Annotated in this window: 59 protein-coding genes and 1 pseudogene (2 of these 60 only partly in view); 26 read left to right on the top strand and 34 right to left on the bottom strand. The window is 68.2% G+C overall.

All coding sequences use genetic code 11. The features are described 5' to 3' along the window. A protein-coding gene (locus ON34_RS15160) for an Rv1486c family protein (RefSeq protein WP_040779870.1) crosses the window boundary here: on the top strand, window positions 1-573 show its 3' portion. It extends 243 nt beyond the left edge of the window; the window shows 573 of its 816 coding nt (coding positions 244-816); its start codon lies off the left edge, out of view; it ends in the stop codon at window positions 571-573. 338 nt (window positions 574-911) lie between these two features. On the opposite strand, the gene ON34_RS37100 is transcribed toward ON34_RS15160, so the two are convergent. From ON34_RS37100 to ON34_RS15205, 9 genes are all read right to left on the bottom strand, one after another. Next, a complete protein-coding gene (locus ON34_RS37100) occupies window positions 912-1,331 on the bottom strand; it encodes a hypothetical protein (protein ID WP_051022670.1) in 420 nt (139 codons plus the stop codon). Window positions 1,332-1,406: 75 nt separating this feature from the next. After that, window positions 1,407-2,480 (bottom strand): ferrochelatase, encoded by a 1,074-nt coding sequence (locus ON34_RS15170; RefSeq protein WP_040779872.1) that lies wholly within the window; start codon window positions 2,478-2,480, stop codon window positions 1,407-1,409. Window positions 2,481-2,489: 9 nt separating this feature from the next. After that, window positions 2,490-3,326, bottom strand: a complete 837-nt coding sequence (gene inhA, locus ON34_RS15175) for an NADH-dependent enoyl-ACP reductase InhA (RefSeq protein WP_040779873.1) — start codon at window positions 3,324-3,326, stop codon at window positions 2,490-2,492. A 79-nt stretch (window positions 3,327-3,405) separates the two neighbouring features. Continuing rightward, a complete protein-coding gene (fabG1, locus tag ON34_RS15180) occupies window positions 3,406-4,122 on the bottom strand; it encodes a 3-oxoacyl-ACP reductase FabG1 (protein WP_040779874.1) in 717 nt (238 codons plus the stop codon). A gap of 161 nt (window positions 4,123-4,283) precedes the next feature. Next, window positions 4,284-5,285 carry a VWA domain-containing protein gene (locus ON34_RS15185; RefSeq protein ID WP_040779875.1) on the bottom strand — a complete coding sequence of 334 codons (1,002 nt, stop codon included), beginning with the start codon at window positions 5,283-5,285 and terminating at the stop codon, window positions 4,284-4,286. Then, a complete protein-coding gene (locus ON34_RS15190; RefSeq protein ID WP_040779970.1) occupies window positions 5,282-6,232 on the bottom strand; it encodes a DUF58 domain-containing protein in 951 nt (316 codons plus the stop codon). The genes ON34_RS15185 and ON34_RS15190 overlap by 4 nt, the downstream gene beginning before the upstream one ends. A gap of 32 nt (window positions 6,233-6,264) precedes the next feature. Continuing rightward, window positions 6,265-7,443, bottom strand: coding sequence for a chaperone MoxR1 (moxR1, locus tag ON34_RS15195; protein ID WP_040779876.1), 1,179 nt, complete (start codon window positions 7,441-7,443; stop codon window positions 6,265-6,267). Between the two features lie 135 nt (window positions 7,444-7,578). After that, a complete protein-coding gene (locus tag ON34_RS15200) occupies window positions 7,579-8,997 on the bottom strand; it encodes an NlpC/P60 family protein (protein WP_040779972.1) in 1,419 nt (472 codons plus the stop codon). Between the two features lie 419 nt (window positions 8,998-9,416). Further along, window positions 9,417-9,995 carry an Rv1476 family membrane protein gene (locus ON34_RS15205; RefSeq protein ID WP_040779877.1) on the bottom strand — a complete coding sequence of 193 codons (579 nt, stop codon included), beginning with the start codon at window positions 9,993-9,995 and terminating at the stop codon, window positions 9,417-9,419. 287 nt (window positions 9,996-10,282) lie between these two features. Here ON34_RS15205 and acnA point away from each other — a divergent pair, with 287 nt between their 5' ends. Together acnA and ON34_RS15215 are read left to right on the top strand one after the other, a co-directional pair. Then, complete coding sequence (acnA, locus tag ON34_RS15210) at window positions 10,283-13,099, top strand: aconitate hydratase AcnA (protein WP_040779878.1); 2,817 nt, start codon at window positions 10,283-10,285, stop codon at window positions 13,097-13,099. A 137-nt stretch (window positions 13,100-13,236) separates the two neighbouring features. Then, window positions 13,237-13,815: a TetR/AcrR family transcriptional regulator gene (locus ON34_RS15215; protein WP_040779879.1), complete on the top strand. Its 579-nt coding sequence runs from the start codon at window positions 13,237-13,239 to the stop codon at window positions 13,813-13,815. A gap of 9 nt (window positions 13,816-13,824) precedes the next feature. On the opposite strand, the gene ON34_RS15220 is transcribed toward ON34_RS15215, so the two are convergent. Next, window positions 13,825-14,634, bottom strand: coding sequence for a hypothetical protein (locus ON34_RS15220; RefSeq protein ID WP_040779880.1), 810 nt, complete (start codon window positions 14,632-14,634; stop codon window positions 13,825-13,827). A gap of 161 nt (window positions 14,635-14,795) precedes the next feature. After that, window positions 14,796-15,302, bottom strand: a complete 507-nt coding sequence (locus tag ON34_RS15225; RefSeq protein ID WP_040779881.1) for a MarR family winged helix-turn-helix transcriptional regulator — start codon at window positions 15,300-15,302, stop codon at window positions 14,796-14,798. A 70-nt stretch (window positions 15,303-15,372) separates the two neighbouring features. Between ON34_RS15225 and ON34_RS15230 the strand changes: the two genes are divergently transcribed. From ON34_RS15230 to ON34_RS15240, 3 genes are all read left to right on the top strand, one after another. Continuing rightward, window positions 15,373-15,876 carry a cupin domain-containing protein gene (locus ON34_RS15230; protein WP_040779973.1) on the top strand — a complete coding sequence of 168 codons (504 nt, stop codon included), beginning with the start codon at window positions 15,373-15,375 and terminating at the stop codon, window positions 15,874-15,876. A gap of 380 nt (window positions 15,877-16,256) precedes the next feature. After that, window positions 16,257-16,712, top strand: coding sequence for a hypothetical protein (locus ON34_RS15235; RefSeq protein WP_040779882.1), 456 nt, complete (start codon window positions 16,257-16,259; stop codon window positions 16,710-16,712). A 44-nt stretch (window positions 16,713-16,756) separates the two neighbouring features. Beyond that, entirely contained in the window at window positions 16,757-17,686 is a 930-nt protein-coding gene (locus ON34_RS15240; protein WP_245548043.1) for an MvdC/MvdD family ATP grasp protein, read from the top strand. Between the two features lie 324 nt (window positions 17,687-18,010). On the opposite strand, the gene ON34_RS37595 is transcribed toward ON34_RS15240, so the two are convergent. After that, window positions 18,011-18,244: a helix-turn-helix domain-containing protein gene (locus ON34_RS37595; protein ID WP_083889466.1), complete on the bottom strand. Its 234-nt coding sequence runs from the start codon at window positions 18,242-18,244 to the stop codon at window positions 18,011-18,013. Window positions 18,245-18,325: 81 nt separating this feature from the next. Further along, window positions 18,326-19,957 carry an ABC-F family ATP-binding cassette domain-containing protein gene (locus tag ON34_RS15245; protein WP_040779974.1) on the bottom strand — a complete coding sequence of 544 codons (1,632 nt, stop codon included), beginning with the start codon at window positions 19,955-19,957 and terminating at the stop codon, window positions 18,326-18,328. 170 nt (window positions 19,958-20,127) lie between these two features. Between ON34_RS15245 and ON34_RS15250 the strand changes: the two genes are divergently transcribed. Further along, window positions 20,128-20,892: an SDR family oxidoreductase gene (locus ON34_RS15250; protein WP_040779884.1), complete on the top strand. Its 765-nt coding sequence runs from the start codon at window positions 20,128-20,130 to the stop codon at window positions 20,890-20,892. Window positions 20,893-20,929: 37 nt separating this feature from the next. On the opposite strand, the gene ON34_RS15255 is transcribed toward ON34_RS15250, so the two are convergent. Both ON34_RS15255 and ON34_RS15260 read right to left on the bottom strand, forming a co-directional pair. Then, window positions 20,930-21,703, bottom strand: coding sequence for a hypothetical protein (locus ON34_RS15255; protein WP_040779885.1), 774 nt, complete (start codon window positions 21,701-21,703; stop codon window positions 20,930-20,932). Window positions 21,704-21,791: 88 nt separating this feature from the next. Beyond that, window positions 21,792-24,002, bottom strand: a complete 2,211-nt coding sequence (locus ON34_RS15260) for an MMPL family transporter (protein WP_051022674.1) — start codon at window positions 24,000-24,002, stop codon at window positions 21,792-21,794. 622 nt (window positions 24,003-24,624) lie between these two features. Between ON34_RS15260 and ON34_RS15265 the strand changes: the two genes are divergently transcribed. Next, window positions 24,625-25,737: a lycopene cyclase family protein gene (locus tag ON34_RS15265; RefSeq protein WP_040779887.1), complete on the top strand. Its 1,113-nt coding sequence runs from the start codon at window positions 24,625-24,627 to the stop codon at window positions 25,735-25,737. Then, window positions 25,734-26,723, top strand: coding sequence for a non-homologous end joining protein Ku (ku, locus tag ON34_RS15270; RefSeq protein WP_040779888.1), 990 nt, complete (start codon window positions 25,734-25,736; stop codon window positions 26,721-26,723). The genes ON34_RS15265 and ku overlap by 4 nt, the downstream gene beginning before the upstream one ends. Before the next feature lie 111 nt (window positions 26,724-26,834). Here the strand turns inward: ku and ON34_RS15275 are convergent, their stop codons facing one another. From ON34_RS15275 to ON34_RS15295, 5 genes are all read right to left on the bottom strand, one after another. Further along, on the bottom strand, window positions 26,835-27,446 hold the full coding sequence (locus tag ON34_RS15275) for a hypothetical protein (RefSeq protein ID WP_040779976.1): 612 nt from the start codon (window positions 27,444-27,446) through the stop codon (window positions 26,835-26,837). A gap of 125 nt (window positions 27,447-27,571) precedes the next feature. Continuing rightward, a complete protein-coding gene (locus ON34_RS15280; protein WP_040779889.1) occupies window positions 27,572-27,751 on the bottom strand; it encodes a hypothetical protein in 180 nt (59 codons plus the stop codon). Window positions 27,752-27,785: 34 nt separating this feature from the next. Then, the gene (locus tag ON34_RS15285) at window positions 27,786-28,112 is read right to left on the bottom strand and encodes a DUF3467 domain-containing protein (protein WP_040779890.1); all 327 of its coding nucleotides are present in this window, start codon (window positions 28,110-28,112) and stop codon (window positions 27,786-27,788) included. A gap of 96 nt (window positions 28,113-28,208) precedes the next feature. Next, window positions 28,209-28,733, bottom strand: a complete 525-nt coding sequence (locus ON34_RS33595) for a hypothetical protein (RefSeq protein WP_051022677.1) — start codon at window positions 28,731-28,733, stop codon at window positions 28,209-28,211. 230 nt (window positions 28,734-28,963) lie between these two features. Next, the gene (locus ON34_RS15295; RefSeq protein ID WP_245548044.1) at window positions 28,964-29,359 is read right to left on the bottom strand and encodes a MetQ/NlpA family ABC transporter substrate-binding protein; all 396 of its coding nucleotides are present in this window, start codon (window positions 29,357-29,359) and stop codon (window positions 28,964-28,966) included. A gap of 167 nt (window positions 29,360-29,526) precedes the next feature. On the opposite strand from ON34_RS15295, the gene ON34_RS15300 reads away from it, so the two are divergent. The 3 genes from ON34_RS15300 to ON34_RS15310 are packed head-to-tail and all read left to right on the top strand — an operon-like array spanning window position 29,527 to window position 32,086. Continuing rightward, window positions 29,527-30,399, top strand: a complete 873-nt coding sequence (locus ON34_RS15300) for a MetQ/NlpA family ABC transporter substrate-binding protein (protein WP_040779891.1) — start codon at window positions 29,527-29,529, stop codon at window positions 30,397-30,399. Next, complete coding sequence (locus ON34_RS15305; protein WP_040779892.1) at window positions 30,396-31,412, top strand: methionine ABC transporter ATP-binding protein; 1,017 nt, start codon at window positions 30,396-30,398, stop codon at window positions 31,410-31,412. Before ON34_RS15300 ends, ON34_RS15305 begins: the two co-directional genes overlap by 4 nt. Window positions 31,413-31,423: 11 nt before the next feature. After that, window positions 31,424-32,086, top strand: coding sequence for a methionine ABC transporter permease (locus ON34_RS15310; protein ID WP_040779894.1), 663 nt, complete (start codon window positions 31,424-31,426; stop codon window positions 32,084-32,086). A gap of 1 nt (window position 32,087) precedes the next feature. On the opposite strand, the gene ON34_RS15315 is transcribed toward ON34_RS15310, so the two are convergent. From ON34_RS15315 to ON34_RS15365, 11 genes are all read right to left on the bottom strand, one after another. Then, a complete protein-coding gene (locus ON34_RS15315) occupies window positions 32,088-32,519 on the bottom strand; it encodes a DUF4189 domain-containing protein (RefSeq protein WP_040779895.1) in 432 nt (143 codons plus the stop codon). A 190-nt stretch (window positions 32,520-32,709) separates the two neighbouring features. Next, on the bottom strand, window positions 32,710-33,216 hold the full coding sequence (locus ON34_RS15320; protein ID WP_157172310.1) for a DUF4189 domain-containing protein: 507 nt from the start codon (window positions 33,214-33,216) through the stop codon (window positions 32,710-32,712). 194 nt (window positions 33,217-33,410) lie between these two features. Continuing rightward, window positions 33,411-33,782, bottom strand: coding sequence for a metal-sulfur cluster assembly factor (locus tag ON34_RS15325; RefSeq protein ID WP_040779897.1), 372 nt, complete (start codon window positions 33,780-33,782; stop codon window positions 33,411-33,413). 28 nt (window positions 33,783-33,810) lie between these two features. Beyond that, window positions 33,811-34,278 (bottom strand): Fe-S cluster assembly sulfur transfer protein SufU, encoded by a 468-nt coding sequence (gene sufU, locus ON34_RS15330; RefSeq protein ID WP_040779898.1) that lies wholly within the window; start codon window positions 34,276-34,278, stop codon window positions 33,811-33,813. A gap of 3 nt (window positions 34,279-34,281) precedes the next feature. Then, on the bottom strand, window positions 34,282-35,535 hold the full coding sequence (locus tag ON34_RS15335) for a cysteine desulfurase (RefSeq protein ID WP_040779899.1): 1,254 nt from the start codon (window positions 35,533-35,535) through the stop codon (window positions 34,282-34,284). Between the two features lies 1 nt (window position 35,536). Then, window positions 35,537-36,313, bottom strand: a complete 777-nt coding sequence (gene sufC / locus ON34_RS15340) for a Fe-S cluster assembly ATPase SufC (RefSeq protein ID WP_040779900.1) — start codon at window positions 36,311-36,313, stop codon at window positions 35,537-35,539. A gap of 32 nt (window positions 36,314-36,345) precedes the next feature. Continuing rightward, entirely contained in the window at window positions 36,346-37,524 is a 1,179-nt protein-coding gene (sufD, locus tag ON34_RS15345; RefSeq protein ID WP_040779902.1) for a Fe-S cluster assembly protein SufD, read from the bottom strand. Then, window positions 37,524-38,960 (bottom strand): Fe-S cluster assembly protein SufB, encoded by a 1,437-nt coding sequence (sufB, locus tag ON34_RS15350; RefSeq protein WP_040779903.1) that lies wholly within the window; start codon window positions 38,958-38,960, stop codon window positions 37,524-37,526. The genes sufD and sufB overlap by 1 nt, the downstream gene beginning before the upstream one ends. Next, window positions 38,957-39,766 (bottom strand): helix-turn-helix transcriptional regulator, encoded by an 810-nt coding sequence (locus ON34_RS15355; protein WP_040779904.1) that lies wholly within the window; start codon window positions 39,764-39,766, stop codon window positions 38,957-38,959. The genes sufB and ON34_RS15355 overlap by 4 nt, the downstream gene beginning before the upstream one ends. 276 nt (window positions 39,767-40,042) lie before the next feature. Next, on the bottom strand, window positions 40,043-41,062 hold the full coding sequence (locus ON34_RS15360; RefSeq protein ID WP_040779905.1) for a zinc-dependent alcohol dehydrogenase: 1,020 nt from the start codon (window positions 41,060-41,062) through the stop codon (window positions 40,043-40,045). 38 nt (window positions 41,063-41,100) lie between these two features. Further along, on the bottom strand, window positions 41,101-41,757 hold the full coding sequence (locus ON34_RS15365; RefSeq protein WP_083889467.1) for a TetR/AcrR family transcriptional regulator: 657 nt from the start codon (window positions 41,755-41,757) through the stop codon (window positions 41,101-41,103). 95 nt (window positions 41,758-41,852) lie between these two features. On the opposite strand from ON34_RS15365, the gene mptB reads away from it, so the two are divergent. From mptB to ON34_RS15405, 9 genes are all read left to right on the top strand, one after another. After that, window positions 41,853-43,535 (top strand): polyprenol phosphomannose-dependent alpha 1,6 mannosyltransferase MptB, encoded by a 1,683-nt coding sequence (gene mptB / locus ON34_RS15370; RefSeq protein ID WP_040779907.1) that lies wholly within the window; start codon window positions 41,853-41,855, stop codon window positions 43,533-43,535. Beyond that, on the top strand, window positions 43,532-43,690 hold the full coding sequence (locus ON34_RS36090; protein WP_157172311.1) for a hypothetical protein: 159 nt from the start codon (window positions 43,532-43,534) through the stop codon (window positions 43,688-43,690). The genes mptB and ON34_RS36090 overlap by 4 nt, the downstream gene beginning before the upstream one ends. Then, window positions 43,687-44,616 (top strand): ABC transporter ATP-binding protein, encoded by a 930-nt coding sequence (locus ON34_RS15375; RefSeq protein WP_040779908.1) that lies wholly within the window; start codon window positions 43,687-43,689, stop codon window positions 44,614-44,616. Before ON34_RS36090 ends, ON34_RS15375 begins: the two co-directional genes overlap by 4 nt. Then, on the top strand, window positions 44,613-45,404 hold the full coding sequence (locus ON34_RS15380) for an ABC transporter permease (protein WP_040779909.1): 792 nt from the start codon (window positions 44,613-44,615) through the stop codon (window positions 45,402-45,404). The genes ON34_RS15375 and ON34_RS15380 overlap by 4 nt, the downstream gene beginning before the upstream one ends. A gap of 68 nt (window positions 45,405-45,472) precedes the next feature. Then, on the top strand, window positions 45,473-46,441 hold the full coding sequence (locus tag ON34_RS15385) for a COX15/CtaA family protein (protein ID WP_040779910.1): 969 nt from the start codon (window positions 45,473-45,475) through the stop codon (window positions 46,439-46,441). A 28-nt stretch (window positions 46,442-46,469) separates the two neighbouring features. Beyond that, the gene (pip, locus tag ON34_RS15390; RefSeq protein ID WP_040779912.1) at window positions 46,470-47,453 is read left to right on the top strand and encodes a prolyl aminopeptidase; all 984 of its coding nucleotides are present in this window, start codon (window positions 46,470-46,472) and stop codon (window positions 47,451-47,453) included. 201 nt (window positions 47,454-47,654) lie between these two features. Beyond that, the gene (locus ON34_RS15395) at window positions 47,655-48,533 is read left to right on the top strand and encodes a universal stress protein (RefSeq protein WP_040779914.1); all 879 of its coding nucleotides are present in this window, start codon (window positions 47,655-47,657) and stop codon (window positions 48,531-48,533) included. A 22-nt stretch (window positions 48,534-48,555) separates the two neighbouring features. Further along, window positions 48,556-48,780 (top strand): hypothetical protein, encoded by a 225-nt coding sequence (locus ON34_RS15400; RefSeq protein ID WP_040779915.1) that lies wholly within the window; start codon window positions 48,556-48,558, stop codon window positions 48,778-48,780. Between the two features lie 158 nt (window positions 48,781-48,938). Then, window positions 48,939-49,655, top strand: coding sequence for an HAD family hydrolase (locus tag ON34_RS15405; RefSeq protein WP_040779980.1), 717 nt, complete (start codon window positions 48,939-48,941; stop codon window positions 49,653-49,655). Here ON34_RS15405 and ON34_RS15410 read toward each other — a convergent pair whose 3' ends face one another. After that, a complete protein-coding gene (locus tag ON34_RS15410; protein WP_218003894.1) occupies window positions 49,656-49,949 on the bottom strand; it encodes a CYTH domain-containing protein in 294 nt (97 codons plus the stop codon). Between the two features lie 968 nt (window positions 49,950-50,917). On the opposite strand from ON34_RS15410, the gene ON34_RS15420 reads away from it, so the two are divergent. The 3 genes and pseudogenes from ON34_RS15420 to ON34_RS38105 form a co-directional block, all read left to right on the top strand. Then, window positions 50,918-51,334 (top strand): VOC family protein, encoded by a 417-nt coding sequence (locus tag ON34_RS15420; protein WP_040779918.1) that lies wholly within the window; start codon window positions 50,918-50,920, stop codon window positions 51,332-51,334. A gap of 175 nt (window positions 51,335-51,509) precedes the next feature. Further along, window positions 51,510-52,115: a flavoprotein gene (locus tag ON34_RS15425; protein ID WP_083889468.1), complete on the top strand. Its 606-nt coding sequence runs from the start codon at window positions 51,510-51,512 to the stop codon at window positions 52,113-52,115. A gap of 206 nt (window positions 52,116-52,321) precedes the next feature. Further along, a pseudogene (locus tag ON34_RS38105) lies at window positions 52,322-52,366 on the top strand (hypothetical protein); the annotation flags it as partial. 258 nt (window positions 52,367-52,624) lie between these two features. Here the strand turns inward: ON34_RS38105 and ON34_RS15430 are convergent. Further along, window positions 52,625-53,521 carry a LysR family transcriptional regulator gene (locus ON34_RS15430; protein WP_218003895.1) on the bottom strand — a complete coding sequence of 299 codons (897 nt, stop codon included), beginning with the start codon at window positions 53,519-53,521 and terminating at the stop codon, window positions 52,625-52,627. Window positions 53,522-53,569: 48 nt separating this feature from the next. On the opposite strand from ON34_RS15430, the gene ON34_RS15435 reads away from it, so the two are divergent. Together ON34_RS15435 and ON34_RS15440 are read left to right on the top strand one after the other, a co-directional pair. Then, window positions 53,570-54,295 carry an SDR family NAD(P)-dependent oxidoreductase gene (locus ON34_RS15435; protein ID WP_040779920.1) on the top strand — a complete coding sequence of 242 codons (726 nt, stop codon included), beginning with the start codon at window positions 53,570-53,572 and terminating at the stop codon, window positions 54,293-54,295. After that, window positions 54,289-55,212 (top strand): NADP-dependent oxidoreductase, encoded by a 924-nt coding sequence (locus ON34_RS15440; RefSeq protein WP_040779923.1) that lies wholly within the window; start codon window positions 54,289-54,291, stop codon window positions 55,210-55,212. Before ON34_RS15435 ends, ON34_RS15440 begins: the two co-directional genes overlap by 7 nt. A 246-nt stretch (window positions 55,213-55,458) precedes the next feature. Here the strand turns inward: ON34_RS15440 and ON34_RS33600 are convergent, their stop codons facing one another. Beyond that, on the bottom strand, window positions 55,459-55,507 hold the end of the coding sequence (locus tag ON34_RS33600; protein WP_051022683.1) for a DUF4304 domain-containing protein. 566 nt of this gene lie beyond the right edge of the window; the window shows 49 of its 615 coding nt (coding positions 567-615); its start codon lies beyond the right edge, outside the window; the stop codon is at window positions 55,459-55,461.

The raw sequence follows: 55,507 nt of genomic DNA on the forward strand, positions 1-55,507 counted from the left end.
CTGCGATTGGTGCTCCCGGTGCCGGGAGACGTGCGCGGAGTCCCCGCGGGCACGGCGTTCGCGGCCGACGCGATCGCCGCCGAGGAGGGCATTCTGATCGGGGTTCCCGGCACCGACGGGACCGGTCTCATCCCGCAGTGGGCGGACCAGGACACCCTGCAGTGGACCGTCTACAGCACCCCGATCCCGGCGGCGCCGGGCCCCGACATGTCGCTGGGCGAGGCCGAATACGCGATGCGCGAAGCGGTCCGCGATGCCGCCGACGCGCTGATGAAGCTGCACACCACCGCGCTCGGCGCGGCCGACTCCGATCCGCGCGAGCTCATCGAGGCCGAACTCGCCGACTACTCCCGGCACGACTATCCCGACTCGATTCCGTTGCGGGCCAGGCGCATTCTGGATACCGCCGACCATGTCGCGGCCATTCTCACGGTAGCGCAGCGGGAACCGGCCTCCGCTCCCACCTCCGCCAGCGCGATCGGCGCGCAGGAATCGCTGTTGCGCCCGCTGTGGGACGCGATCCGCGCGGCCAGGCTGGTCGCGGTGCACGCTTCGGCGCGAGGAAATAACTGACCTCGTCCCTGCGATCGCCGGTCCATGCGAGTATGCCCGTGAGTGGACGGGACAGGCACGTGCGTTTCACGCCATTCCCCATCGAATAGCGGCACCTTCTCCGGCGCAGCGGCGGGCCGCCTTTGAAAAACCGCAACGACGCTTCTGCGCACATCGGCTGTTCCCAAAGCCGTGCACGGCCCCGCAGGATTCTGCGCGCGGCCTGCACAGCCCGATGCAACCGCGGCGGAATTTCCCGCAGACGGCCGCCGCACGGCTCGCACGCTGGCGCGACGGCAGGGCGGGACCTGACGTCCCGGGCCCTCCCGCCCGCTACCCGGCCTTCGGATTGCCGCTGATCACTGCTGCGGCGGGTATGGCTGCTGGTATTGCTGCTGCTGTGGGTACTGCTGCTGCGATTGCGGTGGGTAGGGCTGCTGATACTGCTGCTGTGGGTACTGCTGATACTGCTGCTGCGGCTGGTAGGGCTGCTGGTACGGCTGGGCCTGGCCCTGCGGATACTGCTGCGGCGGATACTGCTGCTGGGGCTGGTTCGAGTTCGACTTCCCTCGTTTGCTCAACCAGATCACCAGGCCGATAACCACGGCAACGACTCCCAGGCACAGGATGAGACCCCCGACCGAGAAGCCGCCTTTACCGCTGCTCCGGCCGCGGCGGCGGGCTTCGGTGGCGTCCAGGGCGACGGTCCACACAGTCGAGTCGGACCAGGTGTGCGGGTCGAGCACGGCGGCGTTGGTCAGCACGTCGGCATAAGTCATCGAAAATTACCCCCAGAGGTATGAGTTCGTTGATTGGTCTCAGGCGCGAATGGATGCTATCGCGCGTGCTCAGCGTCAATTCCCAGCACTGGGACGGCGGATCGGCGCGCAGCAGCCGGGCGCGCACGGGGCGCCGTTGCGTGTGCAGCCATATCCGGGGACGCCGCCGAGGCGACGGGGTTCGGCATCGCCCAGGTGCTCGGAGATCAGTTCGACGACCAGCTTCGCGAAGCGGGGATCGGCGCCGGGCGTGGCAACCCGCGAAAACCCCATGCCCAGTTCGGCGGCCTTCTGCGCGGCCTCGTTGTCGAGATCCCAGATGACCTCGAGATGATCGGAGACGAAGCCGACCGGACAGACGACCACGGCTTCGACACCCTTGGCGGCGAGGTCGTCCAGATGGTCGACAATGTCCGGTTCCAGCCACGGCACCTGCGGCGGGCCGGAACGAGACTGCCAGACCACGTCGTAGTCGCCGTAACCGGTTGCCGCGGCACACAATCGAGCGGCCTCGGCGACCTGACGGCTGTAGAGCCTGCCGCCGTCGGGCGGCGGGCCCGCGGCGGCGTCGGCGGACACCGGAACGGAATGAGCGGTGAACACCAGCCGTGCTCCGGCCCGCTGGTCGACCGGAAGTCCTTCCCGCGCAACGCGAATCGCGTCGGCGAACGCCTCGATCAGCAGCGGGTGGTCGAAGTACTGGCGCAGTTTCACCAATTCCGGCGCGCCGTCACCGAAAGCCGCACGCGCCCTGGCGATGTCCTCGTGATACTGCAGGCAGCCGGAGTACCCGCCCCACGCCGAGGTCGGGAACACCAGCGCGGAGCCGACACCGTCGGCGGCCATCCGCGCGACGGTGTCCTCCACCATGGGATGCCAATTCCGGTTGCCGAAATAGACCGGCAGATCCAGGCCCGCGGCGGCCAATTCGCCCTCCACCGCCGTGATGATGTCCCGGTTGAGCGCGTTGATCGGGGAGACACCGCCGAAGTGCAAGTAGTGCTCGGCGACCGCCTCGAGGCGCTCGCGCGGCACTCCCCTGCCCCGGGTGACGTTCTCCAGGAACGGCATCACGTCCTCGGGCCGTTCCGGACCGCCGAAGGACAGCAGCAGCAGCGCGTCGACGGCCCGGACCACGGTGTCTCCCATCGAATCGGCTCAGCTCATCGCCATGTTCTCCGGGAACCAGGTGTTGTGGCTGGCTCCGCCGTCGACGTAGATGATCGAACCGGTGGTGCCCGGCAGCCAGTCCGACAGCAGCGCGACGATCGACTTCGCCACCACGGTCGGGTCGTCGACATCCCAGCCGATCGGCGACGCGCCGTCCCAATAGGTGTTGAGCTGGTTGAGCTTGGCGGCGTCGTCGGTCGCGGTGCCCGCGATCGCCTTGGCGGCCAGCGTCTTGATCGGACCGGCGGCGATCAGGTTGGAGCGGATCTTCTTCGCGGTGCCCACTTCCCGCGCCACGTACCGGTTCACCGACTCCAGCGCCGCCTTGGCCACGCCCATCCAGTTGTAGTACGGCATCGCGGTGCGCGGATCGAAGTCCATGCCCACGATCGAGCCGCCCTCGTTCATCACCGGAAGCACCGCGCGCGACAGCGACGCGTAGCTCCATGCCGAGATCTCGAACGCCTTCGCGGCGTCGGGTCCCGGACCGTCGAGGAACGGCCGAGCCTCCGGGCCCATCAGGGTGCGGGGCGCGAACGCGATCGAGTGCAGCACCCCGTCGATTCCCTCGGGCGCCAGTTCGCGCAGCTTGTCGGCCAGCCCGGCGAGATCCTCCTCGCTGGTGACGTCGAGCCCGATGGCAGGCGGAACCTCCTCGGGCAGTCGCTTGGCGATCCGATCGATCAGCCGCAGCCGCTCCGGGATGCCGGTGATGATCACCTTCGCGCCCTGCTCCTGCGCGACCGCCGCCGCGTGGAACGCGATCGACGAGTCGGTGATGATGCCGGTGACCAGAATGGTCTTGCCTTCGAGCAGTCCGCCCATAGGTTCTCGGTTCTCCTGAATCTGGATGGTGAGTTGGCTGCGGGCGGCCGGGAGCGGCCGCGCTACGCGTTCGGTCTGGTCAGTGGCCCATACCCATGCCGCCGTCGACCGGGATCACGGCGCCGGAGACGTAGGCGGAATCCTCGGACGCCAGGAAGCTGACCACGGCCGCAATGTCTTCGGGTTGGCCGAGCCGCTGCAGGGGGATGAACTTCTTCGCCATATCGCGCACGTCATCGGGAAGGTCCGCGGTCATGTCGGTCTCGATGAACCCGGGGGCGACGACGTTGGCGGTGATCGAGCGCGAGCCGAGCTCGCGGGTGACCGAGCGGGCCAGACCGATCACACCGGCCTTGGACGAGGCGTAGTTGATCTGGCCTGCTTGGCCGCTGAGGCCGACGACCGAGCCGAGGAAGATCATCCGTCCCCAGCGCGCACGCAGCATCGCGCGGTTCGCCCGCTTGGCGCACCGGAACGCGCCGGTCAGGTTGGCGTCGAGCACCCGGGTGAACTGCTCCTCGGTCATCCGCATCAGCAGCGTGTCGTCGGTGATGCCCGCGTTGGCCACGAGCACCTCGACCGGACCCTGGTGGGCCTCGACCTCGGTGAACGCCGCATCCACCGACTCGCTGTCGGTCACATCGCATTTCACACCGAACAAACCGTCCGGCACTCCGGACCCACGATGCGTGACGGCCACCTTGTGACCGTCGGCGAGCAGACGCTGCGCGACCGCGAGACCGATGCCGCGATTACCGCCGGTCACCAGGACCGACCGGGATGTGATGTTCGACATGGGGTTCAACCTACCTGGTCGTATGGATCGGTCATGACAGGGCCGCCGCGTTCGTCGAACCGACACTCGCACCCGGCGGTGTTCGTGAATCGGCACAACGGCAGCCCGCGTCGAAGGGAGCCCTGCTGGGTGGTACGGACATCGGGACGCGACTCGTAGCGCTAGGGCAGACGCTGGCGGTACAGCAGCCCGATGACGATTCCCGCGGCGATGACCAGCAGTCCCAGCAGCAGCCACGGACGGCTCGCGTCGCCTCTGGTCAGCTCATAACCGATCTGCTGCTCCAAGGTGTCGTAGACCCTGGTCAGCTCCTGCAAGGACGAGGCGGAATAGAACTCTCCGCTGGACAGCCGAGCGAGTTCGCGCATGGCGTCGTCGTCCACCGGCACCCGCACCTGTTCGCGGCTGCCGTCCTCGCGGGGGATCTCGACGACACCCCAGCTGGTGCCGAACGAGATCGTCGAGATCGGCACGTTCTTGGTCTTCGCGAGCCGGGCGGCGACGTACTCGTGCCGTGGGTTGTCGACGTCCTCGAACGCGGGGACGGTCTGTTTTCCGTCCGACATCAGCACGATCCGGGCGGGAGGCGGTTCCTGGGCCCCGCCCAGAACCGTGGCCAGCGTGTCGATCGCCTGCAACGCGGTGAGAATGCCTTCGCCCGTCGCGGTGCGCTCGGCCAACCGCACGTTGTCGATCGCCGCCTTGACCGCTTCGTGGTTCGTGGTCGGCGACACCATCACCGAGGCGGTGCCCGCGAAGGTGACGAAGCCGATGTTCACGCCCTCCGGCAGACCGTCGACGAACTCCTTGCCGGCCTTCTTCGCGACCTGGATCCGGCTCGGCGCCACGTCGGTCGCCTCCATCGACAGCGACACGTCCATCACCAGCATGACGGTCGCGCGGTTGCGCGGCACCTTCTTGACCGCCGTCGGCCCCGCCGCGGCGACGGTGAGGAACACCAGGCCGATCAGCAGCAGCGCGACGGCCACGTGCCGGAACGGACTCGGCCGGGAGGGAGCGACCTTCTCCAGCAGCTCCATGTTGGTGAACGTCAGCATGTGCTTGCGCCGGTTGCGCTGCACGAGGACGTAGCCGAGCGCGATCAACGCGATGACGGCGAGGAATCCGAGCCAGATCTGCGCGGTGAAATGCGAAATACTCACTGACGTGGCACCCGCCCGGTCGGGGCGCCGAAGCTGTGGCGCCGGGTGGACACGAACCGGACCACGTCGGCGATCCAGTCCCGATCGGTTCGCAGGGTGAGCACCGGAGCGCCGCAGCTGCGCAGGGCCTGTTCGACCTGCTGACGGTGGCGCTGCGCGGCGGCCGCGAAATCGGCGCGCAGGGTGGGCGTCACGCTGAACTCGCGGGTGCGCCCGGTCTCCGGGTCGTGCAGCACGACGTCGCCGATGTCGGGCAGCGACAGATCGCGCGGGTCGAGCACCTCGACCGCGAGCAGGTCGTGCCTGGCGGAGATGGCGCGCAGCGAGCGCTGCCAATCGATGTCACCCAGGAAGTCGCTGATGATCACCGCGAGCCCGCGTTTGCGCTGCGGGCGGCGCAGCGATTCGATGCCGCCGCGCAGGTCGCCGCGGACGCCGTCGCGTGCGTGCGGCGTGGTGGCGATGCTGCGCAGCAGCGACTGCGCGTGCAGCCGCCCGCCGCGCGCCGGGATGCGGACCAACCGCTCGCCGGTCGCGACGACTGCGCCGATCCGGTTGCCGCCGCCTCTGGTCAGATGCGTGATGGCAGCCGCGGCGGCGATGGCGAGATCGCGCTTCTGGCAGGCCGCGGTGCCGAAGTCGAGGCTGGCCGACAGGTCGACCACCATCCAGGTCTCCAGCTCCCGGTCGGCGATCATCTGCCGCACGTGCGGGTGGGTGGTGCGGGCGGTGACCGACCAATCCATCTGGCGCACATCGTCGCCCGGCTGGTATATGCGCGCCTCGCCCGGCTCGGAGCCGGGTCCCGGGATGAGTCCGAGGTGATCACCGTGCAGCACGCCGTCGAGCCTGCGGCGCACGGTGAGCTCGAGGGTCTTCAGCGCGACCGTGAGCCGGGGGTCGGTCAGCTCCCCTGCGTGGAAGGACGGCGGTGCGTGCGACGACATCGGCACTGGCGCGACCGGATCCGATGCCGAGGTCACTTCGGCGGGATGGTGCCCGCGGGCTGCGACGGCTGCCCGTTCGGCGGCTGCGGCACGGCCTGTGGCTGCGCCTGCTGCGGAATCTGCGGGTGCGGCGCGCTCGGCGCGGCGGCGGACGCGCCCGGCGCCACGGCCTGTGGCGCGACCTGCGGCAGGCCGACGGTCTGCAGCACGCGCTTGATCACGTCCTCCGGGCTGATCTCGTCGGCGAGCGCGTCGTAGGACAGCACCAGTCGGTGGCGCAGCACGTCCGGGATCACCTCGACGACGTCCTGCGGCACCACGTAGTCACGGCCGCGGATCAGCGCGACGGCACGGGCCGCGGCGATGATCCCGAGGCTGGCGCGCGGCGACGCGCCGTAGGAGATCCAGCTGGCCACGTCCTGCATGCCGAAGTCGGCCGGCGTGCGGGTCGCCGTGATCACCCGGACCACGTAGTCCACCAGAGCATGGTGGACGAACGTGTTGGCCGCGACCTTCTGCAGCCGGATCAAATCCTCCGGTTGCAGGATCCGACTCGCCTCCGGCGGGGTCACGCCCATCCGGTAGATGATCTCGCGCTCCTCCTCCACCGAGGGGTAGTCGACGAGGAGCTTGAACAGGAAGCGGTCGCGCTGCGCCTCGGGCAGCGGGTACACGCCTTCGCTCTCGATCGGGTTCTGCGTCGCCATGACCAGGAAGGGATCCGGCATCGGATAGGTCTTGCCGCCGATCGACACGTGCCGCTCGGCCATCACCTCGAGCAGCGCCGACTGCACCTTGGCCGGGGCGCGGTTGATCTCGTCGGCGAGCACGAAGTTCGCGACGACCGGGCCGAGTTCGGTGTCGAATTCCTCGCGGCCCTGGCGGTAGATGCGGGTACCGATGAGGTCGGTCGGCACCAGGTCGGGCGTGAACTGGACGCGCGCGAACGAACCGCCGACCACTTTGGCGAAGGTCTCCACGGCCAGGGTCTTCGCGATACCGGGAACGCCTTCGAGCAGCACGTGACCACGCGCGAGCACACCGACGAGCAGTCGTTCGACCAGGCGATCCTGGCCCACGATCACCCGCTTGACCTCGTAGATCGCCTTCTCCAGGGTCTGGACGTCACGCTCGAGGGTGCTGGGCGCTGAGGCCGGCGCATCCTTCGCCAGATTCGCCCCGCTCACACCGTCCGTCGAAGTCACCAACATCCCCGCTTTCGCCTTGGTCCTGTGCGTGCTGCCCCAACTATTCCAGGTAATCACGGCCTGTGCCGCAACGGGACCCGACATGATGGGAATTCGACGAGTCCCGGACCCGCCGCAATACCCGGAATGTCCGATATGTCAGGAGACTATGCGCACCGCGTAGGGCATGATTCCGCTCTCGCGGACCGGGGACACCTTCACCACATCGCCGGACTGTGGCGCCTCGACCATCTTGCCGTCACCGAGATACAGCGCGACGTGCTGGCTGCCGCTGGGGCCCCAGAACAGCATGTCGCCGCGTTCTCGCTCATCGACCGGCACCCTGGTCCCCGCGTTGTACTGGTAGCCGCTGTAGTGCGGCAGCGAGACCCCGATACCCGCGAACGCGTAGACCATCAGACCCGAGCAATCGAAGCCGACCTTGTTGTAGTCGCCGTGGGTGTCGGCGACGCCGCCGTCGCGGATGCCGAGGGTCGGCCCGTCTTCGTCGCCGCCGCCCCAGGCATAGGCGACGCCCAGCTGCGACATCGCCCGGTCGACCACGATCTCGATCGCCGCCGAACCACCGACCGAGGGCGAGCCCGGTCGCGGCGCGCTCCGGCGCGGCGGCGGCGCGTCCTCCAGCTGGGTGTGCGGGCGCTTTCCGGCGCCGAGCTGGGCGGCGCGGTCCTGTGCGGCCTGATCACCGGCCGCGCGGGCGGCAGCCGCCGCCGCGGCCGCGCGCACGGCCGCTTCCTCCGCCTTACGCTGCGCGTCCCAGGCCAGATAGGCGTCGCGCTGGTCCCGCAGACCGGCCACGTTGTGGCGTGCCAGATCCAGCCTGCCCTGCGCGTCCTGGCGCCTGCGCAGCAGGTCGTCGCGCTGCGCGGCCTGGTGGTCGAGTTCGGCCTTCGCCGCGGCGACCGCGTTCTCCGCGTCGGTCTTGCGCGCCGCGGCGACGTCGGCGGCCGCGTCGGCGGCCGCCTTCGCCTGCCGGGCGGCGGAATTCTTGTTGCCCTGATCGATCTGGGCGCGGCGCAGGCCGTCGAGCACCTGCTGCCGGTTCTTGGAGACCAGCCCCAGCAGCTGGGCCCGGTCGAGCGCGGCCGCGGGAGTGGCGGCCGCGAGGTAGGTGATCATCGAATCGGAGCCGGGCCGCGTGTAGACCTGGGTCGCGAACTGGTCGAAGTTGTGCCGCGCCTGGCCGACCCGCGCTCCGGCGTCGGCCAGTGCGTGCTGGGTCTCGGCGACCACCACGGCCGCCGCGTCGACGGCTTCCCGGGCGTTCTGCAGGTCGACCAGCGCCCGGTTGACGTCTTCCCGGCGCTGCGCGACCACGTCGTCGAGTTGCCGCAGTTCATGGTCGGCGGCGGCGACCTGGTTGATGAGCGTCCCCACCTCGGCGACCCCGGCGTCGACCTGGGCGCCGGCCTGGGCGATCTGCGCGTCGCTGGGATTTGCCGGAGGAGGCGGCGCAGCGGCGACCGGTCCGGTGGCGACCACCGTGGCGACCGATATCAGCAATCCCATAGCGACCCATAGCGGGCGCCGGCCGGCTAGTTCGCCGTTGTTGCGCATCACACCTCCCATGGACCGGATTCCGGCAATGCCTCACGGGCATCAGGCGAACCATGACGCACTGTGGTCGACAGATGGCCTCTGGAAACACATATTCCCCATAACGGACCATTCGAACCGTATGCCACATAAGTCACATGAACAACAGCAGTAACACTGTCGCACATCGACGATCAGCAATAGCTACAAATTTGCTGAATTCGGGTAAGACTTCCGTCTAATGAAAGAGACCAACCGGACGGAAAGTTAGCTATAGGGATACTGGAGTCCGGACCGCCACCGAGTGCGCTCATCGCAGCCTTTGCGCGGCCGAACACCGCGCCGGGAGTCCCGGCCAGTCGAGAGTGAGTACCGCGGGCGATGCCACGCGGCCGAGGGCCGATCGCTCGCCAGCGACCGGCCGACAAGCAACCGCCGCGCTAGACGGCGCGCACGTCCGGCGACTCGCCCTCCGGGGATACCCGGTCGGCGGACTCTTCCTCCCGCGCCCGCCGGGCTTTGATCCAATACAGCCCGGCGATGGCCGCCAGCGTCCCGGCCAGCAGCGTGCAGGTGATGGCGGTCCAGGAGACCGGTTCCGGTGATTCGAGACGGGCCGCGAAGACGCTCGCCGCCTCGCCGCTGTCGCCGTGCCGGAACTTCGCGGCGTCCTCGGCCCATTCCAGCCGTACCCTGCTGATCGTGTCGCTGTAGGTGCCGACCCAGTCGTCACTGAAGACGACGACGGTGCCGTGCTGCGTCTTGCCCACTTCGGTGGCCAGGTCCCGTAGGCTCGAGTCGTGTCCTGGATTGCCGGGGACCACCACGATGCTCAGCGGGATGCCATGGGATCGCGCTTCCGCGGCGACGGCCGCCAATTCCGCCTCGTCCTTGCCGGTCAGCGTCGCGACGTGATCATCGGCCAGATCGGCGTTGAGCGAGCGCACGGTGTCGGTGGTGAGGTTCGGCGGCAATTCCGCGGCCATGGGGGTGAAAACCGAGGTGTGCGGGGCGGTCATCTTCCATCCGGTCTGTCGAGCCGCATCGGCAACCGAAGCGACAGGCATCCAACACTGCAGGGTCGAGCGAGATCCCCCTTGCTGGCTCGAAAGCACAGTACGCGACGGAGTGTCGCATCACCGGCCCACGGCACGCCCAACCGGCCCCCTGGTATTTCACAGGACAAGCGTACTGTTAAGGTCGTACCGCGAGGAACCGGCGCCCTGGCGGCGCCGGAGCACCTCCGAAGACTCGGTCGCCGGCACAGCCCCGTCGGCGGCCACCCTCACAGACGAGTGGAGCTGACGTGACGACAAGTATCGATACTTTCGGCGCCAAGGGCACCCTCGAGGTCGGTAGCAACTCCTACGAGATCTTCCGCCTCTCCGCCGTGCCCGGCACCGAGAAACTCCCCTACGCACTGAAGGTCCTCGCGGAGAACCTGCTCCGCACCGAGGACGGCGCGAACATCACCGCCGATCACATTCGCGCCATTGCGAACTGGGATCCGTCGGCGCAACCGAACACCGAGATCCAGTTCACGCCCGCCCGCGTCATCATGCAGGACTTCACCGGCGTGCCGTGCATCGTCGACCTGGCCACCATGCGCGAGGCCGTCGCCACCCTCGGCGGCGACCCGGACAAGGTGAACCCGCTCGCCCCCGCCGAGATGGTCATCGACCACTCCGTCATCATCGACGTGTTCGGCCGCGAGGACGCCTTCGAGCGCAACGTCGACATCGAATACCAGCGCAACGGCGAGCGCTACCAGTTCCTGCGCTGGGGCCAGACCGCGTTCGACGACTTCAAGGTCGTCCCGCCGAGCACCGGCATCGTGCACCAGGTCAACATCGAGCACCTGGCGCGCGTCGTCATGGTCCGCAACGGACAGGCCTACCCCGACACCTGCGTCGGCACCGACTCGCACACCACGATGGTCAACGGCCTCGGCGTGCTCGGCTGGGGCGTCGGCGGTATCGAGGCCGAGGCGGCCATGCTGGGCCAGCCCGTCTCGATGCTCATCCCGCGCGTGGTCGGCTTCAAGCTGACCGGCGAGATCCAGCCCGGCGTGACCGCGACCGACGTCGTGCTCACCGTGACCGACATGCTGCGCAAGCACGGTGTGGTGGGCAAGTTCGTCGAGTTCTACGGCAAGGGCGTGGCCGAGGTTCCGCTGGCCAACCGCGCCACCCTGGGCAACATGAGCCCGGAATTCGGCTCCACCGCCGCGATCTTCCCGATCGACGACGTCACCGTCGACTACCTGCGCCTGACCGGCCGCTCGGACGAGCAGGTCGCGCTGGTCGAGGCGTACGCCAAGGAGCAGGGCCTCTGGCACGACGCCGATTCCGAACCCGCCTACTCCGAGTACCTCGAGCTGGACCTGAGCACCGTGGTGCCGTCCATCGCGGGCCCGAAGCGTCCGCAGGACCGAATCCTGCTGTCGGAGTCCAAGATCGCCTTCCGCAAGGACATCCACAACTACACCAGCGACGAGGTCAGCGGCCCCGCCGCGGCCACGCCGCACTCGCACCTGGACGAGGCCATCGAGGAGTCCTTCCCGGCCAGCGATCCGGCCGTGCTGTCCTTCGCCGACGACGACGCCGTGCTGGTGTCGGCGGCCACCGGCGCCGAGGGCCGTCCGTCCAAGCCGGTGAAGGTGCAGACCGAGGAGTACGGCGACTTCGTGCTCGACCACGGCGCGGTGGTGGTCGCCTCGATCACCTCCTGCACCAACACCTCCAACCCGTCGGTCATGCTCGGCGCGGCGCTGCTGGCCCGCAACGCGGTGGAGAAGGGCCTGACCCGCAAGCCGTGGGTGAAGACCTCCATGGCGCCGGGCTCGCAGGTCGTCAACGGCTACTACGAGAAGGCCGGCCTGTGGCCGTACCTGGACAAGCTGGGCTTCAACCTGGTCGCGTTCGGTTGCGCCACCTGCATCGGCAACACCGGCCCGCTGCCGGAGGAGATCTCCAAGGCGGTCAACGACAACGACCTCACCGTCACCGCGGTGCTGTCCGGCAACCGCAACTTCGAGGGCCGCATCTCCCCCGACGTGAAGATGAACTACCTGGCCTCGCCGCCGCTGGTGATCGCCTACGCGCTCGCCGGGACCATGGACTTCGACTTCGAGCACGACGCGCTCGGCAAGGACCAGGACGGCAACGACGTCTTCCTGAAGGACATCTGGCCCTCGCCGCAGGAGATCCAGGACACCATCGACCGGGTCATCAGCCGCGACATGTTCCTCGAGGACTACAAGGACGTCTTCCGCGGTGACGAGCGCTGGCGCAGCCTGCCCACTCCGGAGGGCAAGACCTTCGACTGGGACGCGCAGTCCACCTACGTGCGCAAGCCTCCGTACTTCGAGGGCATGCCGCAGACGCCGGAGCCGGTCACCGACATCAAGGGCGCTCGGGTGCTCGCGCTGCTGGGTGACTCGGTCACCACCGACCACATCTCCCCCGCGGGCAACATCAAGCCGGGCACCCCGGCCGCCCAGTACTTGGAGGCCAACGGCGTCGAGCGCAAGGACTACAACTCCTACGGCTCGCGTCGCGGCAACCACGAGGTGATGATCCGCGGCACCTTCGCCAACATCCGGCTGCGCAACCAGCTGCTGGACGACGTCTCGGGCGGCTACACCCGCGACTTCACCCAGCCGGGCGGTCCGCAGGCGTTCATCTACGACGCCGCGCAGAACTACCAGGCGGCGGGCATCCCGCTGGTCGTGCTCGGTGGCAAAGAGTACGGTTCGGGCTCGTCACGTGACTGGGCCGCCAAGGGCACCCGCCTGCTGGGCGTGAAGGCCGTCATCACCGAGTCGTTCGAGCGCATCCACCGCTCCAACCTCATCGGCATGGGCGTCATCCCGCTGCAGTTCCCGGCGGGTGAGTCGGCCGCGTCGCTGAAGCTGGACGGCACCGAGACCTTCGACATCGAGGGCATCACCAAGCTGAACGAGGGTGTGACCCCCAAGACCCTGAAGGTCACCGCCACCAAGGAGAATGGTGACAAGATCACCTTCGACGCGGTCGTGCGGATCGACACCCCCGGTGAGGCCGACTACTACCGCAACGGCGGCATCCTGCAGTACGTGCTGCGCAACATGATTCGCGGCTGAACCGTGTTCCGCCGACGGTAGGAACCGTCGTAGAAGGGTCCGCGCACCGCATCCGCGGTGCGCGGACCTCTCCACATTCCGCTTCGCGCCGCACCGCGCACCCCACGCGCGATGCCCGCTTCCCTCGGAGGAGCCCGATGCCCAAGGTCAGTGACGATCACCTCGCCGCCCGGCGCAGCCAAATCCTCGACGGGGCACGCCGCTGCTTCGCCGAGTACGGCTACGACGGCGCCACCGTGCGCCGCCTGGAGGAGGAGATCGGGCTCTCCCGGGGTGCCATCTTCCACCACTTCCGGGACAAGGACGCGCTGTTTCTCGCCCTCGCCCAAGAGGACGCCGAACGCATGGCCGACGTCGCGGCCAACCAGGGCATCGTGCAGGTGATGCGCGATATGCTCGCCCATCCCGAGCAGTTCAACTGGCTCGGAACGCGTTTGGAGATCGCGCGGCGGTTGCGCACCGATCCCGAGTTCCGCGCCGGCTGGACCCAGCGTTCGGCCGAGCTCACCGCCGCCACCCTGGCCCGCCTGGAACGCCGCAAGGCCGCGGGCGCACTGCGCGACGACGTGCCCACCGACGTCCTGCTCGGCTACCTCGACCTCGTCCTGGACGGCTTGATCGCCCGGATCGCCTCCGGCCACACCAACGAAAACCTCTCCGCGGTGCTGGACCTCGTCGAGGCCTCGGTCCGCTCCCCCGCCTCTCCGAGCCTTTAGGCCGTACCGTCAAAATGTCGCGTTGATGTACTCCGCCGCGTGTGTGGTCCAGAGCACATCCGTGCCCGGCATCTTGTGCGTCGCGTAGAGCACGTGCTGACCGTGCGGCCATGGGGTCAGGTACCCGATGACGCCGCGGACCGCCGCACTGTAACGGTCGAGGTTGCCGATCGGGTCGCGGTGCAGGATTTCCAGTAGCTCGGCGAAGATCAGCGGCGCGACGTTGCCGATGCGAGCACCCTCGACGAAAGAGAACGGCGAGATGCCGACGCCGATGATGCGCAACGGCGAATCCTTCGGGGCGGCGGTGATGATGTCACCGGGGTTGGCGTACTCGCGGACCGCGACCGAGGCGGGCCACGCCCCGCGCTGCCCGTGCAGACCGAAGGTCGAGGCCGGGCAGAGGTTTCCGACCGACTCACCGGCCCGCCGCAACGGGTTGGCGATGTTGACCGCGAACGCGATCTCCAGCGGCGAGCCGTCGATGTTCTTGTACTTCCCCGACCGGACGCCCTCCAAGATCCGGCTGGCGCAAATGCCGCCGAGCGAATAACTCAGCAGCCCGCAGACATTCGGCGAGTCCTGGATCGCTTTCACCCCCGCGGCCGTGCCGAGCCGCACTGATGTGTCCAGCGACGGACCCCACACATTCGGCGCGGGCCCCACCGGCACCGGCCCCACCGAAGCGGGCCAATCGGGCTCGAAGCAGCTGAATTTGTCGGTGTCGAGTAGTTTGGCGACGTCGTGCAACATGCCCGCGGGCGTTCCGTCGGAGTTCCGCGGCTCCCCGGTGCCGCGGAGAGTGATGATGTCGATCATCGTGTCCTCCTTGCACAATCGCACCGAAACTTTCGGCACGCAATTCCACGGTAAACCCGAGCGAGACCGCAGGCGTGAGTATCGAGCTACCTCATCTGACCACGAGTCTTCCCATGTAGAGCGGCATTCGACGGATCGGAGGCCGCGTTCGGCTACCGCGACTACTCCACCGGTTCCATGCTGTTCAGCAGGATTCGCGCGATCCGATCCAGTTCACGCCGCTCGCCGGCGGTCAGCACGGACAGGAGCCTGGTCTCGTTCGCGGTGTGCTCGGTGACCACGGCGTCGACGAGTTCCCGCCCGGCCTCGGTGAGGGCGACCCGGATCGCGCGACGGTCCTGCGCGTCCGCGACCCGCCGCACCAGCCCCGCCGCTTCCAGCCGATCCAGCCGCCCGGTCATCCCCGCCCGGGAGAGCATCAGCGTGTCGGCGAGGACCGATGGGTTCAGCTCGAAGGGTGCGCCCGACCGACGCAACGCGGCGAGTACATCGAACTCACCGCGCTGCAGGCCGTGTTCAGCGAACACCGCCTCGATCTCGCGCTGTGCCACCACCATCAGCCTGCCCAGCCTGCCGATCACGGCCATCGCCTCGAGGTCGAGGTCCGGACGTTCACGCCGCCACTGCGCCACGATCGCGTCGACAGGATCCGTTTTCCGTTCGGTCATGGACTGATTCTATTCGGCGGTATATAGTTCGGTAGCTAATTATCAAACGCCGAATCAAATGGAGTCCCCGATGAGCACTACCGACCCGCACACCCGAGCCGCGATCCGCCAGCCGCAGGACGCGGAAACGCTGCACACGAAGTCGGTCACCCTGAGACTGCTGATCGACGCCGAGGAGGCGGGCGGAGCGCTGAGCACACTGGAAGTGACCATGGACCGCGGGGCCGATGGCGCGGCACCGCACTACCACACCCGTTCCGACGAGCTGTTCTACGTCGCCGACGGTGAACTGCAACTGCTGGCGGGCGACCGGATCGTGACGGTGGGCGCGGGCGGTTCGATCGTGGTGCCCAAGTTCATGCCGCACGCGTTCGGCGCGGCGCCGGACAGCTCGGCGCGCATCTTGATCGCCCTCACGCCGGGCGTGCAGCGCTTCGAGTACTTCCGCCTGCTGGAGCGCATCGCGAACGGAGAATCGACCATGGCCGAGCTCGCGGCGGCCCAGGAGGAGTTCGACAACCACTTCGTCGACGCCCCCGCGTGGTGGGCCGAGCGCAACGGCAACCGGAACTGATCACCCTCCGATGCGCCGGGAACCGCAAATCCCGGTCCGCACAGTCCGATTCGGCGAAGTTGATCAAGACGTTCCGCACAGCCGAGACGAGGCAATACGATCCCCGCGGAGGCCACGGTGCACGAAAGTACAGATGCACAGCCGCCAATATCGGGCTATGGACGCGGTCGACATCCAACACACGGGATAGCTTGACGATTGCACCCTGACTATTTCCGGTCTACCGGAAATCTTTCGGCGCTCGCCCGTTCCCAATCGGAATTCGGTTTGCCACTGGCCGGTAAATCTCCCGATCCGAACCGATCCGGGTACCTACCGCGATATGATCCCTCACACGCTTGGGGGTCGTGGCAAATGGTGAGCAGATCGGAGAAACGGCTATGACCGACATAATCCGCCGTCCCGGGACGACGCCGACGAGTGACCGCGTTCCTCCGCTCCAGGGTCTGCTGGTCGCGGAATCGGACCGCGAGATCAGCGTGCGCGTCGCCGAGGGGACGTGGACGTTCCGTCGGTCCGACGTTCTGCGAGTTGTCGATTCCACTGCGCAGCACCCCGATCAGGACGGCCGCCCGGTGTCGGTGGACATTCGCGCGGGCGCCACCGCGGACTTCACCCGGCGATTGCGGATCGACTTGGTCGACCGGCCGATGACCATCCCGGAGGCGCCGTCGGAGGCGCTCGGCGACGACCAGCTGCGCCGCCTCACCGAAATCTGGGCCGACCGACTGCAACTCGTGGAGTCCCCGGGTACCGGCGGCGCGACGTTCACCTACTGCCAGACCAAATCGCTCGACGGCAGCGACGACGGCATCAACTGCGACAGTCTCGACTGAACGGCACGCGCATGGCGGCACGCCGGAGGGCTTCGGTCCTGATCGTGTCCGAATCCGATGACCTGCACGGCACCGCGATGGCGGCGACGTTACGAGAACACCATGGGCTGAGCCCGATTCAGCTCGATCTGCGTGATTTTCCCCGCGAGTCCGGCAGCTTCCGCCTGGACCGGCTCGGCACAACTCGCTCGCTGTCGCACGTGATCGGCCTCGACGACGTCCGGTCGGTCTGGTGGCGGCGACCGCACCCCGCCCAGGTACCCGCGGGGGTCCGCGCCTCGGACAACGAGTTCCGCCAAGCCGAGTGTGACGGCTTCATCCAGGGATTGCTCTGGTCCATCCCGGCCTACTGGGTCAACGACCCAGGGGCGGACCGCACCGCGGGACGCAAGATCGTGCAGCTGGAAACGGCGATGCGGGCCGGGTTCGCGGTACCGGAGACGCTGATCACCAACGACCCCGACGAGGCGCGCAGTTTCGTCGAATCCCGCCCTGGTCCCGTCGTTTACAAACGCACCGGCACCAGCCGCGGCGAGTTCGCCGAGACCAGGATCATCTCCCGCGACGACTTCGGCAGGCTGGCCGCGATCCGTTCGGCGCCGACCACCTTCCAGGACTACATCGACGCCACCTGCGACCTGCGCGTGGTGTGGGTGGACGGAATCGAGTGGACCGTGCGCATCGACTCACAAGCCGGAGTCGGCAAGGTCGACTCCCGCCTGGACACCTCGGTCGACTTCCGGCCCGACCACCTGCCCGCGGCGGTGAGCAAGTCGCTGGCCACCCTGATGGGCGCGCTCGGGCTGTCCTTCGGTGTGCTCGACATCCGGCTCGGCCGCGATGGCGAGTACTACTTCCTCGAGGTCAATCCGCAGGGCCAGTTCGCCTACCTGGAGATCAAGACCGGACTGCCCATCTTCCGCAGCCTGGCCAACCTCCTGGTGGACGGCGACGGCATGGTGGCCGGTTACTGAAGCGCGTCCACCGCGCGCCCGCGAACACCACCACCGGCTTGCCGGAGCTGTTGGTCAGGTCGGCGATCTCGGCGGGCAGGTCCGCGCCGATCCGGCGGGCGGGCTGCCACGGCAGCCGCGGATCCGGCCGGTGCGAGAGCACAAGTTCGGGCAGCGCGTCGACCAGCGGAGCCAGCCGCGCGTTCCTGGGGCGTCGCCGGATTCCGTTGTGCCTCAGGCCTATACCCGGCCAGCGGCTCCCGCACCGCGAGGTCCTTCCGTCGGCACCGTCGTGACAACAGTGCGGACGATCCCCGCGGCGCGAATTCATCGCGGCATCGGGAGCTACTGGCCTTTCCGCCGATTGGCCCCACCCCGGCTGCGGAGCTGCACATGCGACTCCACTAGCACGTTGTGGATGAAGCCATAGGAACGGCCGGTGGACCGCGCCAGTGACCGGATGCTCGCACCCGCCTCGTATTGCTTCTTCAGCTGGGTCTGTAGGCGGTCGCGCGACTTCCCGGTGACGCGTGTGCCCTTACCCAATGTGGCCTTACTCTGTGTGGGCCTGTCGCTCATGGCTTCCTCCGAGTCGCCGAGCAGCGTCTTTCCAGGCTAAGCACTCAGCAGGCCGTGATCAACGGGTTCCTGTGATGAAACTCACGCAAGCTGAATAAGTTCCAGGTATTCCGCCGACCAGTGGTCTTCCGTCCCGTCCGGCAGCAGGATCACCCGTTCCGGAGACAGCGCCTCCGCAGCGCCCGGGTCGTGGGTGACCAGCACCACCGCGCCCGCGTAGGTGCGCAGCGCGTCCAGCACCTGCTCGCGCGACACCGGGTCCAGGTTGTTCGTCGGCTCGTCCAGCAGCAGCACGTTCGCCGCCGAGGAGACCAGCCCGGCCAGCGCCAGACGGGTCTTCTCACCGCCCGAGAGGGTGCCCGCGGGCTGGTCGAGCTGCGGCCCGGAGAACATGAACGCGCCCAGCAGGCCACGCAGGTCCTGCTCACCAGCGTCCGGCGCGGCGTGGCGGATGTTCTCCCAGACTGTGGCGTCGTCGTCGAGGGTGTCGTGCTCCTGCGCGAAGTACCCGATCTTCAGGCCGTGGCCGGGCACCAAGCCGCCCGCGGTGGGCTGCTCTACCCCGGCCAGCAGGCGCAGCAACGTGGTCTTGCCCGCGCCGTTGAGCCCGAGCACCACGACCCGGCTGCCGCGATCGATCGCGAGATCGACGCCGGTGAAGATCTCCAGCGATCCGTAGACCTTGGTCAGGTTCTCCGCCATCAGCGGCGTCTTCCCGCACGGCGCGGGCTCGGGGAACTTGATCCTGGCGACCTTGTCGGCGACACGCACCTCGTCGAGTTCGGCCAGCAGGCGATCGGCTCGTTTGGCCATGTTCTGTGCCGCAGTCGCTTTCGTGGCCTTCGCCCCGAGCTTGGCCGCCTGGGCGCGCAGCGCGCTCGCCTTCTTCTCGGCGTTCGCGCGTTCGCGGCGCCTGCGCTGTTCGTCGGTGGCGCGCGCGTCCAGATACTTCTTCCACCCCATGTTGTAGACGTCGGCTTCGCCGCGCACCGCGTCCAGGAACCACACCTTGTTCACCACGTCCGCGAGCAGTTCCACGTCGTGGCTGATCACGATCAGGCCACCGTCGTGGTTCTGCAGGAAACCGCGCAGCCAGGTGATCGAGTCGGCGTCGAGATGGTTGGTCGGCTCGTCCAGCAGCAGAATGGTGTCCGAGCGGCCGCCGCTGCCATCGGAGGCGGCGAACAGGATGCGCGCCAATTCGATTCGGCGGCGCTGACCGCCGGACAGAGTGCGCAACGGCTGGCCGAGCACCCGGTCGGGCAACCCGAGGCTGTGGCAGATGCGCGCCGCTTCGCTCTCGGCGACGTAACCGCCGAGCGAGGAGAACCGTTCCTCGAGCCTGCCGTACTTGCGTACCGCCTTCTCGCGCTCCTTGTCGTCGGCCACCTCGGCCATCAGGGCCTGCTGTTTCTCCATCTCGCGGATCAGCGTGTCCAGGCCGCGGGCGGACAGCACCCGGTCGCGGGCGAGCACGTCCAAGTTGCCTTCGCGCGGATCCTGCGGGAGGTAACCGATGTCGCTGGAACGCACGATCTTTCCCGCGTACGGCTCGCCCTCGCCCGCCAGGATGCGCAGCGTGGTGGTCTTGCCCGCGCCGTTACGTCCGACCAGTCCGATCCGGTCGCCCGCCTGCACGCGCAGCGCCGGCCCGGGGGCCGACAGCAGGGTGCGGACTCCGGCCCGGACTTCCAGGTCGGTCGCGGTGATCACAAACTTCTCCTCGCGGATCGTGGTGCTGGACGCGTGTTGCTCGATTGTGCGATCCGACGCGCACAAGAACCACCGATTTTAACCGGGCCGGACGACGCTACCGCAGCCCAGCGCCCCGCATGTGACGGCGGTAACGGCGCACCCGGACCGCTGCGCTACCGTGCGATGCCATGAGTACCGATCTATTGGGCAAGAGCGCTCTGGTCACGGGGGCCAGCCGGGGCATCGGCAAGGCGGTCGCGGCGGAGCTGCTCGGCCGCGGCGCGAACGTGCTGATCACCGCGCGGAAGAAGGATCCGCTGGACGCGGCGGCCGCCGAGCTGCGCGAGCTGGGCCACCAGGGGCAGGTCGTCGCATTGGCGGGCAACTCCGGCGTCGCCGAGGATCGGGCGGCCGCGGTCGAGCGCGCGGTCACGGAGTTCGGTTCGCTGGACGTCCTGATCAACAACACCGGCATCAACCCGGTGTTCGGCTCCCTGATGGACGCCGACCTGGACGCGGTGCGCAAGATCTTCGACGTGAACGTGGTCGCGGCGCTCGGCTACATCCAGGAGGCCTACAAGGCGTGGATGCGCGACCACGGGGGCGCCGTGGTGAACGTGGCCAGCGTGGCGGGTATCCGCTCCACCGGGGTGATCGCCGCGTACGGCGCGTCCAAGGCCGCGCTGATCCGCCTCACCGACGAACTGGCCTGGCAGCTGGGGCCGAAGATCCGCGTGAACGCGGTCGCGCCCGGGGTGATCAAGACCAAGTTCGCCGACGCGCTGTACTCGGCCGATGAAGAACGCGCCGCGAGTGTGTACCCGATGAAGCGGCTCGGCAGCCCGGAGGACGTGGCACGCCTGATCGGCTTCCTGGTCTCCGACGAAGCCGCGTGGATCACCGGCGAGACCGTGCGGGTGGACGGCGGACTGCTGTCGACCGGCGGACTCTGACCTCTCCGCAGAATTCCCGCACCGCCAAGCCGCGGCGCTACCGGAACGCCAGTGCGCCGAGCATGTCGGCGTGCCGGTAGCGCAGATACTTCTCCACCGTCTCGGGGGAGACCGCGTCGGTGGCGGTCGCGATGGTCACCACCACGAACTCCTTCTGGCTGCCGTCCTTCCACTTGCCGGTCGCGTAACCGGAGACGTAGGACCCCGGTCGCAGGATCAGGTCCGCGTCGGTGAATCGATCCTCCGCCGCGGCGGCCTGGTTCTCATCGGTCATGCCGAGAACGAACTGGGTGAGCATCAACGCGCCGCCCTCGGTGCGGAACACCATTTCCGCCGCGTACGCGCAGCCGAGACCGGTGAGCCTGTGCGCTTTCTCGATGTCGCCGCAGTCGGAGTGGTCGCGGCCGTCGACCCAGTCGGCGTGCAATTCGACGCGGTCGAACCGGAAGTCCCAGTCTCCGGCGTACTCGGTGTAGCTCAGCCTGCCGGACGACGGACCGGCCGCCCGCGTGCTGGTGGCCGCGGCGGCATGGGTCGTCGGATCGGCGGCGACGGCTTGCGTGGCGTCACGCTCGCGCGGGATCACCGCTACACCGATGCCGACCGCGACCAGGACGGCGACGACGCCGACGACCAGCCCGGCTACCCGGCCGGTTCCGGATTTCGGCGGCGGTGGCAACGGCGGCGCTTCCCACGCCGCGATCGGGTACTCGCTGGGCGGGGACGATTGCCCCCACCCATACTCCGCACCGTCGGATCGCGCGTAATCGCCTGACCCACTGTCGAATCCGGGGCCGGGGGGATACGTCATCGCGGTCGCCTTCCCACATCCCCGAGCGGCCGTCCCACCCCGTGCGGGCTCCCCCGGGCTGCCGACCGACCCTACCCGATGACGAGGATCAGAGCCGGGCGGGCTGACGCCAATCCTGGGGACCGGCAACCGGGGCGGCAGCCACACCCTCCTCGATGCCGAAACGGCGGTGCAGCTTGCGCAGCGGCCCGGGTGCGTACCAGTTCCAGTCACCGAGCAGCTCCATCGCCGCGGGCAACAGGAATCCGCGCACCAGGGTCGCGTCCACGAGGACAGCCAGCGGAAGGCCGATACCGAAGGCTTTCATGAACGTGATGTCGGAGGCGAGGAAGCCGAGGAACACCAGCGAGATCAACACCGCCGCGGCCGTGACGATCCGTCCGATCCGCTCCAGCCCGGAGGTGACCGCCAGCGCGTTGGACCGCGTCCGCTGGTATTCCTCGCGGATACGGGCCAGCAGGAACACCTGGTAGTCCATGGCAAGGCCGAACGCGACGCCGAACAGCATGACCGGAACCGTGGGCGGCAGATCGCCGGTGACGGTGAACCCGAGCAGGCCGGACAGATGCCCTTCCTGGAAGATCCAGACCAGCGCTCCGAAGGTCGCGGTCAGGCTCAGCACGCTGAGCACCACCGCCAGCAGCGGCAGCACGACGCTTCCGGTGAGCAGGAACAGCACGGCCACCATGATCAGCACGACGAACACCAGCGCGTACGGCAGGGCGGAGACCACCGCGTCGATCGCGTCCGCGTTCGCCGCGGCCACGCCGCCGACCAGCACCGGCGACGCGGTGGGCGTCGCGCGAACGGCATCGGCGATCCGGTCCAGCGCACCGGGATCGGTGGTGTCCGGAATCACCGCGAGATAGGCGGCGTTCGGCGCCCGGAAGCGGTCGTCGGCCGCGGTGGGCAGGGCGAGCAGACCGCCGTGGCTATAGCTGCCGGTGGCGGTGTCGACCCGGCGGACGTTCTCGATCTCCGACAGTTCCCTGGCGTAGGCGTCCAATCCGGCCGCGTTGTAGGCGGTGTCGGGCAGCACGGCGAACAGCCCGTTCTGCTCGGTGGCGGAGAAGTCGCGCTGGATGGTCTCGGTGACCTGGCGGTTGTTCATCGACTCCGGCAGCGAACGTTCGTCCGGGAAGCCGAGTTTCACGCCGAGGAACGGCGCGCCCAGCACCAGCAGCAGTGCGGTCACCGCGAGCCCGATGGGCACCGGCCGCATCATCACGAACCGGGCCAGGCGATGCCAGGCGCCCTCGCCCGGCGCGGGCCGGGCGGCGCGCAGGAACCACCACAGCTGACCGTTGTCGATCTTGGCGCCGAGCAGGAACAGGATCGCGGGCAGCACGGTCAGCGAGACCACCGCGGCGATCACCGCAACGGCCAGGCCCGCGTACCCCATCGACCGCACCGCCAGCAGCGGGAAGAACAGCAGGCCCGACAGCGCCACCGCGACGGTCACGGCCGAGAACGCGACGGTGCGACCGGCCGAGCGCATGGTCGCCACCACCGCGGCCGCGGGCTGCTGTCCGGCGACCAACTCGTCGCGATAGCGGCTGATGATCAACAGGCTGTAGTCGATCGCGAGGCCGAGCCCCAGCAGTGTGGCGACGTTGGTCGCGGTCGCCGCGAGATCGGTGAAGCTCGCGATCAGCCACAGCGCACCCATCGTGATCATCACCGTGATCATGGCGACCACCAACGGCAGGCTGGCCGCGACCAAGCCGCCGAAGACCAGCAGCAGCGCCACCAGCGTGATCGGGAAGGCGATGGATTCGCCGAGCACGACGTCTTTCTCGCTCTGTTGCACCGTCTCCCGCAGCAGCATCGCGTAGCCGCCGACCCGCACGTCCAGCGGGCCGTGTGTGCCGCCGAACCGCTCGGCGAGATCGCCGACCCGCTTGTCCACCTCGGACTCCTCGCCGAGGATGCTGGCCACGATCAGGCCCTTGGCGCCGTCGGTGCTGCGCAGCGCGGGCGACTTCTCGGTCCAATAGGACGCGACGCCCGCGACCCCGGACTCCGATTTCAGCTCGGCGACCAGTTCGGTCGCCGCGGTGACCGCGGCGGCGTCGTCAACCGATCCCGGAGTCCGCACCAGCAGCACGAGATTCGGGGTGGCCTGGCCGAAGGTGTCGCGCAGCACCGCGGCCGCACGGCTGGATTCGCTGTCGGGATCGATGTACCCGCCGCCCTGCACTTTGTCGAACAGCGTCGCGCTCAGTGTGCCCATCGCCAGCGCGAGCACGACGAACACCCCCAGGATCCACCGGCTGCGCCGCCTGGTCAGTTCGAACACCGCGTCTACCCCTAACTCGTTCCGGCCGTGCCGCTTTCGTCCTCGGACTGCCACGGTGTCGCCGGTTCGGCTACCTGCCCGGCACGCCATCGCGGCGCACCGGCACACCGGTCATTCGCCACCGAACCTCGTCACCGGGGCCGGATGCGTGCGCCAGCGCCCCGGAATCCTAACAACGTCGGGCGAAACTACGGTGGGCGAGAACACATTCCGGGTACGACCAGCGCTCGGACGCGCATCTCGCGCCGAGCGGCCCGAGATCACGTGCCGCCGCGTTCCGGGACGTTTGCCGCGCCGCCATCACCCTCGCGGCGCGCACGTCGCCTATTCCCGAACTGTGCGGGTACCGCGCCGAGGAGCAGAGTTCGCTGCGCCGTTGTTCCGGACATCTCGACCACAACTCCGCCGTGGTCTCGGACAACCGCCCGCGGCGCGGGTCCGTGCCGCGATATTCGCGAAGAATTCATCTGGCACGCGCCCGGCTTCGGCGTGACGGCACGGGCGGGACAACCGCGACGTCCCCGTCGAGGAGAGGCGGCGACTAGGCTCCGACCAGTCGAGGACCGAGCGAGCGAACGAAAGGCGCAGACGATGCACGCAGGCGCACTCGCGCGGACGTAGCGTGACGCCGGACCTGATCGTCTGTGGTCTCGGCCCGGCCGGACGCGCCCTCGCGCACCGCGCCGCGGCGCGCGGGCTCACGGTCATTGCCCTGGATCCCGCGCCGCAGCGCAGGTGGACGGCGACGTATGCGGCGTGGGCCGATGAACTCCCGGATTGGCTGGCACCGGAGGCGATCGCCGCGACAGTGCCGCGGCCGATGGCATGGGGCACCAGGGCGCATCAGATCGACCGCCGGTACGTGGTGCTGGACACCGCGCGTTTGCAGACGTCGCTGTCCTTGTCCGGCGTACGGACCATCGCGGACCGCGCGGTCGAGATCTCGCCGGAGCGGGTGACGCTCGCCTCGGGCGGGTCCCTTGCGGCGGCCAGAGTCGTCGACGCCCGCGGCCTCACCCGTTCTCCCGCGCGAGCCGAGCAGACCGCCTATGGCGTAATCGTGGACGCCGAGCGCTGCGCGGTCCTCGACCCGCTGTTCATGGACTGGCGCGCCGACAACGGCGCGGCGGCCGGTGAAACGCCCTCGTTCCTCTACGCCGTCCCGCTGGACGACGAGCGGATGCTGCTGGAGGAGACCTGCCTGGCCGGTCGTCCCGCGCTCGCGGGTGCGCGGCTGCGCATGCGCCTGCACCATCGGCTGCGTTCCAGGGGCATCCGGCTCACCGGTGCCGAGCCCGTCGAGCATGTCCGGTTCCCCGTGCAAGGCGGGCGTCCGGGCCCGCACACGTTCGGCGCGGCGGGAGGATTCCTGCATCCGGCGACCGGATACAGTGTCGCCGCCGCGCTGGCCGCGGCCGATGCCGTGGCGGCCGGTGCGGATGTGTGGCCGGTGGCCGCGCGGGTTGTCCACCGTCTTCGGGGTGCGGGACTGCGGGCGTTGCTGGCGCTGCCGCCCGCTGACCTCCCGCTGTTCTTCGACGCGTTCTTCGAGCTGCCCTCGGGGGCGCAACGCGCGTATCTGTCCGGCCGCACCGACCTGACCGGCACCGTCGAGGCGATGCGGACCCTCTTCGCGGCGTTGCCGTGGCGGCTGCGTCGGCGTGTCGTGGCCGCGACACTCGGGATTCCGGTTCCGTCGCGCGGTCGCCCGGGTTCGGCCATGATGGGTGCATGAGATCGATCTGGAAAGGCTCGATCGCATTCGGGCTGGTGAACGTCCCGGTGAAGGTGTACACCGCCACCGAGGACCACGACATCCGGTTCCATCAGGTCCATGCCAAGGACGGAGGCCGGATCAAATACGACCGCGTGTGCACCGTGTGCGGTCAGTCCATCCCGTACACCGATATCGACAAGGCCTACGAGTCTCCGGACGGCGACAAGGTCGTCCTGACCGACGAGGACTTCGCGAAACTGCCGGTGGCGGAGAAGCACGAGATCCCGGTGCTCCAGTTCGTGCCGTCCGACCAGATCGACCCGATCCTGTTCGACAAGAGCTACTACCTGGAACCGGATTCCAGCACGCCGAAGGCGTACGTGCTGCTGGCCAAGACGCTCGAGGAGATCGAGCGCACCGCGCTGGTGAACTTCACGCTGCGCCAGAAGACCAGGCTCGCCGCGCTGCGCGTGCGCGACGGCGTGCTGGTGCTGCAAACCCTGCTGTGGCCGGACGAGGTGCGCTCGGTCGACTTCGAATCGCTCGACGGTGTCGCGGAACCGAAGCCGCAGGAGATCAAGATGGCCGAGACGCTGGTCGAGGCCATGTCCGACGACTTCGATCCGGACCAGTTCACCGACGAATACCAGATCGAGCTCAAACGCCTGCTGGACGAGGCGATCGCCAGCGGCACCGGGAAGGTGCCCGAGCAGCCCGAGATGGTGCCGGCCGGGATGGACGCCGAGGTGGTCGACCTGGTGGCCGCGCTCCAGCGCAGCCTGGAGGCCAGCGGACGCCGGACGGCGGGCGGCGACGGTGCGGCGAAGACCGGACCGAAGAAGGCGGCGAAGAAGACGGCGGCCAAGAGTTCCGGGACCAAGAGCGCGGCCAAGAGCGCCGCATCGAAGAGCGGGGCGTCGAAGAGCACCGCATCGAAGAGCACGGCGAAGAAGGCGCCCGCGAAGAAGGCGGCCAAGAAGACCGCCGACCGCAAAGGCGCCTGAACTTTCGCCGGTGGGTCGCTTGCCTACCGGGCTGCGCGGCGAATCCGTCCACGCCACCGTGCGGGGCCGAGCGCTTCGGTGTGCGGCCTGTCGCCGAGTCGGTCGGCGGGCTCAGCCCTGGGCCGCCCGCTCCCGGCCTTCCTCGAAGAATTGCAGCAGCGCCGCCACGGTGTTCACCTGGTCGCGCGGACGCAGCGCGCCGAACGGCGCGTTCCAGAAATCGCCGTTGCGCGGCGTCCACGGTCCGACATAGGCGTACGGTCCCGGATGCGCATCGTCGCCCGGGGATACGCCATAGTTCACCTCGTCCAGCGTGCTCGCCAGATCGAAGTGCTCCGGCCACAGCACCGGCGCCACGTCAGGTGCCAGGCAGCGTAACGCCCTGTCCCCCACCGCGAACCACTCCTCGATCAGCCCCGCCGCCGACGGGTCCAGCTCGATCGCGGCGTCGGGATCGACACCGGTCGTGTCCGCATAGGACCCCTCCGGCGCTCCCGGTTCGAAGCCCGCCACTCGCGCCACGTCGCGGTAGGTCCCCTCCAGCCGGGTCCGTCCTTCCGGCCACACCAACTCATCGCCGACGACCGAGACCGGCCACCGCACACCCCCGAATCCCCCGTGCGCGGCCCGCAGCCGGATAGTGCCGAACTCCCGATACTGCGGTCCCGCTATCAGCAACTCCGCCGTCGCGTGCAGTGCCTGTCTCGACCGGAGATACGTCATCTCGTCCACTCCGGCATCATGTCCAGTTCCGCCGCCGGACCGCACGCGTTTCGCCGGATACCCGTGCCCGGCCCGGCACAGCGGCGTGACAGCCGACGGAGCGCGCGGATCGCCCGGTCCCGGCCTCAGCCGCCTCGACCGAAGACCATGGGAGGGGATGTGCGCGCCGGTCGCGGGGCGACGGTGACGGGCTGGTAGCGGCGGCCGATGATCGGTCGCGGCTGATACCGCACTGCCGGATCGGGCAGGATCGAGCGGTCGAGCGCACAGGCGACGAGGATGACCGGGCCGGAGGCGGTGACCATCGCGGGTTTCTCCTGACGCGTAATCGGCTCGACGTTATTCGCCGAGGTGGGTGATGTGCCCGAACTGGCGTTCGTAGTTGCTCATCGCATCGTTGAGCGTCTGCATCAGACGGAAGATCAACGCGGGCGGGAATTTCACCCGGGATACGACCTGCACGGGCTGCCGCATCACCGGCCCGTCGCTCTTGACCGAACCCGGTTCGGCGGGCAGATAGACCAGGAAATCCACGGTGAAGTCGGTGCGGTTGTACCAGCAGGTGAATCCGTTCGCGTACACCCCGGCGCTCAGCGCCTCGGGCACCACCACCTCGACATCGACCCCCGGCTCCTCCGCCGGGGGCGGCGGGGTCTGATCACTCATCGCGACCGCCCTCTCGCGGACCGGCGAACCGAACGCACCGGGATTCCGGTGCGCCGGTCCGTCGACGCCGTCCTCACTCGGTATCCGCCCGCTGGGTCAGCGACCCTGCAGCTGCCGGGCCTGCTGGCGGATCTGGTGCAGCTGCATCTCCCACTGGCCGGACCGATCCTGGGCGCGGCTGGCCTGGTCCTCGGCCTGCTGCGCCAGCTGGGTGGCCTGGTCGGCCTGGTCCTGCGCGGAGGCGGCGCGCTGCTGGGACTGATTGGCCTCCCCTTGGGCCTGCTGGGCCTGGTTTTGGGCCCGGTCGGCCTCGCTTTGGGCCTGCTGGGCCTGATTCGCCGCCATGATGGCCTGTTGCCTGGCCTGCTGGGCTTGCTGATTGGCCTGGTTGGCGTCCTGCTGGGCGATCTGCGCCTGATGCTGCACCTGACGAGCCTGCGCCTGGGCCTGCCGCGCCAACCCGCTGGCCTGCATCGCGTACTGCCGGGCGCTCTGTGCCTCCTGCCGAGCCTCGTCCAACCGCATCCGCAGCAACTCCACCTCCCCCCGGACATCCGCCATCTCCTCACGCCGGCCCTCCGACATCGTCCTGTTTTCCGTGGCCATGTCCTGTGCTGCCATAACCGAGCTCCCTTCCAGGAAAGTTGGATTTGCGACTGGGACGAACTCGCGTGACCGGACTCATTCTCACACCCACCCACACAGTCGTTAGCAACTTTGCAGCAACCATCAGGAAACGCTGTCGTAACATGGCCTGGCCCAAAACTTGGCAACCGTGCAAGCAATGGACCGATCTTCAGCAAATCATCGGCGAAGAGTCGGACAAGCCCCCTGCACCGTCGATCCACGCCCTACTTGCGGAACCGAGCCTCGAGCTCGGTCAGCGTTGCCTGGAGGTCGGCGGAGGCATTGGTCTTGAAGATGCCCCGATAGCCGGTCTCCGCGCGGACCGCGGCCTCCACGTCCGGATCGTGGTAGAACTGGGCGAGTCCGACGTTGCGCACGTTGTAGTTGGCCAGATACCGCACGTGCTGGAACTTGTTGAGATCGATGCGTCCTTGCGCCAGCGCGGGATTGGGCTGGTTGTAGTCGGTGAAATTGGTGAACTCCACCGTGATGCCGTGCTCGGCGGCCTTCTTCCGGTAGACCTCCCAGTGCGGCAGCGACAGGTCGTTCACCCCGATGCGGACCACGTCGGGGCGGTCCGCGCCACCGCAGCCCACCACGGCGAAGGCTAGAACGGACACGATCGGGACCAGCAGCAGTCGGTAGCTCGAGCGTATTACCAGCAAACTAGACGTTCGTACAGTTCCGGCCGAGGGTTTCGCTCACCACAATCGAAAACGTTGCCGTCCGTTCGCCCTCGTCGCTTGGATTACCGGGTTCATATCGCGACGAGCAATCGGGAGCACGAGTGAAATTCCATCGGGTACTGGCGATCCCGGTCCTGGTAGCGACCGCGGCCCTGACCTTGACGGGCTGCGGCGGCGACGACGCCTCATCGGAGAAGGTAGTGCGGATCGGCACCACCGACAAGGATCGCTCCTGGGACGTCTTCGAGCAGCGGGCCAAGGACAAGGGCATCACGCTGCGGATCACCAACTTCTCCGACTACAAGCAGCCCAATCTCGCGCTGTCGCAGAAGCAGATCGACATCAACCTGTTTCAGCATCTGCAATTCCTCGGCGCCTACAACGTCGCGAACAACGACACGCTGACCCCGATCGGTTCCACCTATATCGTGCCGCTCGGCTTGTATTCGAAGAAGCACAAGTCGCTGGCCGACATCCCGCCGGGCGCGGAGATCGCGATCCCGAACGACCCGACCAACCAGGCGCGGGCGCTGTTCGTGCTCCAGGCCGCCGGTCTGCTGAAGCTGTCGTCCGACACCAAGGCGCCCTCCCCAGCCGACATCGACAAGACAGCGTCGAAGGTGCGCGTGACGCCGGTCGACGCCGCGCAGACCGCGTTGTCGCTGGCTTCGGTCGACGGATCGATCGTCAACAACACCTTCCTGGAGCGCTCCGGCATCGACCCGCATTCGGCGCTGTACAAGGACGATCCGAAGAACCCCGCCGCCGAGCCGTACATCAACGCGCTGGTCACCCGCGCCGAGGACAAGAACAACCCGGTCTATCTGCAGCTGGCCGAACTCTGGCACGACCCGGAAGTGCAGAAGGCGCACAGCGACGTGACCAAGGGCACCGCGGTCGAGGTGCGGCGCAGCGGACCGGAACTGGAGCAGATCCTGCAGCGGGTGCAGCAGACCATCCGCGACGGCAAGTGAGCGACCCGGCCGTTCCCGCGGTCGAGTTCCGGTCGGTGACCAAGGTTTTCGGCAAGGGCGCGCAGCGCAACGTCGCGCTCGACGCCATCGACCTGCGCATCGAGCAGGGCGAGATCTTCGGCGTGATCGGCTATTCCGGTGCGGGCAAGAGCACGCTGGTCCGGCTGATCAACGCGCTGGAGAAGCCGACGAGCGGCGCCATCGAGATCTCCGGCACACCCATCACAGGGGTGCCGGAGGCGCAGGTGCGGCGGCTGCGACGCGACATCGGGATGGTGTTCCAGCAGTTCAACCTGTTCCGGTCGCGCACGGCCGCGGGAAATGTCGAGTACCCGCTGAAGGTGGCGGGCTGGAAACGCGCGGAACGCAAAGCGCGCGTCGCCGAACTGCTGGAGTTCGTCGGGTTGTCGGAGAAGGCGCGCAGCTATCCGGATCAGCTGTCCGGCGGCCAGAAGCAGCGGGTCGGCATCGCCAGGGCGCTGGCCACGTCACCGTCGCTGCTGCTGGCCGACGAGTCGACCTCGGCGCTGGACCCGGAGACCACCGGTGAGGTGCTGCGGCTACTGCGGAAGATCAATCGCGAGCTGGGGGTCACCATCGTGGTCATCACCCACGAGATGGACGTCATCCGCGCGGTCGCCGACCGGGTCGCCGTGCTCGCCGAGGGACGGATCGTGGAACTCGCCGACACCTTCGAGGTCTTCGCCACACCGCAGGCCGCGCCCACCCGGTCGTTCGTCGAGACGGTGCTGCACAATCGCCCGTCCGAGGACGAACTGCGCCGGCTCGCCGAACGCCACGGCGGGCGGCTGGTCACCGTCGACGTCGACGACCGGCGCGGTATCGGTATGGCGCTGGCCGCGGCGGCACAGGCGGACGTCCGGTTCGAAGTCGTCTACGGCGGGGTGAGCAGCTTGCAGGAGAAGACGTTCGGCAGCCTCACCCTGGCGCTGCACGGCCCCGACGACGCCGTCGACAAGGTGGTCGCCGAACTCGAACGCCGAACGGCCTGACAGGAGTCGCCATGCACACCGATTGGGACAAACTGCGCCCGATTCTGAACGAGGCCATCGGCACCACCTTCTACCTGGTGGCGATCACCTTCGTGGTCGGCGGCCTTCTGGGGCTGCTGCTGGGCACCGCCCTCTACACCACCGGCAAGGGCGGGCTGCTGGCGAACGCGCCGATCAACCTACTGCTCAACGTGATCGTCAACGTGGTGCGGCCGATCCCGTTCATCATCCTGCTCGCCGCGCTCGGTCCGGTGACGCTCGAGGTGGTCGGCACTACCATCGGCACCGAGGCGGCGGCGTTCGTGATGATCGTCGCGGCGTCGTTCGGCATCGCGCGCATCGTCGAGCAGAACCTGGTGACCGTCGATCCCGGCGTGATCGAGGCGGCGCGCGCGGTGGGCGCGGGCCCGCTGCGCATCATCCTGACCCTGCTCATCCCCGAAGCGCTCGGCCCGCTGATCCTCGGCTACACGTTCGTGGTGATCGCGATCGTCGACATGTCCGCGATGGCGGGCACGGTCGGCGGCGGCGGCCTCGGCGACTTCGCGCTGGTCTACGGCTACCAGCGCTTCGATTGGCAGATCACGTTGGTCGCGACGCTGATCATCATCGCTGGCGTACAGGGCATCCAGTTCTTCGGCAACTGGCTGGCGCGGAAAGTGTTGCGCCGCTGAGCTATCCGGCGGTCATCGTGCACACCGTCAGCCGCACGGTAGCGGGGCGCGGCACGGCGCTGCCGAGGTCGGGGAAGGGCGGTGCGCTGGGACCGAGGAACTCGATGGCCCTCCGTTCGGCATCGGCCCGCGTGATCGCCCACGCCCAGCCGTGGCGACCGTCGGCGCCGCGGACCACCGACCCGCACGCATTCCAGAACTGCACCACTGCCCGGCAGTCGCTTACACCGCACTGGGAGCGGGCAGCGGTCTCGGCCGCGGCGGCGGTCGAGAAGTTGACCGCCGACCCGATCGCGCCGGTGCTCGAAAGCGCGATCGCGCCATGGTAAGCCCCGGCGGCATGCGCTTGGCCCACCACAGGGCTACCGACTACAGCGCAGGTGGCGGCGGACACCACCGCCAGCGTGAGGGCAGCCTTGTGCGGCACCGACATGTGATCCTCCCCGTCTTCGACAGATTCAGGGCTCAGATCATCGTCCCGCTCACTCGCTATGTCCAAAACCGGGCCTTCCCATGCTGGGTGGCAGGGACCACGTCGATCACTGTGCTCGTTGTGGACCTACCCGATCGGCAACTGCCTGCCGTTGCGAGCGTGACCTCGGACCGGGCTGCTCCCCCGGCTTTCACGAGAAGCCGAGCCCGGGGCGACCGACGCGAAAGGGCCCGGACCCCTCTGGGATCCGGGCCCGGAATGTCACCGTCGAATCAGCGGACGTTGCTCGTGCAGACGACCTCGACGATCTTGCGCCGCTCAGGCTGGCGGAGCCGACGTTGGCCAGCTGCGCCGTCGGGGTGATCTGCGCGAGCCGCTGATAGGCGGCACGCTCGGCCTCGGCCCGGTTGGGACCGGACCCCGCGGCCACACCCTCGTGGCTCTCGGCCAGCGCACCGCAGCCGTTCGCCCACGAGGCCAGCACCTCGCAGTCGGCGGCACCGCAGTTGGCGAGCGCCGCGGCCCTGGCCTCGTCGAAGCCCGCCTCATCGGTGCTCACCCCGTACATCCAAGTGCTACCGCTCATCGCGATCGCCGCGTACATGCCCGCCGCGTTCGCCGAGCCCGCACCCAGCACCGACCCCACCGCAAGGCTGCTTGCCGCGACGGCAAAGCCGACCTTACCCATCAATCTCATCGAACAGTCTTTCTCTTGGGGTGCGCCCCGGAATCGGAACCCCCGCAATCAATCCCGCTGTCATCGAATCCGTCCAACGCGGATGCCGCATGCCGACCCCCGGGAGCCTGCCGCATCACAAGGACATGCGACGGGCCCGGATCGTTGCGATCCGGGCCCGATGTCGGACGCCGCTACCCGAAGGCGCGAGGACGCTAAACCGTGAACCCGAGAGCGCGCAGCTGCTCGCGGCCGTCCTCGGTGATCTTGTCCGGACCCCACGGCGGCATCCAGACCCAATTGATCTTCAAATCCTCCACCAGTCCGCTGCGCACCAGCGCGTTGCGCGACTGGTCCTCGATGACATCGGTGAGGGGGCAGGCCGCCGATGTCAGCGTCATGTCGAGGACGGCGACGTTGTCCTCTTCGACGCGCAGTCCGTAGACCAGGCCCAAGTCGACGACGTTGATGCCGAGTTCCGGGTCGACGACGTCGCGCATCGCCTCTTCGATGTCCTCGAGCAGCTTGATGTCCTCGGCGGACAGCTCGGCCTGCTCGGTCGTGTCGGTGGCCGGTGTGTCACTCATGACGCTTCCCCGTTTCCCATCGGACGCTTCACTTCTCTTCTGCCGTGCGCGCGGGCTGCTCGGGGCCGATCCGCAGGACGGCGTCCTTGAACGCCATCCACCCGAGCAGCGCGCACTTCACCCGCGCGGGATACTTCGACACCCCGGCGAGGGCGATGCCGTCGCCGATCACGTCTTCGTCGCCTTCGATGGTGCCGCGGCTGGAGATCATCTCGCTGTAGGAGTCGACCACCTTCAGCGCCTGCTGCACCGGCAGCCCGATGACCTGATCGGTGAGGATCGAGGTGGCGGCCTGGCTGATCGAGCAGCCCTGCCCGTCGTAGGAGACGTCGGCGACGTCGCCGTTGCCGTCCAGTTGAACGCGCAGGGTCACCTCGTCGCCGCAGGTCGGGTTCACGTGGTGCACCTCGGCACCGTACGGCTCCCGCAGCCCGCGGCGATGCGGGTGCTTGTAGTGGTCCAGGATCACTTCCTGGTACATCTGCTCCATGCGCATGTCTTATGCAACTCCGAAGAAGCTCTGGGCCTTCCGCACCGCGGCGACCAGCGCGTCCACCTCGGCGAGCGTGTTGTAGACCGCGAACGAGGCGCGGGCGGTGGCGGCGACGCCGAAGCGCCGGTGCAGCGGCCACGCACAGTGGTGGCCCACCCGGATGGCGACGCCCTCGTCGTCCAGGATCTGGCCGACGTCGTGAGCGTGGATGCCGTCGACCACGAACGCCACCGCGCCACCGCGGTCGATGTTCTCGGTGGGGCCGATGATGCGCACGCCTTCGATCGCGCCGAGACCCTCCAGCGCCGCGGCGACCAGCGTATGCTCGTGCGCCGCAACGGCGTCCATGCCGATCTCTTCCAGATACCGCACGGCCGCGCCCAATCCGACCACCTGCGAGGTCATCGGTACGCCCGCCTCGAACCGCTGCGGCGGCGGAGCGTAGGTGCTGTGGTCCATGAACACCGTCTCGATCATGGACCCGCCGCTGATGAACGGCGGAATCTCCTCCAGCAGCGCGCGGCGGCCGTAGAGCACGCCGACGCCGGAGGGGCCGAGCATCTTGTGCCCGGAGAACGCGGCGAAGTCGACGCCCAGCTCGCGGAAGTCCACCGGCATGTGCGGCACCGACTGGCAGGCGTCGAGCACCACCAGCGCGCCGACGTTCTCGGCCCGGCGCACCAGCTCGGCGACCGGGGCGACGGCGCCGGTGACGTTGGACTGATGAGTGAACGCGACCACCTTCGTGGCGGGCGACAGTTCCAGCGAGTCGAGGTCGATGCGGCCGTCCTCGGTGACGCCGTACCACTTCAGCGTCGCGCCGGTGCGGCGGGCCAGCTCCTGCCAGGGCACCAGGTTCGCGTGGTGCTCCAGCTCGGTGATGACGATCTCGTCGCCCGGGCCGACGTGGTAGGGGAACCGGTCGTCGGCGAAGGCGTAGGTCACCAGGTTCAGCGACTCGGTGGCGTTCTTGGTGAACACGATCTCGCCCGCGTCGACGCCGACGAACCGCGCGATATCGGCCCGGGCGCCCTCATAGGCGTCGGTCGCCTCCTCCGCCAGCTGGTGCGCGCCGCGGTGCACCGCGGAGTTGCTGGTGATCAGGAAGTCCCGTTCGGCTTCCAGCACAGTGATCGGCCGCTGCGCGGTCGCGCCGGAGTCCAAGTACACCAACGGTTTCCCGTCCCGAACCGTGCGGCTCAGGATCGGGAAGTCGGCCCGGATGCGGGCGACGTCGAGGGTGCGGACCGTAGCGGTCATATCAAGCTCCAGCGGTAGCGGTCTGAGTGAAACGGACGTAGCCGTTGGCGTCGAGTTCCTCGGCGAGTTCGGGACCGCCCTCGGCGACGATGCGGCCGCCGACGAAGACGTGCACGAACTGCGGCTGGATGTAGCGCAGGATGCGGGTGTAGTGCGTGATCAGCAGGACGCCGCCGTTCTCGCGCTCCTTGTAGCGGTTGACGCCTTCGGAGACGATGCGCAGCGCGTCGACGTCGAGGCCGGAGTCGGTCTCGTCCAGGATCGCGATCTTCGGCTTCAGCAGGCCCAGCTGCAGGATCTCGTGGCGCTTCTTCTCACCGCCGGAGAAGCCCTCGTTCACGCTGCGGTCGGCGAAGGCGGCGTCGATCTCCAGCTCGCTCATCGACTCCTTCACCTCCTTGACCCAGTGCCGCAGCTTGGGGGCCTCACCGCGGACGGCGGTGGCGGCGGTGCGCAGGAAGTTCGACATCGAGACGCCGGGAACCTCGACCGGGTACTGCATGGCCAGGAACAGGCCCGCACGCGCGCGCTCGTCGACCGACATCTCCAGCACGTCCTCGCCGTCGAGCGTGATCGAGCCGGAGGTCACCGTGTACTTCGGGTGACCGGCGATCGCGTAGGACAGCGTCGACTTGCCGGAGCCGTTCGGGCCCATGATCGCGTGCGTCTCACCGGAGCTCACCGTGAGGTTCACGCCCTTGAGGATCTTGATGGGCTCGCCGGTCTCGTCAGGGTTGGCGACCTCGACGTGCAGGTCCTTGATTTCCAGGGTGGTCATCGAATTCCTTAGCTGTAGAAGGTCTGGTTCGTTCATGCGCCGATGGCGGCGAGCTCGGCCTCGATGGCCGCCTCCAGCCGCTCCCGGACCTCGGGTACCGCGATCTTCTGGATGATCTCGTGGAAGAAGCCGCGCACCACCAGACGGCGGGCCGCGTCCTCCGGGATGCCGCGGGCGCGCAGGTAGAACAGTTGCTCGTCGTCGAACCGGCCGGTCGCGGACGCGTGTCCCGCGCCGACGATCTCGCCGGTCTCGATCTCCAGGTTCGGCACCGAGTCGGCCCTGGCCCCGTCGGTGAGCACCAGGTTGCGGTTCACCTCGAAGGTGTCGGTGCCCTCGGCCGCGGCGCGGATGAGCACGTCACCCACCCAGACGGTGCGGGCATCGCCCTTCGGCGAGTGCGGGTCGCCTTGCAGCGCACCCTTGTACAGCACGTTCGACTTGCAGTTGGGCACCGCGTGGTCGACCAGCAGGCGCTGTTCGAAGTGCTGGCCCGCGTCAGCGAAGTAGAGGCCGAGCAGTTCCGCGTCGCCGCCGGGGCCGTCGTAGCGGACGTTGCCGGTCAGCCGCACCAAGTCGCCGCCGAGGGTGACCGAGGTGTGCCGCAGGGTGGCGTCGCGGCCGAGCTTGGCGTGGTGCGCGGTGACGTGGACCGCGTCGTCGGCCCAGTCCTGCACGGCCACGACGGTCAGCTTGGCGGAATCACCGAGCACGAATTCCACGTTCTCGGCGTAGGTTCCGCTGCCGCGCTGATCGATGACCACGGTGGCGTTGGCGAAGCGGTCCAGGCGGATCTGCAGGTGCCCGTAGGCGGTCTTGCCCTCGCCGGGGCCGGTGATCGTGACGGTCACCGGTGCGGCGACCTCGACCTCTTTCCCGACCGACACGATGGTGGCCTGTTCGAAGCCCGAGTACGCCTGCGCCGCAACGCGATCCGAGGGCACGCCGCCCGCGCCGAGCCGGGCGTCGGCGCGGTCGACCGTCTCCACCGTCACGCCGTCGCCCGCCGCGACCTCGACCGTCGCGCGGCCGTCGCGGACCGCGGTGCCGTCCTGCAGTCCGCGCAGGCGGCGCAGCGGCGTGAACCGCCACGCCTCGTCCTTGCCGGAGGGCACTTCGAAGGCGTTGACGTCGAACGAGGTGAAGACCTCGCCCTTGTTGAGCGCGGGGGTACGAGCCTCGGCCGCTTCGGCAACGTTCTCGATTGCCATCAGCCGACGGCTCCTTCCATCTGCAGTTCGATCAGGCGGTTGAGTTCGAGCGCGTATTCCATGGGCAGTTCCTTGGCGATGGGCTCGACGAAGCCGCGCACCACCATGGCCATCGCCTCGTCCTCGGTGAGGCCTCGGCTCATCAGGTAGAACAGCTGGTCCTCGGAGACCTTGGAGACGGTCGCCTCGTGTCCCATGGTCACGTCGTCCTCGCGGATGTCGACGTAGGGGTAGGTGTCGGAGCGGCTGATCGTGTCGACCAGCAGCGCGTCGCACTTCACCGTGGACTTCGAGCCGTGCGCGCCCTTGTTCACCTGCACCAGGCCGCGGTAGGAGGCCCGGCCGCCGCCGCGCGCCACCGACTTCGACACGATGGTCGAGGACGTGTGCGGAGCAAGGTGCAGCATCTTCGCGCCGGTGTCCTGGTGCTGGCCTTCACCGGCGAAGGCCACCGAGAGCACCTCGCCCTTGGCGTACTCGCCGGTCATCCAGACCGCCGGGTACTTCATGGTGACCTTGGAGCCGATGTTGCCGTCGATCCACTCCATGGTGGCGCCCGCCTCGGCCTTGGCCCGCTTGGTGACCAGGTTGTAGACGTTGTTGGACCAGTTCTGGATCGTGGTGTAGCGGCAGCGGCCGCCCTTCTTCACGATGATCTCCACCACCGCGGAGTGCAGCGAGTCCGACTTGTAGATCGGCGCGGTGCAGCCCTCGACGTAGTGCACGTAGGCGCCCTCGTCGACAATGATCAGCGTCCGCTCGAACTGGCCCATGTTCTCGGTGTTGATCCGGAAGTAGGCCTGCAGCGGGATGTCGACGTGCACGCCCGGCGGCACGTAGATGAACGAGCCGCCCGACCACACCGCGGTGTTCAGCGCCGAGAACTTGTTGTCGCCGGCCGGGATCACCGAACCGAAGTACTGCTGGAAGATCTCCGGGTGCTCCTTGAGACCGGTGTCGGTGTCCAGGAAGATCACGCCCTGCGCCTCCAGGTCCTCGCGGATCTGGTGGTAGACGACCTCGGACTCGTACTGCGCGGCGACACCGGCGACCAGCCGCTGCTTCTCCGCCTCCGGGATGCCCAGCTTGTCGTAGGTGTTCTTGATGTCCTCGGGCAGCTCGTCCCAGGACGCGGCCTGCTTCTCGGTCGAGCGCACGAAGTACTTGATGTTGTCGAAGTCGATGCCATCGAGATTGGAGCCCCAGATCGGCATCGGCTTGCGCTCGAAGATGCGCAGCGCCTTGAGCCGCTGCTCGAGCATCCACTCCGGCTCGTTCTTCTTCGCCGAGATGTCGCGGACAACCGCCTCGGACAGACCTCGTTGCGCGCTGGCGCCGGCCACATCCGAATCGGCCCAGCCGTAACCGTATTTGCCCAGGGAGGCGATGGCCTCTTCCTGGGTGAGCGGTTGCACCTGGTCGGTGGTCGTCGTCATTCGGCACTCCTTCCGGAGTCGTTCGTTCGTACCGCTGCGGGCTGTGCAGCGGTTGGTGCTGACGTTGTGGTGTGCGCTATCGGTGGAACCACCAGCGGCACGTGCGTGGTGCACGCGCAGTCGCCGTTGGCGATCGTCGCCAGCCGCTGCACATGCGTGCCGAGCAGCTCACGGAACGCCTCGAGCTCGGCCGCGCACAACTGCGGGAACTCCTCGGCGACGTGCGAGACCGGGCAGTGATGCTGGCAGATCTGTACGCCCGTCCCCACCTTGCGGGTGGTGGCGGCGAAACCGGCGTCGGTGAACGCCTCGGCGATCTCCTCGGCCTTGGCCTCGGTCTGCTCCGGGGTGTGCTCGGCGACCGGTTCGATCCCGGCCACGATAGTGCGTGCCCGTTGGCGGGCGAACTCGGTGATGGCCTGGTCGCCGCCGATCTTGCCGAGTTGCCGCATGGCGGCTCCGGCCAGATCGTCGTAGGCGTGGCCAAGTTTGCCCCGTCCCGCCGCGGTGAGCTGGTATTGCTTGGCCGGGCGGCCGCGACCCTTCTGCTGCCACGGCGCCGATCGGCTGGCTCGTGCCTGTCCGGACTCGATCAGGGCGTCCAGATGCCTGCGCACGCCCGCCGGGGCCAGGCCCAGCCTGCTCCCGATGGCGGTCGCGGTGATCGGCCCTTCCTCCAGCAGCAACTGGACGATGGCCGCCCGGGTATGTCCCTCGCCGCCGACCGTCGCGGGCGCAGCGGCCGACCCGGCGCCGGCCTTGCGACCGGCTCCTGCGTCGTCTCTCCGCAAACCCACGGTTTTCACAACATCAGTGTGGCGGAATTCGTTCCCGAAATCTAATAAGGGTGCCCTGAGTTCCTCACCCCACTGACCTGGGCGAATCACGCGGCGCGGAGCGGTCGCAGAGGACGGCCGCCCACCCGCCGCCTGTGCTCGTATTCCCCCGGCTGACCTGCGGATAGTCGACGCCGAACGAATCCGGTCGGCGATCGCTCGCCCCTCGCCGAACGGTCATCGCTCCGGGCGAGCGCGACCGGCCCGGTGACGAGCGAGCGGAGTGCGATTGGTCACAAGCGGCGATTACCGCACGGCGACCAGCTTCATCGGCGTCTCCAGGAGCGCGTCCACGGCCTCGTCCCACGCGACCGTGGCGGTCGTGACCAGCGCCGGATCGAAGCGGCCCGCGGCGACCAGATCGAGGACCGCGGGAATCACCGGACGGACGTGCGCGCGGCCGGTGTGGAAGGTGCAGCAGCGGCTGTACATATCGAGGATCGGCAGCGCGACATCCTGCAACTGGACGCTGACGCTGGTGCACCACCCGTCGTAGGCGGCCGCGCCGATCGCCGCGCGCAGCGCCTTCGCCCCGCCCGCCGCCTCCACGACGATCGGGAACCGGCCGACGCGAGCGTCCGGCGGACCCTCGATCGCCTCCGCGCCGAGTGACTTCGCGATCTCCAACCGCTCGGCGGAGTCGTCGAGGTAGACGACGCGAGCGGAGCCGAGGGCCACCGCGAGCCCGGCGGCGTACAAGCCGATGGAGGGGGCGGCGGGGCCGCCGATCACCAGGACTTCGGCGCCTGGGTCGGCGGCGAGTTGCGGCCCGACGCAGCGATAGGCGTCCGGGATGTTGTCGCTGGCGCTGGCCACGGCGACCGGATCGACGCCGGACGGCAGCGGGACCAGCATGGCGTCGGCGTGCGGCACCAAGGCCTGGTCGGCCCACAATCCGCCCCAGCCGAGCCCGCCCATGGCGCCCAGCCCGAAGGTGGACAGCGGCGGATGGCTCCGGCAGTTTCCGGTCCGGCCCCGCGCGCATGCCCGACAACTGCCGCAGGAGATCTGGAAGGGCACGACCACGCGATCGCCCACGGTGATGTCGCGGACCTCGGGCCCGACCGCGACCACCTCGGCGACGCCCTCGTGCCCGAACGGGTACGGCCCGGGCAGCGGGAACGCGCCCCGCAGGACGGCGGGATCGATGTCGCAGGTGGCCAGCGCGACCGGCCGCACCACGGCCTGGCCGGGCCCGCTCAGTTCGGGTTCGGGGTGTTCTTCCCAGCGCATTTCGCCGGGACCGGTGAGCATCAGACGCTTCATCGTCCGAGTGTCGCTAGAACGTTCTTTCTAGTCAAGGTTTACGCCGTCTCTCCCTGTTCGTGGGGCATTTCCGAAATTTTTCCGGTCGCTGCCGGGCCCGGCGCATCATCTGATGCGGCTCCGGCGCCGTTCGCGGCGAACGTCGAGCGGATCAACCGTTCCATGGAATCCGCCACGGTCCGCAACGGCGCGTCCGACTGCCTGATCCGGGCCAGAATCGTGGCGCCCTCATAGGCGGCGACCACGGTCGTGGCCAATGCCGCGGCTTCTTCCCCGCCGAGGCCCAGCTCGGTGAGCAGCCCGGCGAAAGCCTGCTCCATCGCGTCGAAGGCGCGGACGCAGGCCGAGCGCACCGCGTCGACGTCGCTGCCGCCGTCCAGCGCGGGCGTCCCGATCGGGCACCCGTCGGTCCAGTCCGAGTCCGCCAGCTTGGCGATCATGAATTCGAACAGCGTCGCCATGGTGGCGAACACGTCGTTCGGAGCCTGCCGGATCATCCGGCCGGTCAACACCCCGGTGCCGGTGATCGCGGCGACCGCGATCTCCTCCTTGCCGCCGGGGAAGTGGTGATAGATCGAGCCGTACGGCAGTTCGGCCGCTTCGCTCAACGCCTTCAGCCCGAACCCGTGGTACCCGTGCCGCGCCAGCAGCCCGCACGCGGCGACCTCGATCCGACGCCTGGACTCCGAAACCATGCGTCGATTGTGCCCCGGCAACGGGAGGGGTCCAGATCGGAACCAGCGGTGCCCGTTCGCGGTGGGCGCCCGCCACCCGAACTAGGCTTCGTCTCGTGGCGGTACTGGAGGGCGCGCGGCGCAGGACACTGGCGTTCGGGCGCCGGGCACTCGGACTCGACGTGCCCACGCCCGATCAGACCATCGCGGTGCTGCATCGGGACGAATCGGAAGTACCCGGCCTCGACCGCAAAGAGCTGGCACAGCTGGACCGGATCCGCCTCATGGGCGCGACGGGCACCGTGCTGATGGCGATCAGCGCGCTCGGCATCGGCGCGCAGCCGGTGCACCAGAACCCGACCTCCGGCGTCCGCGTGCTCGGCATCTTCGCCCGCGCGCACACCGGCTCGCTGGCCATGTGCATGACCGGCACCGTCGTGGTGGTGCTGGCCTGGCTGCTGCTGGGCCGGTTCGCGGTGGGCGGCATCGGCGGCTCCCCCATCCACCGGCTGACCCGCTCGCAGCTGGATCGCACGCTGTTGCTGTGGATCATCCCGCTCTCCGTGGCGCCGCCGCTGTTCAGCAACGACGTGTACTCCTATCTCGCGCAGAGCGAGATCGCCGCGCGCGGCATCGACCCCTATGAGGAGGGGCCGGTGGCGGGGCTGGGGATCGACAACGTCCTCACCAACAACGTTCCGACCATTTGGCGTGATACGCCCGCGCCTTACGGTCCGCTATTCCTCTGGATCGGTCGCGGGATCGCCGAACTCACCGGCGACAACATCATCGCGGGCGTGTGGGTGCACCGGCTGCTGGCGCTGGGTGGTGTCGCGCTGATCGTCTGGGCGCTGCCGCGGTTGTCGGTGCGCTGCGGCGTCGCGCCGGTGAGCGCGCTGTGGCTCGGCGCCGCCAACCCACTGGTGCTGTTCCACCTGGTCGGCGGCGTGCACAACGACGCGCTCATGCTCGGGCTGATGCTGGCCGGACTCGAGTTCTGCCTGCGCGCCATCGAGGACACCCACCCGTTCGACGGCCGCGCCTACGCCTGGCTGATCAGCGGCGCGGTCATCATCACGCTCTCCTCATCGATCAAATTCACCTCGATCATCGCGCTCGGCTTCGTGGGGATGGCGCTGGCCCGCCGCTGGGGCGCCTCCCTGCGCACCGTCGCCATCGCGGCCGCCATGCTCGGCGCGATAGCCATCGGTACAACCCTTTTCATCAGTTCGGTGAGCGGGCTCGGCTTCGGCTGGATCTACACCCTCAACACGGCCAGCGTGGTGCGCAGCTGGATGTCGCTGCCGACGGTGCTGGGCATCATCACCGGATTCGGCGGCGTGCTGCTCGGACTCGGCGACCACACCACGGCGCTGCTGAGCATCACCCGCCCGATCGCGGCGCTGGTCGCGGGCTTCTTCACGGTGCGCATGCTGGTGGCCACCGGCACGGGTCGGCTGCACGCGGTGGGCGCGCTCGGCGTGGCGCTGGGCGCCATCGTGCTGCTGTTCCCGGTGGTGCAGCCGTGGTATCTGCTGTGGGCGATCGTGCCGATGGCCGCGTGGGCCACCCGCCCGGTGTTCCGCGTTCCGGCGGTGGCGTTCTCGGCGATCGTGAGCGTGATCCTGATGCCGCGCGGCGCCGATCTGGAGGTGTTCCAGATCGTGGGCGCCGCGATCGCCACGGTGATCGTCGGGGTGCTGTTCATCGTGATCACGCGCAACGCGCTGCCCTGGCGCGGGCAGACGGGGGTGTCGGCTCCGTCACAGGTGCCCGCCTCTTACGGTGTGACATCGTGACCGAGCGCAGCGAGGGAACCATTGGACACCGCACCAACGGGCACGACGCAGCCGAACGCCAGCGAGGCGGAGTCGTGACCGTGCGCAGCGAGGGAACCATCAACACAGCACCTTTGGGCGCGACGCAGCCGAACGCCAGCGAGGCGAAGTCGTGACCACATCCGGGCCCGCCGTTCGCGTCGACGGTGTCGTCAAACGCTACGGCGAGACGGCGGCGGTGGACGGCTTGACGTTCGACGTCGAACCAGCGCAGGTGCTCGCGCTGCTCGGGCCGAACGGGGCGGGCAAGACCACGACGGTGGAGATGTGCGAGGGATTCGCCGCGCCGGACGCGGGCGCGGTGCGGGTGCTGGGCCTGGACCCGATCGCCGATTCCGAACGGCTTCGTCCCCGTATCGGCGTCATGCTCCAAGGCGGCGGCGCGTATCCGGGCGCGCGAGCGGGCGAAATGCTGGACTTGGTGGCCGCCTACTCGGCCGATCCGCTCGACCCCGACTGGCTGCTGCGCACGCTCGGTCTCCAGGACAACCGGCGCACGCCTTACCGTCGTCTCTCCGGCGGCCAGCAGCAGCGCCTCGCACTGGCCTGCGCCCTGGTGGGCAAGCCGGAGATCGTGTTCCTGGACGAGCCGACCGCGGGTCTGGACGCCCAGGCCAGGCTGATGGTCTGGGAACTCATCGATGCCCTGCGCCGGGACGGGGTCACCGTCGTGCTGACGACGCACATGATGGACGAGGCCGAGCAGCTCGCCGATCACCTGGTGATCATCGACCACGGCCGCATCGTCGCCTCCGGCACTCCGGCCGAGGTCACCGCGCACGGGGCCGCCGGGCAGCTGCGGTTCTGCGCGCCGGCCAAACTGAACTTGGAGCTGTTGAAGGCGGCGCTTCCGGAAGGCTTCGCGCCCAGGGAGACCGCGCCGGGCACGTATCTGGTGGAGGGCGAGATCACTCCGCAGGTGCTCGCGACCGTCACCGCGTGGTGCGCGCGGATGGACGTGCTGGCCACCGACATCCGGATCGATCAGCGCCGTCTCGAAGACGTCTTCCTGGAACTGACCGGACGGGATTTGCGGGGATGAGCACGCACGATTCGACCGCCAACCGCTTCACGCCTGGCACCTTCACCCCCGCCCCGCGCCCAAGTTCCCGCGCCGCGATGATGCTCGCGCAGACCCGGCTGGAGCTGATCCTGTTGCTGCGCAACGGCGAACAGCTGCTGCTGACCATGTTCATCCCGATCACGCTGCTGATCGGTCTGAGCCTGCTGCCGTTCGGCGATCTGGGCACGCACCGGGTGGACACGATCGTGCCCGCGGTGATGATGGTGGCCGTGATGTCCACCGCGTTCACCGGTCAGGCCATCGCGGTCGGCTTCGACCGTCGCTACGGGGCGCTCAAGCGGCTCGGCGCGACGGCGCTGCCGCGCTGGGGCGTCATCGCGGGCAAGAGCGCGGCGGTGCTCATCGTGGTGGTGCTGCAAGCGGTCCTGCTCGGCCTGATCGGCGTCGCGCTGGGCTGGCGACCGGAACCCGTCGGGCTACTGCTCGGAGCGGCGGTGATCGCGCTCGGCACCGCCACCTTCGCGGCGATGGGCCTGCTGCTCGGCGGCACGCTCAAGGCCGAGGTGGTGCTCGCGCTGGCGAACATCCTGTGGTTCGTCATGCTCGGCATCGCCAGCATCGTGTTCGCCCGAGACGACCTGCCGACCGCGGTGAGCGTGCTGGCCCGGCTGGTGCCCTCGGGCGCGCTGGCCGTCGCCTTGGAGGACGCGATGCGCACCAGCGTCGACTGGTTCGGCCTGGCCGTGCTGGCGGCGTGGGGCGCGGTGTCCGGTGTCCTCGCGACCCGGCTGTTCCGCTTCCAGTGAGCCATCCAACGACGGAATGTAGTAGACCGGGTGCGGCGGCAGGATCGGGCCGGGCTACCATTTTCGACGTGCTGTATCGCGCGTTCCTGCGACTCGTCGACAAGCTGCCGCTGCCCGCACTGCGGGTGCAGCGCCTGATCGCGGTCGCGGTGATCCTCTCCCAGGCGGGCATCTCGGTCACCGGCGCTGTCGTGCGAGTCACCGCGTCCGGTCTCGGTTGCCCCACCTGGCCGCAGTGCTTCCCCGGCAGCTTCACGCCGGTCGCCGTGTCGGAGGTTCCTGCCATCCACCAGGCCGTCGAGTTCTCCAATCGGCTGCTCACCTTCGTCGTCTCGCTGTGCGCCGGGCTCGTCGTGCTCGCGGTGACCCGGGCGCGGCGACGCCGCGAAGTGCTGGTGTACGCGTGGCTGATGCCCGGCGGCACGGTCGTGCAGGCGATCATCGGCGGTATCACGGTCCGCACCGGCCTGCTGTGGTGGACCGTCGCGACGCACCTGATCGCGTCCATGGTGATGGTCTGGCTCGCGGTGGTGCTGTACGCGAAGATCGGCGAACCCGACGACGGCGTCGACACCGTGCAGGCGCCCGCGCCGCTGCGCTGGCTCACCGGACTCACCGGCGTCGCGCTCGGCGCCGTCTTGATCGCGGGCACCCTGGTGACCGCGGCGGGTCCGCACGCGGGTGACAAGAGCATCGAGCGGCCCGTCGAGCGGCTGCAGGTCGAGATCGTCACGCTGGTACACCTGCACTCGCAGCTGCTGGTGGGATACCTCGCGCTGCTGATCGGCCTGGCGTTCGGCCTGTTCGCCGTCGGCATCACGCCCGCGGTGCGCACCCGGCTGCTGGTGCTGCTCGGATTGGTCTGCTCGCAGGCGCTGGTCGGCGTCGTGCAGTACTTCACCGATGTGCCCGCGGCGCTGGTCGTCGTGCACGTCGGCGGGGCCGCGGCCTGCACCGCCGGTACCGCGGCGCTGTGGGCATCGCTGCGCACCAGGGAGCGGGTCGGCGCACCCGCCCCCGCTACGCAGGCGGCCTGAACCACGTCCCCGGGTACCGTGGTCGTCCGTGTCCGCGCCTGACCCGGAACCCCGAGCACCCCAGCCGTTTCCCGACCTCGACCCGCACGCCCACGGGCTGCTCGACGTCGGAGACGGCCAGCGCGTCTACTGGGAGACCAGCGGTAATCCGACCGGCAAACCGGCACTGGTCGTGCACGGCGGCCCCGGCGGTGGAGGACGGCGGGGCGCGCGGAAGTCGTTCGACCCGTGGGTCTACCGGATCGTCCTGTTCGATCAGCGCGGGTGCGGGGAGAGTCTTCCGCACGCTTCCGACCCTGCGGTCGACATGGCGCACAACACCACCGACCACCTGATCGCCGATATGGAACGGTTGCGCGAGCACCTCGGCATCGATCGATGGCTGCTGTACGGCGGTTCCTGGGGGTCGACGCTGATCCTCGCCTACGCCCAGCGCTACCCGGAGCGGGTCAGCGAGATCGTGCTCGTCGGGGTCACGATGACCAGGCCCGAAGAGATCGACTGGCTCTATCGCGGCGTGGCGCGGCTGCTGCCCGAGCAGTGGGAGACCTTCCGCGCCGGTGTTCCCGTCGCCGACCGCGACGGCGACCTCGTCGAGGCTTATCGCAAACTGATGGAAAGCCCCGACGCGGCGACGCGGGAGCTGGCGTCGCGGCGCTGGTGCGCCTGGGAGGATGCCGTCATCGCCCATGAAGGCCTCGGCAGCCCAGGGCAATACAGCGCCAAGCCGGACGCGGCGCAACTGGCTTTCGTCCGGATCTGCACGCATTACTTCGCCAACGCCGCCTGGCTGGAGGACGGGCAATTACTGCGGGACGCCGACCGGCTCGCGGGGATCCCCGGCGTGCTGATCCACGGCAGGCTCGACCTGAGCGGTCCGCTGTACACGGCCTGGCAGCTGGCGCAGGCGTGGCCCGACGCAGAACTGCAGGTCATCGAGGATTCCGGGCACACAGGAAGCCCGGCCATGCGCACCGCCGTCCTGCGGGCCATCGACCGGTTCGCCTGCTGAGGGCGATGACGGCGCGGGACGGGCAACTCGTCACCCGTCTCGGTGTCGGTCTCGGACCAGCAATCGGTCCCCGCCGAACGTCTGGTTCGGCGGAACGAAGGTCTTAGGTCCCTGCCATCGAGGCCCGGCGACCCCGTTGCGCGCGGGTGGTCGGCTGCAAATGTGAAATCAACCACGTCGCAGCGATCACCCGGAGAACAGATGAGCCCGCTCGCCGACCGTCAGTCGATCGTCGTCGGAATCGACGGCACCGCCACCGCGCTGGCGGCCGCCCGCTGGGCGGGTGCCGTCGCGAACCGCCTGCGCGCCCCCCTTGTGCTGCTCGGTGTCGCTCCCACCATCGACTACCCGCTGACCTCGTCGACCGCGATCAACCTGGTGCCCGAACTCCGGGCCGCGGCGAAGAACAAGCTCGACGAGGCGGTCGAGGCGGTACGCGCCGATCAGCCTCGGCTGGATATCCGCCAATTCGTCGAAGACGGCATGCCCGCACGCAAGCTGATCGAGCACAGCGCCGTCGCCCGCATGATCGTCGTCGCGGCGAACTTCAGTGACCGGCTCACCACTTTGCTCCTGGGATCGACCACCCTGACGGTCGCGAACAAGGCGGCCTGCCCGGTGACGGTATGGCGTGGCAGCACCGACGAGCCGCTGCCGGACGGGCGCCCTGTGCTGGTCGGCGTCGACGGCAGCCCCGCCAGCACCGCCGCGGTCGGCGAGGCGTTCGAGCTGGCGGCGGCGCTGGACGTGGAGGTCATCGCGTTGCACGCCTGGAACGACCCCGACCTGCTGCAGTGGACGCCGGTGCCCGACGCCTGGGAGACACTGGCCCAGCAGGAGGAGGAACTGCTGTCCGAGCGCATGGCCGGGTGGAGCGAGAAGTACCCGGATGTCACCGTCACCAAAGTGGTCCAGAAGAACACCCCCGCACAGGCGCTGCTCGAATTCGCCGCGAGCACGCAGCTGGTGCTGACCGGCAGCCGCGGGCACAACCGCCTCACCGGGCTCCTGGTCGGGTCGACCAGCCAGAATCTCCTGCACCACGCCCCTACCCCGGTCGTCATCTGCCGTGAACGGTAGCGCACGGAGGAGCCCGGACCTCATGCCCGACAAGCCACCCGACAACCGCGACAGGGAACTCGCTCCCCTCGCTCCGATCGCACTGGTACTCGGCCTGGTGATGATCGTCGCCGCACTCCTCGCCGTAGTCGAAATCCCCAGATGGGCAGTGGATTACGGGATCATGGTGGTCGCCGTGAGTGTCCTCTACCTCGGCGTCGCCGCACGGCTGGTGTACTGGAGTGTTGGCCAGCTGCGGAATCGCTAGCGACTGACTCGCGCGCGTTCACGGTTCGCAGAACAATCACACGCCAGGTCGCACTGGTTCACGCACATCCCGCCCAGGTGGCGCCTGAGCAATCGGTGCGCTCGCCAGCTACAGCGTCTCAGCAACGTCCCGTGCATCGGTCTGCCAGAATGCTGCACATGAGTGCGGAATACGCGGGGCTCATCGTCTGGGACGTCGACGGCACCCTGATTCCTGCCGACCTCCGTTGGCTCCGAAGAGCTGTCGCGCGTACGTATGCAATCCAAGAAGCGGATGTCATCTTCCCCTCTGCACGGGTGCACGGCTACACCGACGAGTCCATCGTCGTGGACACAGCCATCTCTTCAGGTATCTCTCCCGAGTTGGCCGAGCTCGGAATCGAACGTTTTCCTCGAGAGCTGGCGCAGGTCATGACTGAGGGCGAGCAAGAATTCGTGCGAGATCAACCTCCGTATCCGGGAACAGCCGATGCAATCTCCTCTCTGGACGAGTACGGGTTCGTTCAGACCGTTCTGACCGGGAATCTCCGTGCCGCTGCGGAATTCAAGCTCAGGGTTGCCGGTCTGGATTCGCACTTGGACCTGGATATCGGCGGATTCGGGTCCGATGCGAGAGACAGATTCGAGCTTCCCGCAGTGGTCGCCAAGCAATTTGCCGCGCGGTATGGCGATGCGCTCGACGCTGCACGAACAGTTGTCATCGGTGATGCGCCGAACGATATCGCTTGCGCCCGGCACGCCGGATTCCGTGTTATCGCCGTCGCGCACCGGATCGGTCGTGACGAACTCGCGCAACACTCACCCGATGCGATATTGGATGACCGGGAATCGAATTCCGTACTTCCTACGGTGCAATCATTGATCGGCCGCAGTTGATCATCCTGTGCGGCGGCTTGCTGCCACGGCATCGGTGTACAGCTCGGTGGTGAGCTGATCGGAGGAGATGCCGAGCACGGCCAGCACCGCACGGAGATCGGCGAGTGCGTTGTCGAGGTCCTCCTCGGTGTCGACCTGAGTCTCCAGTTCCAGGAACGTTCCCTCGATCTCAGGGACTGTGACTACCGTTGCGAGCATTTCGCGGCCAGCGGCGGTGAACTGATGATTTTCGCACTGCTTGGTGAAGGAGATCTGCGGGCGGTAGCCCAATCGCCGGATGATCTGCTCCATCACGTCGGGCGCTGATGAGCGATGAGGAGGCAGCTGAGCTGCTGATTGGGCACCGTTATTTCCGGCCGCACGTCACACCGATTCAACTGCTCAATCGAGCGACCGACCCGATGTTGCCGAAGGTCAAGCCGCACACTTTCGAGATGCTGAGGCTCCTGGACGGGAGAGGCCTGACCAATTCCCCGATACACCGGATTGAGCCGAGCCTGCGAGGGGTCTTGCATCACGCGTTTGGCCGGACGCTAGAGCATGCCGTTTCTCATGCGGAGCGGATTGTCTGAAATGGAGTCGAGAGTGATCGAGGCCGCTGACTGTCGAGGGACCGGTTACGGCCGACGCATTGCGCTCGTGGCTGATCAAGCCGCATCAGCCGGTGACGCCGATCGTGACGCGCAAGGTGCACGGCATCACCAACGCCGACCTCGCGGACTGCCCGCCGTGGCACGAAGTCGCTGAGGAGATCGACTCGGAGCTGTTCGGGCGAGTGCTGGTCGCCCACAACGCCGCCGTCGAACGGCGAGTCCTCGCGGCGCACCTTCCCGCTGTATCGACGCCAGATCAGGATGCTGCTGGTTCGCAGCACACTCGAAGACGCCGAACCATTAGTAGCATGCACGCTAGCCATGGCGCCCGACCTGGTGGAGATGCGCGACCGCTTCCCGAAGTTGACCCGACTGTGGGATCAAGTCCATGACGACTTCTGGAACACCTACCGTCCTCCGACCTGCCTTCGCTCTATGTCCGGGGCTTACGGAGACCCGGCCAGATGACCAACCGGCTTGGGGATTCGAGGAACCGAGCCCGCGCTGCGCCTCAGGGAAGTTCTTGCGCGCGTACTCCTCGTTGGTGGACCCCGCAATTCGCGATAACCCGGACGCCGGGACGGTTGATCTCCTCGACGGCCGACCGTGGACATCAGTTCGCGGTCTCGTCACCTGAACGGAACCGACAATCGTGACAGTATCTAGACCATGCCGATCGCCACCAGTTCGTTCGACCACGCGCGCTTGACAGTGACCGACATCAAGAGATCGCGGGCCTTCTATGACGCCGTCTTCGGCTGGCCGATCGCGTGGGAGTGTCCCGCGGACGCAGACGAAGCCACACGTGAGCGATTCGGATTCCTCTTCGGCGGCGTGATCTATCAGATGGGGGATGCACTGCTCGGACTTCGCCCGGTCGCAAGCGACGAGTTCGACGAAGATCGAGTAGGACTCGACCATCTCGCCTTCTCCCTTGCCACCCGGTCGGATCTCGATGCGGCGGCTGCCCTGCTCGACGAACTCGGCATCGCTCACGAGGGCGTGAAAGACCTCGGTCCCATGTACATCCTGGAATTTCGCGATCCAGACAACATCGCGCTGGAATTGGTCGTACGCAAGCGATAATCGAGCAGGCACGGCACCGCAGATGCGCATCGCCGCTCCCACACAAACGGCCGGGCAGACACCGCGGCCGCAACCAGCTCGAGGTCGACATCGATCGATTCCGCAAGGGAATGCACGTCTCTCGCGAAACCGGTGAATCGAAGAACACCCACTCCTGGCGTGACACGATGATCGTATGGACGCCAAGGGAAATCCCGTGCTGTATGCCCTTGTGACCGGCTCCCCCGCCGCCCGGGATGTCGGCAAGCTGGTCACGATGGCGCAGGCGGACGGATGGGAGGTCTGCGTGATCGCTTCACCCTCCGGAACCCGTTTCATCGACATCGACGAACTCACCGCGCAGACCGGGTACCCGGTGCGCAGTGAGTACAAGGAGCCCGGCACACCGGATGTCCTTCCACCGCCGGACGGCATGATCGCCGCGCCGGTCACCGGGAACTCCGTCGCGAAATGGGCCGCCGGGATCTCCGACACGCTGCCGCTCGGGCTGCTGGTCGAAGGGCTGGGTAAGGGGCTGCCGATTGTGGCGGTGCCGTTCTCCAATCGCGCGCAGATGAGCTTTCCCGCGATCCAAGACGCGATGCGCAAACTGTCCGACTGGGGCGTCACGGTACTGACGGGCGAGGGCGAGCCGCATGAGCCGGGCACCGGAGAGTCACTCATCCCCCGGTTCCCATGGCATACGGCCTGGCAAGCGCTGCTGGCACACCCACGCGCCGTTGACCGAACTAACCCAGGGTTGGGGCAGTCGAGGCACCCGCGTTCTGCACGGTGTCGGTAGCTTGCCCGCGTGATCGAATCGGAGAAGAGCCACCGCGACCTCGCCACTTTGGTGGTACCCCGCGACGGCCGGGTGGTATCGACCGGAGAGTGCAGCGAGCCCTACCGGTTGCTCGATGCCGACGGCGAGTTGGTAGAGCCGGTGAGCTTGTTCCTGCGTGAACTGCTGGCAGGGGGCGATCTGCGGCAACACTACGTTCGTACGGCATGGACCTGCTGCGGTGGTGGCGCTTCACGCAGGCCGTCGAGGTCGACTGGGATCGGGCAACCCGAGTGGAGGCGCGCGACTTCAGCTGCTGGATCCAACGCGCCCATGCCCTTCGAAATCCGATGGATGGGTGGGCGCATGAGCGGGTCGGGCGCTACCGGCCGAAGGTGCCGCATCGGATTCCACGCGCGATTCCCGATCAGCGGTTCAACGCCCTCGCCGCCACGGCGCTCACCGACGCCAACACCTCGATCGGCTTTGAAACGTCTGTGGTCGTTTCGAACCACGCACAGCGGTGTCGGTTAGAGGCGTGTCGCGGTGTGGACGAGGTCGGCAACGGCTTTGGATCTGCTGTGTGGTGGCCAGGCGATGACGGTCGTGACGGCCGGTGCGTCCGGCACGGGCACGACGGCGTGGTCGTCGCGTAGCTGGTCTCGGAGCGACTCGGGCACGACCGCGCAGGCCAGTCCGAGCGCGATCAGTTGGAACAGTTGGGTGTGGTCGCGCACCTGCGGGCCGGGGCCGTCCGGATAGCTGCCATCCCGTCCAGGCCAGCGCGGCAGGGGCAGGTCGGTCTGGGTGTTGAGCTCGGCCAACGACAGATGCGTCCGGTTGGCGAGGGGATGACCCGCGGGCAGGACCACGACCTGTTGTTCGGTGCGCAGGTCCTCGGTGTCGAATCCGGCTGTCGTGTCGTAAGGCCGGTGGAGCAGAGCAACGTCGGCACGCCCGGTGCGCAGCAGACTTTCCGGCTGGCCTGGCCCGCACAGCATCACCTCGACGGCCACGGCGCCCGGTTCGGCGGCGTAGGCGTGCAGCAGCTTCGACAACAGTTCCCTGGAGGCTCCGGCCTTGGTGGCCAGCACCACACCGGGCTGCTCGGCCGCGGCGCGGCGGGTGCGCCGCTCGGCGGCTTCCACCGCGTCGAGCGCGGTCCGGGCCTCCCGCAGCAGCACTGCCCCGGCCTCGGTCAAAGCGATGGCGCGAGCGGTGCGGTGCAGCAGAACGACTCCGAGCCGCCGCTCGAGCTGCTGGATGGCTCGCGATAGTGGTGGTTGCGCCATCGCGAGCCGTTGCGCCGCCCGCCCGAAGTGCAACTCCTCGGCGACGGCGACGAAGTATCGCATCTCCCGCGTCTCCACCAGCTCATCGTATCCGGCGCTGACCACGATCAATACCCGTGCGGTATCGCCGCCCACCCGACCGGTCTTGGACGCTGCACCCGCAGCCGCAGCAGGATCGGCGGTGTGAGTGAACAGACGATCGCGCTGGTGACCGGCGCGAACAAAGGAATCGGATACGAGATCGCCGCGGGCCTGGGCGCCCTTGGCTGGCGAATCGGGGTGGGCGCGCGAGATCAACAACGCCGCGACACCGCGGTGGAGAAACTGCGCGCGGCCGGGACCGATGCATTCGGCGTACCGCTCGACGTGACCGACGACGCAAGTGTGGCCGCTGCGGCCGAATTGATCGCCGACCATGCCGGAGGGCTCGACGTCTTGGTCAACAACGCCGCGATCACCGGCGGCGTGCCGCAGACCCCGACCACGGTCGATCCCGCGACCGTGCGAGCTGTCGTGGAAACCAACGTGATCGGGGTCATCCGGGTCACCAACGCGATGCTGCCGATGCTGCGCGCCTCGGCCTCACCGCGAATCGTCAACATGTCCAGCAGCGTCGGTTCGCTCGCCCTGCAAACCACCCCAGGCATCGACATGGGCCCGGTTCCCGCCGCCTACTTGGCGTCGAAGACCTTCCTCAACGCCCTCACTATCCAATACGTCAAGGAACTGGCTGATACCAACATCCTGATCAACTCCGGCTGCCCCGGTTTCACCGCCACCGACCTCAACGGCTTCCGCGGCGTCCGCACACCACAACAGGGCGCGGCCATCGCGATTCACCTCGCGACCCTGCCCGACGACGGACCGACCGGCGGATTCTTCGACGACGCCGGAACGGTGCCGTGGTGAAGGCAGTCAGATACGACGAGTTCGGTGGAATCGAGATGTTGCGGGTCGACGAGGTCGACCGCCCCGTGCCCGACGACGGGCAGGTCCTGGTTCGGGTAAAGGCGGCAGGCATCAACCCCGGTGAGGCGGCCATCCGCACCGGCGCGATGGCCGACATCTTTCCCTCGACGTTTCCGTCCGGGCAGGGCAGCGATCTCGCCGGGGTTGTCGCCGAGGTCGGTGCCGGAGTCGACCGATTCTCGGTCGGCGACGAGGTGATCGGATTCTCCGAGAATCGGGCCGCCCAGGCCGAGCTGGTCCTGGTCGACGTCGACAACCTCACACCCAAACCGAACGGCGTCCCTTGGGCGGTGGCTGGCGGCCTCTACGTCGCCGGGGTGACCGCCTGGGGGGCAGTACATTCCGTGCAACTCGACAAGGGGGAGACCGTTGTCGTCTCCGCGGCAGCCGGAGGAGTCGGCTCGCTCGCCGTTCAGCTCGCTCGCCGTGCCGGAGCCACCGTCATCGGCTTGGCGAGCCAGCACAACCACGAATGGCTGCAAAGCCACGGCGTGATACCGGTCGCCTACGGTGACCACGCCATCGACCGGATCAAAGCCGCCGCACCGGGCGGCATCGATGCCTTCATCGACGCCCACGGCGGCGGGTACGTCGAACTCGCCCTTGCCCTGGGCGTCGCGGTCGAACGGATCGACACCATCGCCGATTTCGCGGCGGCCGCGAAGTACGGAGTCAAGACCGAACCCGCAACCAACGCCCCGCCGGGTGCCGAGGTACTCGCCGAATTGGCCGCCCTGATCGCCGAAGGACACCTCGAAGTCCCGATCGCGAACGTCTACCCCTTGGCACAGGTCCGCCAGGCCTACACCGAACTCGAACGCCGACACACCCACGGCAAAATCGTGCTCGAGCCCTAACCTGGACCAGCACAATGCAACCCGCTCCCAGAGGCACTCTCAACCACAGGATGAATCCTGTCGGGACTGTCCGGTCGGCCACCCGAGGGCCCGCGACAACCCGGACGACATATCCGATATTCGGCATGAGCGTGGGTTCGGGCGACTCCGGGATGGGCATGGCCGATTAGTTCAGAGAAGCCTGGCCGGGGTGGACCAGCGGATGTCCCACTGACCGCCGCCTCTGACAGAGCGGTGAACCGCCGGTCAGGATGACGGGCGGTTCAGCGCCCGCTCGATAAGACGATCGGCATAT

Source organism: Nocardia pneumoniae NBRC 100136 (genome assembly GCF_000308755.1).
Lineage (GTDB): Bacteria > Actinomycetota > Actinomycetes > Mycobacteriales > Mycobacteriaceae > Nocardia > Nocardia pneumoniae.

Excerpts from the sequence above, each read along its gene's own strand:
- sufU (WP_040779898.1), bottom strand. The coding sequence starts at position 34,278 with ATGCGCATGGAGCAGATGTACCAGGAAGTGATCCTGGACCACTACAAG.
- ON34_RS15380 (WP_040779909.1), top strand. The coding sequence starts at position 44,613 with ATGAGCACGCACGATTCGACCGCCAACCGCTTCACGCCTGGCACCTTC.
- ON34_RS15310 (WP_040779894.1), top strand. The coding sequence starts at position 31,424 with ATGCACACCGATTGGGACAAACTGCGCCCGATTCTGAACGAGGCCATC.
- ON34_RS15275 (WP_040779976.1), bottom strand. The coding sequence starts at position 27,446 with ATGACGTATCTCCGGTCGAGACAGGCACTGCACGCGACGGCGGAGTTG.
- ON34_RS15320 (WP_157172310.1), bottom strand. The coding sequence starts at position 33,216 with ATGAGATTGATGGGTAAGGTCGGCTTTGCCGTCGCGGCAAGCAGCCTT.
- ON34_RS15205 (WP_040779877.1), bottom strand. The coding sequence starts at position 9,995 with ATGACCGCCCCGCACACCTCGGTTTTCACCCCCATGGCCGCGGAATTG.
- sufC (WP_040779900.1), bottom strand. The coding sequence starts at position 36,313 with ATGACCACCCTGGAAATCAAGGACCTGCACGTCGAGGTCGCCAACCCT.
- ON34_RS15255 (WP_040779885.1), bottom strand. The coding sequence starts at position 21,703 with ATGACGTATCCCCCCGGCCCCGGATTCGACAGTGGGTCAGGCGATTAC.
- ON34_RS15170 (WP_040779872.1), bottom strand. The coding sequence starts at position 2,480 with ATGGGAGACACCGTGGTCCGGGCCGTCGACGCGCTGCTGCTGCTGTCC.
- moxR1 (WP_040779876.1), bottom strand. The coding sequence starts at position 7,443 with ATGTTGGTGACTTCGACGGACGGTGTGAGCGGGGCGAATCTGGCGAAG.
- sufD (WP_040779902.1), bottom strand. The coding sequence starts at position 37,524 with ATGGCAATCGAGAACGTTGCCGAAGCGGCCGAGGCTCGTACCCCCGCG.
- ON34_RS15325 (WP_040779897.1), bottom strand. The coding sequence starts at position 33,782 with ATGAGTGACACACCGGCCACCGACACGACCGAGCAGGCCGAGCTGTCC.
- ON34_RS15425 (WP_083889468.1), top strand. The coding sequence starts at position 51,510 with ATGGACGCCAAGGGAAATCCCGTGCTGTATGCCCTTGTGACCGGCTCC.
- ON34_RS15405 (WP_040779980.1), top strand. The coding sequence starts at position 48,939 with ATGAGTGCGGAATACGCGGGGCTCATCGTCTGGGACGTCGACGGCACC.
- inhA (WP_040779873.1), bottom strand. The coding sequence starts at position 3,326 with ATGGGCGGACTGCTCGAAGGCAAGACCATTCTGGTCACCGGCATCATC.
- ON34_RS15420 (WP_040779918.1), top strand. The coding sequence starts at position 50,918 with ATGCCGATCGCCACCAGTTCGTTCGACCACGCGCGCTTGACAGTGACC.
- ON34_RS15220 (WP_040779880.1), bottom strand. The coding sequence starts at position 14,634 with ATGATCGACATCATCACTCTCCGCGGCACCGGGGAGCCGCGGAACTCC.
- ON34_RS15315 (WP_040779895.1), bottom strand. The coding sequence starts at position 32,519 with ATGTCGGTGCCGCACAAGGCTGCCCTCACGCTGGCGGTGGTGTCCGCC.
- ON34_RS15365 (WP_083889467.1), bottom strand. The coding sequence starts at position 41,757 with ATGGTTTCGGAGTCCAGGCGTCGGATCGAGGTCGCCGCGTGCGGGCTG.
- ON34_RS15280 (WP_040779889.1), bottom strand. The coding sequence starts at position 27,751 with ATGGTCACCGCCTCCGGCCCGGTCATCCTCGTCGCCTGTGCGCTCGAC.
- ON34_RS15395 (WP_040779914.1), top strand. The coding sequence starts at position 47,655 with ATGAGCCCGCTCGCCGACCGTCAGTCGATCGTCGTCGGAATCGACGGC.
- ON34_RS15285 (WP_040779890.1), bottom strand. The coding sequence starts at position 28,112 with ATGAGTGATCAGACCCCGCCGCCCCCGGCGGAGGAGCCGGGGGTCGAT.
- ON34_RS37595 (WP_083889466.1), bottom strand. The coding sequence starts at position 18,244 with ATGAGCGACAGGCCCACACAGAGTAAGGCCACATTGGGTAAGGGCACA.
- ON34_RS15200 (WP_040779972.1), bottom strand. The coding sequence starts at position 8,997 with ATGCGCAACAACGGCGAACTAGCCGGCCGGCGCCCGCTATGGGTCGCT.
- ku (WP_040779888.1), top strand. The coding sequence starts at position 25,734 with ATGAGATCGATCTGGAAAGGCTCGATCGCATTCGGGCTGGTGAACGTC.
- ON34_RS15400 (WP_040779915.1), top strand. The coding sequence starts at position 48,556 with ATGCCCGACAAGCCACCCGACAACCGCGACAGGGAACTCGCTCCCCTC.
- ON34_RS33595 (WP_051022677.1), bottom strand. The coding sequence starts at position 28,733 with ATGGCAGCACAGGACATGGCCACGGAAAACAGGACGATGTCGGAGGGC.
- sufB (WP_040779903.1), bottom strand. The coding sequence starts at position 38,960 with ATGACGACGACCACCGACCAGGTGCAACCGCTCACCCAGGAAGAGGCC.
- ON34_RS15190 (WP_040779970.1), bottom strand. The coding sequence starts at position 6,232 with ATGTCGTCGCACGCACCGCCGTCCTTCCACGCAGGGGAGCTGACCGAC.
- fabG1 (WP_040779874.1), bottom strand. The coding sequence starts at position 4,122 with ATGTCGAACATCACATCCCGGTCGGTCCTGGTGACCGGCGGTAATCGC.
- ON34_RS15360 (WP_040779905.1), bottom strand. The coding sequence starts at position 41,062 with ATGAAGCGTCTGATGCTCACCGGTCCCGGCGAAATGCGCTGGGAAGAA.
- ON34_RS37100 (WP_051022670.1), bottom strand. The coding sequence starts at position 1,331 with ATGACTTATGCCGACGTGCTGACCAACGCCGCCGTGCTCGACCCGCAC.
- ON34_RS15215 (WP_040779879.1), top strand. The coding sequence starts at position 13,237 with ATGCCCAAGGTCAGTGACGATCACCTCGCCGCCCGGCGCAGCCAAATC.
- ON34_RS15230 (WP_040779973.1), top strand. The coding sequence starts at position 15,373 with ATGAGCACTACCGACCCGCACACCCGAGCCGCGATCCGCCAGCCGCAG.
- ON34_RS15235 (WP_040779882.1), top strand. The coding sequence starts at position 16,257 with ATGACCGACATAATCCGCCGTCCCGGGACGACGCCGACGAGTGACCGC.
- ON34_RS15335 (WP_040779899.1), bottom strand. The coding sequence starts at position 35,535 with ATGACCGCTACGGTCCGCACCCTCGACGTCGCCCGCATCCGGGCCGAC.
- ON34_RS15250 (WP_040779884.1), top strand. The coding sequence starts at position 20,128 with ATGAGTACCGATCTATTGGGCAAGAGCGCTCTGGTCACGGGGGCCAGC.
- ON34_RS15225 (WP_040779881.1), bottom strand. The coding sequence starts at position 15,302 with ATGACCGAACGGAAAACGGATCCTGTCGACGCGATCGTGGCGCAGTGG.